We start from the raw sequence: 57671 nt of genomic DNA, 5'->3' as shown, positions 1-57671 counted from the left end.
CACAGCGGCATCTGCGCCACCGGCACGATGTCCTTCACCTCACCGGTCGGCGAGATGTCCACGCAGTGGAACGAGGACTGCGGCGGCACCACCATCATCGACGCGGCCGCACCCGAGGCGTGGAAGCGCTCGATCATGGTGTCCAGCGGTGCGTCGGTGAGGACGTCGGCGTAGTTGGCCAGGAAGTACTCGTCGCCGTCGAGGTGCTCGCGCACGCGGCGCAGTCGCTCCCCGATCGCGGATTCGACGCCGGTGTCGACGAAGGTGATCGACCAGTCGCTGATGTCGCTGCCCAGCAGCTCCACTTCACCGTTGCGGATCACGAAGTCGTTGGACGCCGACTCCTGGTAGGTGAGGAAGAAGTTCTTGATGTGCTCGGCGCCGTAGCCGAGACACAGCACGAATTCCTTGTGGCCGTAGTGCGCGTAATAGCGCATCACGTGCCACAGCAGGGGGCGCGGACCGACCAGCTGCATCGGCTTGGGGACGACGTCGTCGGATCCGCCGCGCATGCGCATGCCGTATCCGCCGCAGAACAGTACGACCTTCATCGGTTCGTTCACCTTCATTCGGAGAGTGCGCCGGCCGCGACCGGTTCGCCTGCTGTGGCGGCGCGATGCAGCACCGGCAGCGGGTAGATCAGCTCGCCGCCCCACTCGCCGACGTGGCCGAGTTGGGCGGTGATCTCGGTTTCGAGATTCCACGGCAGGACCAGCACCACATCGGGCTTGTCCGCGTCGATGCGTTCGGTCGGATGGATCGGAATCCGGGTGCCGGGGGTGTAGCGGCCGTGCTTGTAGGGGTTGCGGTCCACGGTGTATTCGAGCAGGTCGGGCCGGATGCCGCAGTAGTTGAGCAGCGTATTGCCCTTGCCCGGCGCGCCGTAACCGACCACCCGCTTGCCCGCCGCGCGGCAGTCGAGCAGAAAACGCAGCAGCTCCTGGCGGACCGATTCGGCACGGGCGCCGAGCGCGGCGTAGCCGGCGGGCTCGTGCAGGCCCGCCGCACGCTCGAGGTCGAGGACCTCGGCGACACGGGCGGTGGGTTCGGCGACGGCGTCGGGGCGTGCCCACAGCCGGATCGAGCCACCGTGGGTGTCCAGCAGTTCCACATCGACGACGGTCAGGTCGGCGATCGCCAGCGCGCGCTGCGCCGAATGGACGGTGTAGTACTGGAAGTGCTCGTGATAGATGGTGTCGAACTGGCCGAGCTGGACCAGGTTCAGCGCGTGGTGCACTTCGATGCTGCACCAGCCGTCGTCGCTGAGCAGGGTGCGCAGTGCGTGGGTGAACCCGCGCAGGTCGGGCACGTGGGCGTAGACGTTGTTGGCGACCACCAGGTCGGCCGGTCCGTGCTCGGCGCGGATCCGTGCGGCCGAATCCTGTTCCAGGAACGCCGTTTCCGTCGGCACGCCGACCTCGCGTGCCGCGAGCCCGACGTTGACCGAGGGCTCGATGCCGAGACAGCGGATGCCACGCGCGACCGCGTGCCGCAGCAGGTAGCCGTCGTTGCTCGCCACCTCGACGACGAACGAATCGCCGCCGAGGCCGAGTCGTTCGGCGGTGGTGGCGACGAACTGCTCGGCGTGGCGGACCCAGCTGTCGGAGAACGAGGAGAAGTACGCGTACTCGGTGAAGGTGTCCTCGGGGGTGATCAGCGCCGGGATCTGCAGCAGCAGGCAGTCCTCGCACAACCGCAGGTGCAGCGGGTACGTCGATTCGGGCAGGTCGAGTTCGGCGGCGGACAGGAAGCTCTCGCACGGTGGGGTGGCGCCCAGGTCGAGCACGCTCGTGAGCCGTTCGGAGTCACAGAGTCGACATTGCACGTGGAGCCCCCACCTTCATACCTGTTCACCCGAGCTGTCGCGGCTCATGCCGGTCATGCCGGAAGTCGGACCAGTGGGCACAGACGTTACAGCGGCGGCGGGCAGAAGGGGTGCCCCGAAACGTTCGGGCAGAAACAGATTCATGGTAATTTTCCGAGTTATACCAGGTCGATCCGGCACCGGCTAACTGTCGGCGAGGGCGACCATTCCTCCTCTGTATGTGATGGCAATCACTTGCGAAATCGATTGTCCTGCATTCATATCGAAAGGCAATAGCGGCTCGGTGATAGCTGTCCGATTGCGCTGTGAAGTGGCTAACTACTGGAATCCCTTGTGGCGGTGAGTCTTCGGAAAGAACCCCTGCTGGCGGTCTGTAACAATCAGCAGGCGGGTATCGAATCGACGGGAAGTAGGACGGCCGCAACGGCCGCATTCCGATCGACGGGGATCGGGAAACGATTCGTCGCCCGAAGGGGAGGTGTGGGTTCATGAGCTACGAGCTCACCGGTAGTGGCGACGTCGACGTTGTCAACGGGGTCCAGATGTTGCGCCGTACGCAGCGCGAGAGTTGGCAGACCGCGTTTGTCCAACGCTTGGCGGTGACCGATGTGATCGCGGTGTTCGGGGCGGTCGCGGCGGCGCAGGTCATCCGGTTCGGCGGGCCCGCCGCGCCGCCACTGGCCTGGCCGCTGCCCTACGAGGTCGGTTACTCGGTGGTGTCGCTGGCCTTGGCCGCCGGATGGCTGGCGCTGCTGCACGGCTACGGCAGCCGCACCCCACAGGTGGTCGGCACCGGGACCGAGGAGTTCCGCAGGCTGGTGTCGGCGACCTTGCGGCTGTTCGGTGTGCTCGCGATCCTCGCGCTGCTTTTCCGGGTGGAGGTCGCGCGGGGCTATCTCGCCATCGCCTTGCCCGCAGGGCTGTTCGCGCTGGTCGCCGGGCGGTTGGCGTGGCGGTGGCGGTTGCGGCGGTGGCGCGCGCAGGGGCGGTGCCATATCGCGGTGCTGGTCGTGGGTTCGCCGGAGGCCGCGCACGCGATGGCGGCCGCCTTCACCGGCGATCCCGGCTCCGGCTATCGCGTGGTCGGTGTCTGCGTGCCTGCGGGATCGGTGGGCGCACAGTTCGATACCTCCGACGGGCCGTCGGTGCTCGGCGACGATCGCTCGGTGCTGGAGGCGGTGCGCCGCAGTGGCGCCGATTCGGTGGCAGTGGCCGCGACCGATCATCTCGGACCCGCCGAGTTGCGGCGAATGGCATGGGCATTGGATCCCCTCGGCGTCGATCTGATCGTCGCGCCCGGCGTCGCCGATATCGCAGGGGCGCGGCTGACCAACCGCCTCGTCGCGGGGATGCCGATGCTGCACATCGACCCGCCGCGCTACGGACGAGCGAAGTCGAGCCGTAAAGCGCTGTTCGATGCGTGTTTCGCCGCGACCGTGCTGGTGCTCATCGCGCCGATGCTGGCCGCCATCGCGATCGCGGTGAAGATGACGAGTGCGGGGCCGGTGTTCTACCTGTCGGAGCGGATCGGGCGCGACGGTATTCCGTTCCGGATGATCAAGTTCCGCAGCATGCTCGTCGACGCCGACAACGCGGTGGAGGCGCTCATCGAGCGCCACGGTGGAAATCCGTTGTTCTTCAAGGTCAAAGACGATCCGCGGGTGACCGCGGTCGGCCGGTTCCTGCGCAAGTACAGCCTCGACGAGCTGCCCCAGTTCTTCAACGTGCTGCGCGGCGACATGAGTGTCGTCGGGCCACGGCCGCAGGTGCAACGCGAGGTCGACAGCTACGACGGGGAGATGCGACGGCGGCTGCTGGTGAAGCCGGGCGTCACCGGGTTGTGGCAGGTCAGCGGACGGTCGGATCTGTCGCCGGAGGATTCGGTGCGCCTTGACCTGTCCTATGTCGAGAACTGGTCGATGGTGCTGGATCTGGCGTTGATCGCGCGCACCATCGGGGCGGTCACCCGCGGTGACGGCGCGTACTGAAACCGGGGTGGCGAGTCGACTCACCACCCCGGCTCGGCTACGCGGAGCGCGCGCTCCCGGTCAGCGCAGGTCGCGCCGGCGGAAGGCGATGAGCCCCACCAGGATTCCCGCCGCCGCGAGGGCGACCAGGTAGGCGATCGGCACGATGTCGAACGCCGCACCCGGCAGCTTCGGCGGGTGGACGAAGGGAACCAGATCGAGGATCCACTGCGGGAAGCTACCCAGCGAGCCCAGCAGGAAGATCACGATCATCGCGCTCAGCACGCCCCAGGCGAGTGCCGCGTACTTGGGCAGTGCGCCGAACAACAGCACCGCGATGGCGGTGATCACCCAGACCGCGGGCAGTTGCACCGTGACCGCGCCCAAGGATTCGCCGACCTTGCCGGGGAGATCGCCGTCCGTGGCACCCCACACGATGCCGATCGCCAGGCCCGCGGTCAGCAGTGCCACGGCGGGACCGCCGATCGCGAACAGCAGGTGGCTCGACGCATACCGCATCCGGCCCACCGCGGCGGCCAGGACCGTCTCCGTGCGCCCCGAGTTCTCCTCCTCGTGCAACCGCAGCACAGCCGACACGGAGTAGGCGGCGGCCGCGGCGGCCAACATGGTGACGGCGTAGGCGATGAACGACTTTTCCAGATCGGCCGACCCGCCCATCGAGGTGACCACGTCCTGCAGGGTGCCGCTGTCGTCGAGCATGCCGCCGATGCTGTTCACCGCACCGCCGATGAGGAGCCCGTACAGGGCGAAACCGGTCGTCCAGGCGAGCAGCGAACCTCGCTGCAGTCGCCAGGCCAGACCCACCGGACCCGACAGCGCGGTGCCCGCGACGGCCGGTCCGGGGCGCTCGGCCAGGAGGCCTGCGCCGATATCGCGGGTCCGCAGCAACCGATAGGCGAGCAGGGTCGCGCCGGTGGCCAGGGCGGCCAGCGGCACGAGCACCCACCAGCGTTCGTCGGCGAACGGGCGGATCTGCAGGCACCACCCCAGCGGCGAAAACCAGGACAGCACACCGTTTCCCGCGTCGCCGACCGCACGCACCGCGAACGCCGCGCCCAACGTGCCCAACGCGATGCCACGGGCCAGCCGCGCGCCGGTGCTGACCTGCGCGGCGACCGCGGCCACCGCACCCCAGACGACACCGGACGCGGCGAGCGCGGCGCCGAAGGCGACCGACCCTGCGACAGGCAGATCAGTGGCCATCAGTGAAGCGGCACAGGCGATTCCGGCGACCACCGAAGCGCCGTAGGTGAGCAGCAGCGCTCCGGTGAGGCCGGCGAAGCGGCCGATGCTGGTGGCGCCGACCAGTTCCGCGCGCCCGGTCTCCTCCTCGACCCTGGTGTGGCGGATGACCGTGAGCACCGCGGCGATCGCGATCATCGCGTACATCGCCCCGGCCTTCCAGGTGCCGATGGAGCCGAGTGCCGAGCTGAAAACCGGTCCGTACATGGCGATCAGCGCGGGGCTGGCCGCCGTGGTCGCCGCGAAGTGGTCGAGTTGTTCTCCGGTGGTGTAGATGTCCTTGATCGACACGATCTGCAGCGCGGGCATCAGCCCGATCAGCAGCGACCACAGCGGCGCGACCACCCGGTCGCGGCGTAGGTACAGGCGCAGCATCTGACCGGTGCCGGCGAATTCGCCTGCGGTGCGGGCAGTTCCGGCGAAACGAGGGAGAGCGGCTGTCGCAGTCATGCCCGCACCTTCTCCGCGGTCTCGGCGTCCTCGACGTGGTAGTGGCGAAGGAACAGATCCTCGAGTGTGGGTGGCGCGCTGGTCAGGCTGCGGACCCCCGCGTCGCCGAGTACCCGGATCAGGGCGCCGAGGTGGTCGGCGTCGACCTGGCAGCGCAGGGTCGAACCGTCTCGTTCGACGTCGCCGACACCGGGCATCGTGCTCAGATCGCCGGGATCGCCGATCAGGTCGGCGGTGATGGCGGTGCGGCTCAGATGGCGCAGGTCGTTGAGTGATCCGGATTCGACGGTGTGGCCGGCACGGATGATGGTGACCCGGTCGCACAGGTGCTCGACCTCGGACAGGATGTGGCTCGACAGCAGCACCGTGGCTCCGCGGGCGGCGGCATCGCGCACGCAGTCCTGGAAGACCTGCTCCATCAGCGGGTCGAGGCCCGAGGTCGGTTCGTCGAGGATCAGCAGGTCGGCGTTCGCCGAAAAGGCCGACACCAGCGCGACTTTCTGCCGGTTGCCCTTGGAATAGGTGCGCGCCTTCTTGGTGGGGTCGAGTTCGAAGCGGTCGATCAGCTCGCCGCGTCGTGACTCGTCCAACCCGCCGCGCATCCGGGCGAGCAGGTCGATCGTCTCGCCGCCCGACAGCGACGGCCACAGCGTGACATCGCCGGGGACATAGGCGATCCGGCGATGCAGTGCGACCGCGTCGGTCCACGGGTCTCGGCTGAAGACCGTGGCTCGGCCACCGCTCGCGCGCAGAACGCCGAGCAGGATGCGGATGGTGGTGGATTTGCCTGCGCCGTTGGGACCGAGGAAACCGTGGATTTCGCCGGTACTCACCTGCAGATCAAGGCCGTCGAGCGCGGTGAAGCGGCCGAACGACTTTCGCAGGTCCGCGACATCGATGACCCGGTCGGTGGTGGGGGAGGGCATCGTCTACTCCTCGAAAAGGGTGTCGAGCATGGTGGAATCGGTGAGTAATCCTTGGGTGTAGAGCTCGAGCGCCGGGAAGGTGATCTCGTCGGACAGCTCACGAATCGCCTTGCGGTAATCGAGTTTTCCTTCGCGCTGTAGGCGCATCTGGAGGTAGAGGTTCATCGCGCCGACATGGCAGAGCACGATGTAGCGAGCGCGGGCCGCGTGGTCGCGACTCGGCTTGGCCTTGCCCTCGTCGACGGCGGTCTGCATGTACTGCTCCGCGTCGGTGATCATGTGCTCGAGCAATGACTCCGACAGCGGGCCGCCTGCCTGGAAGCTGCGCAGTATGTAGGCCACCAGGGGTGCGTACATCTCGATCTCGGCCATCGCGTCCAAGATCCCCGCGGGGCCGGGCGCGTGGATCGCGCGCAGCTTCTCGTCGCGGATGATCTCGAGCACACGATCGTCGCAGACCGCGCGCAGTCCGTCCTTGGACCCGAAGTGATGGTTCACCAGCCCGGGCGAGACCCCGGCTGCGGCGGCGATGGCCCGGACGCCGACGCCGAATCCCTGCTCACCGAACAATTCGATCGCGGAATCGCGAATCCTGGCGGCGGTGGTGAGATCGGCTGAACGCATGTTCAATATGTTAAACGCGTGTTCAATCCGTTGGCAAGACTTTCGCCCGATCCGAGTTTCGGGCCTGGGTGACCCATCGTGTGCGGGCTACTGTCGAAGCCATGGCTACCGGCACATCGACGACGGCAGAACATCTGCGCGCAGCGCTGGACGGACCGTGGCGCACGGTCAGGGAGCAGGCGCGCACCCAGCTCGCCGGTGAGGAATTCACCGACGATCCCGAACTCGACATCCACGAGGCGAGAGCGCGCGTGCTCGACCAGATGCGGGTCATCGCGACCATGGGCTACCCCGAGCGCGGTTTCCGGCCCGAGAACGGCGGCACCGGCGATCCCGGCGGCGCGGTCATCGGGTTGGAGATGCTGGCCTACACCGACTTGTCGCTGTGGGTGAAATCCGGCGTGCAGTGGGGACTGTTCGGCGGCGCGGTGGAGAACCTGGGCACCGAACGTCACCGTGACTTCATCAAGCGCCTGATCTCGCTCGATCTGCTCGGCTGTTTCGCGATGACCGAGTCGGGCCACGGCAGCGATGTCGCCGATCTGGAGACCACGGCCACCTATGACCCGGCCACCCAGGAATTCGTCATCAACACCCCGACCCCGTCGGCGCGCAAGGACTACATCGGTGGCGCCGCGATACACGCGCGGATGGCCGCGGTGTTCGCCCAGCTGATCGTCGGCGGCGAGAGCAAAGGGGTGCACTGTCTGCTGGTGCCGATCCGTGACGACCTCGGCGCGGACCTGCCCGGCGTGACCACCTACGACGACGGTCTCAAGGGTGGCCTGCCCGGCGTCGACAACGGCCGGATCGTCTTCGACCAGGTGCGGATCCCCCGCGAGAACCTGCTCAATCGCTACGCCGATGTGTCCCCGGACGGCACCTACAGCTCGGAGATCGAGAACCCGAGCCGCCGCTTCTTCACCACCCTCGGCACGCTGGTGCGTGGCCGGGTCAGCGTCGGCGGCGCGGCCGCCGCGGGCGCGCGGGTGGCACTGAGTATCGCCGTCCGCTACGCGCTGGCGCGCCGCCAGTTCGCCGACCCCGATACCGGTGAAGAGACCCTGTTGATGGACTACCGCAGCCATCAGCGCAGGCTGCTGCCACTGGTCGCGAAGTCGTTCGCGCTGGCCTTCGCCCAGAACGATCTCGTTCGCCGGATGGATGAGATCCAGCGCGGGGAAAACACCGAACCGAGCTCACAGCGGGCGCTGGAGAAGCGTGCCGCCGGTCTGAAGGTGGCCCAGACCCGCCACGCCACGCGGGCGATTCAGGAATGCCGCGAAGCCTGTGGTGGCGCGGGCTACCTCACCGAGAACCGCCTGGTGACGCTGAAGGCCGACACCGATGTGTTCACCACCTTCGAGGGCGACAATGTCGTCTTGACCCAGCTCGTGGCGAAGGAACTGCTCACCGCCTACTCCGACGAGGTCCGCGACCTCGACGCGCTCGGCTGGGTGCGCTTCGCCGCGACCATGGCCGGTGACGTGGTGCGCAAACGCTCGGGGGTGCGGCAGCTGATCCAGACCCTGCGCGACCGCAACGACGAGTCCGTCGACGAAGGCGACCTGTCCAAACGCGACGTCCAGCTACAGCTGTTCGCCGACCGCGAGGACTACCTGCTGCGCACCGCCGCGCACCGGCTGCGCGCCCGTGCCGCCGACACCGGCCCGTTCGAGGCGTTCAACAATGCCCAGGACCACATCCTGGCCGCCGGCGCCGCGCACATCGACCGGCTCGTGCTCGAGGAGTTCGTCGACGGCATCGCCACCATCGAGGACCCGGACGCCAAGGCGCTGGCCGAAACCGTCTGCGACCTCTTCGTTTACGCCTCGCTGGAAGAGAACCTGGCCTGGTACATCATGCACCGGTTCATGTCGGTGGAGCGCGCCAAGGCGGTGCGGCGCGGAGTGAACGAACTCGTCGACCGTTTGCGCCCGGACGCGCTGACCCTGGTGGAGGCGATGGGCGTGCCCGAGACGATGCTGCGCGCTGAAATGCTGCACGACGCCAGCGTTTTCGATCGCCGCTAGGCGCCGCGCCGGGCGCGGAGGGCATCGGAGAGCCAGCACAGGCCGATCGCCATCGATGCTGCCGCCGCCGCCCCACCGAGGATATCGGTGGGGCGGTGGTAGCCCAACTCCGCCATCGCGGGAGTGATCGCGATCAGGGCGAGCACGGTGAGCGTCGCGACCGCGATCCGTGTCCGGCGGTCGGTCACCAGGCACGCGAAAGTTGTCGCGACAGCGACCATGTGGACGGTGTGCCCGCTGGGGTAGGCGAGATGGTCGTCCAGCCGGCGATCCCACAGTGGTTTCAGCAACCAGGTGTTGACCGCCAACGCGACCTCGGGAACCACCAGCATGGTCACGGCCTGCCACCACTGCCGGCGGAGTGCGAAAAAGGCACACGCGGCCAGGAGCAGCGCCACGACCACCGGTGCGTTACTCGGCGCGACGAGTACCTGCGCGAGGCCGGGGGAGACGGTGTTCTCCGACGACACCGAATCGAGCTCGGTCGGGCCGCCGTCCGCGGGGAACGTCAACGGAATCGCGGCGGTCAGCGCGGCACCGGCCCCGATCGCTGTCGCCCGGACAGCGGAGGCGCTAGACACGGTCGATCACGAACGCGACGATAGCCGCCGTCCGGCCCCGCTCAGGCAGGACCGTAGGTGAGTACCGCCGTGACCAGGAACCACAGCACCCACACGATGGCCACGATCATGCCGAGAGCGAGGGTGATCCGCAGGAAAGCCCGGCCGAAATCGAGATCACCGCCGACCCGCGGATACAGCTTCCACGGGCTGTACCACGGCGCGACCATGCCCCGGGACTGCGCCTGGCGTTCGAGCTCTGCCTGTTGCTCGGCATAGGACTCCGCGGCCGCCTGGGTCGGCCCGCCGTGCCACAGCGTCACATCGATCGGGCCGAGGAAACCCTCGTTGAGCAGATCCTGTGGTGCGGGCAGGAACGGCAGGATGCCGAGGCCACGGAACGCGATGGCGACGTCGTTGGCCGTCCAGAGGTTGTGTTCCTTCTCGGCCAGCAACTCGAAGTACATCTCGAGCCGGTGCGGGTCGTCGGTGACGATCACATCGAAGCTCGGGTCGCTCCAGCCCTGGTGCACGTCGATCTGGGCGCCGGGCATCGGCACGATCAGGCCGAGACCGTGCACCGCCCGCTGGCCGAGCCCGCGCGCGGCGAGATAGTCCTGCAGGGCGAAGGTGTGATCACGCGAACGTTCCAGCGGCGTCGACTTCTCCGCGCCCGCGAACTGGGCGAGTTCGCCGGAGACCATCCACGGACCGTTGAGCGGGATCTCCAGCACGCCGTCCTGCGGGGCGGTGAACGTCTCCGCCTCGATGATCACGCAACTGGTCGGGGTCCAGACCACCGCGTCGAACTGATGCAGCCGGTCCTGGTGGAACAGGCTGCAGTTGATGGTGGCGACGCCGTGCGGGCTCGACGGGTCCTTCCATGTGCGCAACCAGTCGATCAGCGCCGCCTCGGCATCGCTGCCTGCCGCATTCTGCACGCGCACGAGCATGGAGACCGCCCTTCGTTGTGCCGAGAACCGTTGGCGTACATCGTAGCTCGATCAATCTTGTTCGGCGGCGATCGTGCCCGCGTCCACGGCCGCGACGAGGTCGGCGTGATCGGCCTCGGTGCGGTCGGCGTAGCGCACCGCGTAGCGCGCCACCGAGTCCTCGAACCGGTCGTCGTCGTCATCGTCGGTTTCCAGATACCCCGCCAGCGCGCGCGGGTCGAGGGAGCGAGCGTGCGCACGGGCCAGCAGCGCGCCCGCGAGCCTGCCGTAGTCGTCGAGATCGTCGGCGGACAGGGCCGCCGGGTCGATACTGCCCTTGAGATTGCGGAACTGACGCACGATGAAGGGCAGCGACTCGTCGAGTTCGATGGTCGTCCAACCGAGCAGGATGTCGGTCTCGGACTGCACGGTCCGCGCGCCGACCACGATCCGTTCACCCTCGTGCCGGGGGTCGGTGGGCGGCAGGAACGGGGCGAGGGCCGACGGGCGCGCCTGCTTGACCTGCAACACCACCGCCTCGCCGTCGTTGCCGTGCAACAGCGCCACATAGCTGTGCAAGCCGACGCTGCCGGTACCGACGATGCGGAACGCGACATCGGAGACCGCGAACCTGGCCAGGAGGTTGCGCCGGGACTCCCGGATGGTGCCCGCGTAGCGTTCCAAGCCGTCGATCACGGCTTCCGACACCGGCGTGTCGACCGCGGTCAGCACGGGCGGATCGCTGACGAAACGGTGCTTGCGGATGTCGGTCTCGTGGTCGTCGAGGTGCTCGGTCCACTTCGCCACCACCTTGGCGCTGGTGTTCTTGCGCGCCTTCTTCGCGGCCTTCTTGAAGTCGTCGAGCAGGTCTTCGGCTTTGGCGCTGGTGAGGATCGACTCGTCGGGCAACGCGGTCCAGGACTGCATGAACGGCATGTCGGCCAATTCGCCGGCGGTGCGGCGGTAGGAGCGGGCGGCATCGTGTGCCGCGCGCAGGCAGTCGTCCTCGTCGACGCCGCTCTCTCGTCCGGCCAGCACGAGGCTGGCCGCCAGACGTTCCAGATCCCACTCCCACGGGCCCATGACCGTCTCGTCGAAATCATTGATATCCATCACGATCTCGCCACGCTGGGTGCCGTAGAGGCCGAAGTTGGCGGCGTGGGCGTCACCACAGATCTGGGCGGCCAGACCACTGTCCGGTCCGGCGGCGAGGTCGGCCGCCATCAGGCCCGCGGCGCCGCGAAAGAAGGTGAACGGCGAGGCGATCATCCGCCCGATCCGCAGCGGGACCAGCCGTTCGATCCGGCCACGGTTGCTGATATCGATGAATTCGCGCACCGTCGGCCGATCGGGGCTCGCCGCGGCGCGGTCACGCTCGGTGACAGGCACCCGCCGCCGGGCAGCCCGGCCACGTTCGCGGGCGTCCTCGGCGGAGACGTAGGAACGCAGATCAATACCACTGTCGGACACGACTGCCGAGGTTAGCCGGTTGCCGCGCGCCGGGCAGCGCGGCGCTCGGGACACAGCGGAGTTGACGGCGTTTCGGCGTGGCCGGATGGCGCCGGACGGGGTCGGTGCGGTAAGCAGGGGCGTGGCAACCGAATCAGGAACGCCGGGCACGCACGACACCGAATCCGGTGGCGTGTTCAGCGACCGCATCCTGACCGTGCCCAACGCGCTGAGCGTGGTGCGGTTGATCGGCATCCCCGTCTTCCTCTGGCTCCTGCTGGTCCGCCACGCCGACGGCTGGGCGTTCGCCTTGCTGATCGCCAGCGGGTTCACCGATTTCCTCGACGGCAAACTCGCCCGATTGCTCGATCAGTCCTCACGTCTGGGAGCGCTGCTCGACCCGCTCGTCGACCGGCTGTACCTGGTGACGACCCTGGTCGCCTTCGTCGTGCGCGGCCTGCTGCCGTGGTGGCTGGCGGTGATCTTGATCGCACGCGATCTGGTGCTCACCGCGACACTTTCGGTGTACAAGCGGCGCGAACTACCCGCTCCGGAAGTGATCTACCTGGGAAAAGCGGCCACCTTCGCGCTGATGTCGGCGCTGCCGTGGATATTGACCGGGGAGATGGACTGGGCAGGGGCGAGTTTCGGGTGGGCCTTCGGCTGGGCACTGCTGATCTGGGGTACGGCGCTCTACGTCTGGACCGGGCTGCTCTACGCGGGGCTCGCGGTCGCGGTCGCGCGATCGATACCGCCTGTGCCGCACCGTGGGAGCTAGTCGATACTGTTGCGTGCAACGTCGACGATGAAAGGACGTCCAGTGACCCGGACCCCTGAGGAACTGCGCTACACCGAAGAGCACGAATGGGTGCGGCGGACCAGCCCCACGGCGGTCCGTGTCGGCATCACCGACTACGCCCAGTCACAGCTGGGTGACGTCGTGTTCGTCCAGCTGCCCGACGTCGACAAAGACGTGACCGTCGGCGACAGCATCGCCGAGGTCGAGTCGACCAAGAGCGTGTCCGACATCTACGCTCCGCTCACCGGCAAAGTCGTTGCGGTGAACGAGGATCTGGTCCAGACGCCGGAGACGCTCAACGAAGATCCCTACAACGAGGGATGGCTGTTCGAGCTCGCGTTCGACGACGAGGCAACCCTCGATTCCGCCCTCGGTGAACTGCTGGATGCAGCGGGTTACCAAGGAGTTATCGGGGGCTGACTCAGCCTTCACAGTTCTCCCTGCACGGGCACGCCCCGGCAGGGTACGGTCAAAGCCAAGCGGATACGTCGGGGAATCGACGCCGGGATCTTTTCCTGGCGATGTGATCGCGCCGGTCGTGTCGCCGAATACAGCACCTGCTTGCATGGATAATCAGGTTCGAGGAGGAGAGAAACGGTGAGCGAGAACAGGGACCCGGGTTACGGGGAAACCGCGGCCGAGACGACGTCGGTCTTCCGCGCGGACTTCCTCAACGAGGTCGACGCGTCGCGCTCCGCAGAGCCGACCGGCGAACAGCCGGTTCAGGGCGTCGAGGGCCTGCCGGCCGGTGCGGCCCTCCTGGTGGTCAAGCGTGGCCCGAACGCGGGCTCGCGTTTCCTGCTGGATCAGCCGACCACTTCGGCCGGCCGCCATCCCGACAGTGACATTTTTCTGGATGACGTCACCGTCAGCCGTCGGCATGCCGAGTTCCGTCAGGACGACGACTCGTTCCAGGTCGTCGATGTGGGCAGCCTCAACGGCACCTACGTCAACCGGGAGCCGGTGGACTCCTCGGAGCTGCAGAACGGCGACGAGGTCCAGATCGGCAAGTTCCGGCTGGTCTTCCTGACCGGCCCGCGCACGCAGGCGAACGAGTCGGCGTCGGGCGCGGGGTCGCGATGACCCCAACGGTACTGGTGCCCGCGACGGGCACAGTGCTGTGACAGGGGCGGCGCAGTGGGCGCGCGGAGGGATGTCGATCGGCTCCGTACTCGACCTGCTGCGACCAGATTTTCCTGATATCACCATCTCCAAGATCCGGTTCCTCGAATCCGAGGGCCTGATCCGGCCGGAACGGACACCGTCGGGATACCGGCGGTTCTCGGTGGCCGACTACGAACGGCTGCGTTTTGTACTGACCGCGCAACGCGATCAGTACCTGCCGTTGAAGGTGATCAAGGAGCAGTTGGAAGCGATCGACAGTGGTGCGGCGACGTTGGGCGTGCGTGAAGCGCGCGCCCGCGCGCACTCCCACCACGGCTCCGCGGAGGCCGGGCACGGTGTGTCCGGCTCCGCGGATGCCGACGCGACGAGCCCGGCCGTGCCGCGCCGCCTCGGCATCGTGACGGGCGCGATCACGCCCGAGGAATTGCGTGTCGACGTCGGCGTGCGGCTCACCAGGTCCGACCTGCTCGCCAAGGCCGACATCGACGACCGTTTCCTCGACGATCTGCTGCGCGCGGGACTCATCGTCCCCGGTGCGGGCGGATTCTTCGAGTCCGATGCGGTCACGCTCGCGCACGCGGCGAAGGCGATGGCCGAATTCGGCCTGGAGGCACGTCATCTGCGCGCCTTCAAACTCGCCGCCGATCGCGAGGCCGCGCTGATCGCGCAGATCGCCGCGCCCATCGCGAAGAGTCGCGATGCCGATGCGCGCGCTCGCGCCGAGGAGACCGTCCGCGAACTCGCGGCGCTGTCGCTGAACCTGCACGCGGCATTGGTCAAAGCCGCGGTGCGCACAGCCCTCGGCGGCTGACACACCCGGCCTGGTGATCAGGTATCGCCCCGGCTACACACCGATTTCGGCGCGAACGTCTTTCTTGCACGCCCCAGAATTCGCCTAGACTCGTTGATACGGCGAGCTGTGCAGCTGTCGTGCCGGCCGGCGGCCGAGTATGGGAGGCAGGACTTACTCATGAGCGAGATGCGTGTCATCGGCATCCGTGTCGAGCAGCCACAGAACCAGCCCGTGCTGCTGCTGCGGGAGGCTTCGGGGGAGCGGTATCTGCCGATCTGGATCGGGCAGGCCGAGGCCACCGCGATCGTGCTCGAGCAGGAGGGGGTCACACCGATCCGTCCGCTCACTCACGATCTGATCAAGATTCTGATCACCGAGCTGGGACACACACTCAAGGAAGTGCGGATCGTGGATCTGCAGGAAGGCACCTTCTACGCCGATCTGGTCTTCGACGGCGACCTGCGGGTCTCGGCGCGACCGTCGGACTCGGTGGCGATCGCCTTGCGCGTCGGGTGCCCGATCTACGCCGAAGAACCGGTGCTCGCCGAGGCGGGCTTGGTGATGCCCGACGAACGCGAGGACGAGGTGGAGAAGTTCAAGGAGTTCCTGGAGTCGGTCTCGCCCGACGACTTCAAGGCGACCGACAGCTGATCACGATCTTCTAAACCTGAAGTAGAGGTCCAGGGAATCGCGGCGTTTGGTGCTTGGTGTGACAACACCGCAGGTCCGACAATGACAGGAGTAACCTCGAAAGTCGGGCAACATCCGTCGTGACTCCGACCCGAGAACGTCGGCAGAAGGAGCGATCAGTGGAAGAACAAACGCAGGATGTCGTACAGCCTGGCTTGTTCCCGGACGACTCGGTTCCGGATGATCTGGTCGGCTACCGGGTGCCGAGCGCGTGTCAGGTCGCCGGTATCACCTACCGTCAGCTCGACTACTGGGCCCGGACCGGGCTGGTCGTGCCGTCGATCCGTGGCGCGGCGGGGTCGGGCAGCCAGCGGCTGTACTCGTTCAAGGACATCCTTGTCCTCAAGATCGTGAAGCGGCTGCTGGACGCGGGCATCTCTTTACAGAACATCCGGATCGCCGTCGATCACCTGCGTAGTCGTGGCGTGGGCGATCTGGCCGGGATCACCCTGTTCTCCGACGGAACCTCGGTGTACGAGTGCACCTCGCCCGAGGAAGTCGTCGATTTACTGCAGGGCGGCCAGGGCGTCTTCGGCATCGCAGTCGGTGGCGCGATGCGTGAGCTGACCGGTGCGATCGCGGATTTCCCCGCCGAGCGGGCCACCGCGATCACCGACCGTCCCGAAGACGAGCTCTCCTTCCGCCGCAAGGTCAGAGAGAACCGAAAGACCGGTTAGTGATGAGCACTACACCCCCGGCGTGCCCCTGGTGGCGCGACCGGGGGTTTGCTGCATCTAGAATCGGTGGTGCGTCGCCGCCGTGCGGGAGAGTCCTCGGTTCGTGAGAATCGGGGCGCCGAAGGAGCAGCACCTCCCCGTCAATCTCTCAGGCAACAGGGACCGCACGGTGATTCGACGCCTCTGGAAAGCGGTGGCATCCGGCTGCCCGCCCACGGGGAAAGGGGCACGGTTTTCCCGTTTCGGGAGCCGGGTTTCCGAATCTCTCAGGCGCACAGACAGAGGGGGAGGGCTGGTACCCGTCGACCATGAGGTCGACCCGCCCGACCTGGAGCTGCCGTGACCCGTTCGTTCGCCGACCGCCACATCGGACCCGATTCCGACGAACTCGCCCGGATCCTCGCGACCATCGGCGTCGAGTCCATCGACGCACTCGCGACCACGGCGTTGCCCGCCACGATCCTCGACGAATCCGGCCTCGGCGCGCTGCCCGCGCCCGCCTCCGAGCACGAGGTGCTCGAGGAACTGGCCGCGCTGGCGCAGGCGAACACCGTCGCCACCTCGATGATCGGCCTCGGCTACTACGACACCCTCACCCCGCCGGTGCTGGTGCGCAACCTGCTCGAGAACCCCGCCTGGTACACCGCCTACACCCCGTACCAGCCCGAGATCAGCCAGGGCAGGCTCGAGGCGCTGCTGAACTTCCAGACGATGGTGTCGGATCTGACCGGTATGGACGTCGCCAACGCCTCCATGCTCGACGAGGCCACCGCCGCGGCCGAGGCGATGACGCTGCTGCGCCGCGCGGGTAAGTCCAAGTCGAACCGGCTGCTGATCGACACCGATCTGTTCCCGCAGACCAAGACCATCATCGGCACCAGGGCCGAGCCGCTCGGCATCGAGATCATCGAGGCCGACCTGTCGACCGGTGGGCTGCCCGAGGGCGAGTTCTTCGGCGTGATCGTGCAGACCCCGGGCGCCTCGGGCCACATCGTCGACTGGACCTCACTGTTCGCCGCCGCCCACGAGCGTGGCGCACTCGTCGCCGCCGGCGCTGATCTGCTCGCGATGACGCTGAGCACCCCGCCCGGTGAGCAGGGCGCTGATGTCTGCTTCGGTACCACCCAGCGCTTCGGCGTGCCGATGGGCTTCGGTGGCCCGCACGCCGGTTACCTGGCTGTGCGCACCGCCTTCGCCCGCCAGCTGCCCGGTCGCCTGGTCGGCGTGTCCGTCGACGCCGACGGCGCGCCCGCGTACCGCCTGGCGCTGCAGACCCGTGAGCAGCACATCCGTCGCGAGAAGGCCACCTCGAACATCTGTACCGCCCAGGTGCTGCTGGCCATCGTCGCCGCGATGTACGCGAGCTACCACGGTGCCAACGGCCTGCGCGCCATCGCGCGCCGGGTGCACGAGCACGCCGCCGCCGTCGCGACCGGCCTCGGCGGAGCCGTTGTGCACAGTGCCTTCTTCGACACCGTGCTCGCCCACGTGCCCGGCGGCGCGGAAGCCGTTGTCGCCAAGGCGAAGTCGAAGGGCATCAATCTGCGCCTGGTCGACGCCGACCACGTCGCCATCGCCTGCGACGAGGCCACCACCGACGCGCATGTCGCCGCCGTCGTCGAATCCTTCGGCACCGCACTGACTCCCGATGCGGGCGCGGGCTCCGAGCCCGCCGCGATCGAGACGCGCACCTCGGACTACCTGACCCACCCGGCGTTCACCCGCCACCACACCGAGACCGCCATGCTGCGTTACCTGCGCGCGCTCTCGGACAAGGACATCGCGCTGGACCGCAGCATGATTCCGCTCGGTTCGTGCACGATGAAGCTCAACGCGACCGCGGAGATGGAGCCCATCACCTGGCCCGGCTTCGCCCGCCTGCACCCCTTCGCGCCCACCGAGGACACCCCGGGCATCCGCAAGCTGATCGCCGACCTCGAGCAGTGGCTGGCCGAGATCACCGGCTATGACGCGGTGAGCCTGCAGCCCAACGCCGGTAGCCAGGGCGAGTACGCGGGCCTGCTCGCGATCCGCCGCTACCACCTCGATCGCGGCGACGACCACCGCGACACCTGCCTCATCCCGTCCAGTGCGCACGGCACCAACGCCGCCTCCGCGGCCATGGTCGGCATGCGCGTCGAGGTTGTGAAGTGCCGCGCGAACGGTGACGTCGACCTCGACGACCTGCGCGCCAAGATCGCCGACCACGCCGACCGGCTGGCCTGCATCATGATCACCTACCCGTCCACCCACGGCGTCTACGAGCACGAGGTCGCCGAGTTGTGCGCGCTCGTGCACGATGCGGGCGGCCAGGTGTACGTCGACGGCGCGAACCTCAATGCCCTTGTCGGCCTTGCCCGTCCCGGCCGGTTCGGCGGCGATGTGAGCCACCTGAACCTGCACAAGACCTTCTGCATCCCGCACGGTGGCGGCGGTCCCGGCGTCGGCCCGGTCGCGGTGGGCGCGCACCTGGCGCAGTACCTGCCCGGTGACCCGCTCGAAGCCGGTTCGCACGCGGTGTCGGCGGCGAACTACGGCTCCGCCTCGATCCTGCCGATCACCTGGGCCTACATCCGGATGATGGGCGCCGAGGGCCTGCGCGCGGCGACGCTGACCGCGATCGCGTCGGCCAACTACATCGCCCGACGCCTCGACGCCTTCTTCCCGGTGCTCTACACCGGCGAGAACGGCATGGTCGCCCATGAGTGCATCCTGGATCTGCGCGAGATCACCAAGCAGACCGGCGTCACCGTCGACGATGTGGCCAAGCGACTTGCCGACTACGGTTTCCACGCGCCGACCATGAGCTTCCCGGTCGCGGGCACCCTGATGGTGGAACCCACCGAGAGCGAGAACCTCGAGGAGATCGACGAGTTCATCGCCGCCATGATCGCCATCCGTGGCGAGATCGACCAGGTCGCGGCCGGTGTGTGGCCGGTGACCGACAACCCGCTGCGCGGTGCGCCGCACACCGCGGCCAGCTTGGTGGCCGAGTGGGACCATCCCTACAGCCGGGAGACCGCGGTGTACCCGCGCGGTATCGGCCATGCTCGCCCGAAGGTCTGGCCGTCCGTGCGGCGCATCGACGGTGCGTTCGGTGACCGCAATCTGGTGTGCTCGTGCCCGCCGCTGGATGCCTACGAAGACTGAGCAGTAGTCCTGACAACGGGCCCCGCCGATTTTGTCGGCGGGGCCCGTTTTGTTGTCGGTGCGGCCAGGTGACGTTGCAGTCGCGGCATGGTTGCCGAAAGTGAATTCTCATCGGCCGTAATAGCGGCGCGTCACATACCAAATGCCTTGTTTCCAGCTATTCAGGGAATGTCCAGTATGTCTCGCGGCGTCAAATAGTCTCACTATTTGGTCAAGCCCCAAAAATTGGTGGCAAACGAATTGGTATATCCGCCGCTCGACACGCGTGGCATCGGGATGTCCACCATCGAACCCGGGGCGCTGGTTGGCTCTCGGAATTCCGGATGAGTGTCGAATGTCGACGTGACCGCAATCGGCAGATTCGGTCAATCGATCAGTTCGACTGAATTGTTTGCAGAATTTGCCTATCACGCTGGGGATGTGCAGTATCGAGGCCGGAGATCGCACTGGTGGCGACCAGTCCGCATCGCGAGCGGCAGTGCTCCGTCTGCGATGCCACCGCTTCGACCTGCAGTGCTATCGGAATACTAGTTTCGCCTGGAATGTCCGGATTGGCGATTGATCTGAATTGAATTGTTACTATGGTGTTCCCTGTAAATCGTATGCCGGTTGTTTGCTGTCAGGCTAGTGTCGGGGAGATGTTTCGGGTAGCAACCGGCTGGGTACCGCACCTCGCGGGACGTCGGATCGGTGTCTGCCGGATCCGTATCGTTCCTGGAAACAGCAAGGGGAATATGGATGGCTGCTCGGCAGTAAATGGACCCGCATTCGGCGGTTGTAGTACACGTTATTACGTGGGGTAGGAAAGCGCGCGGATCTCTGTACTCGGAGTCCGTGCTAGGTCGATAGCCATGCGAGGGGTCGGGTAATCATGGAGTCTGTCGAGAGCTGTGCCGGTAATCAGGATCTTATTCCGCTTTCCTCCGCGCAATATGGCATGTGGTTCGCGGACAGCGCGCATAGTGGACCGGCGACCAATATCGCGCAGTACGTCGAGATCGAGGGGCGGATCGACGTCGCCCTGTTCAACAAGGCGGTGCACGAAGCGGCTGAAGAGACCGAATCGCTCATGGTGCGGGTGGTCGAGGTGGAAGGGCGTCCCTACCAGGTCGTCGACCGCGGCATCACGTTCAACGAACTCGTGCTCGACTTCGGCACGCACAGCGATCCGATGGGTGCGGCGCTGGATTGGATGCGCCACGACTACACCAGGCCGGTCGACATCACGCGAGATCAACTCGCCGTCACGCGGCTGATCAGAATCGGCGACGACCTGCACCTGTGGTATGCGCGCGCCCACCATCTCGTGATCGACGGCTATGGCGCGTTCAGCGTGTTGTGCCGGGTCGCCGAGCACTACAACGCGCTGTCGGAAGGCAGGCCGCCCGCTCGACTGGTGGCCGCTCACCTGCGCGAAATCGCTGCGGGGGAACAGGCCTATCGGGAGGGCTCGAGGTTCGAGGCCGATCGACAGTACTGGCTGGACAAGGTCGCCGATCTGCCCGCGCCCGCCGGTCTGTCCGGTCGGTCGGCACGCGCGGGAACCGTGGACGAGGTTGCGGCGCGAGAACTTCCGGCGCAGCTGTGTGCACTGCTCGATCGTCGTTCGGCCGAGCTCGACGCGTCGGCCGCGCAGGTCGTCGTCGCGGCGTTCGCGGCCTTCTTCACGCGGATGACCGGTGCCGACGAGGTGGTGCTCTCGGTCCCGATGAGCGCCAGGGTCACCGTGAAGCTGCGCAACGCCGCGGCGATGCTGGCCAATATGGTGCCGATCCGCTTCGCGATCGATGACGCGACCACCGTGGAGCAACTGGTCAAGGCATCGATCAGCGAGCTGGTCTCCGCGCTGCGTCATCAGCGCTACCGCTTCGAGGATCTGCGTCGCGAATCCGACTCGATCGACAACTCCGCCAACACTTTCGGACCCGTCGTCAATATCTTGTTCTTCGACTCCGAGATCCGTCTCGGCGACGCCGTCGGGCGCTACCACGCGCTCACCTCGGGCGCACTCGAGGATCTGCAGATCAACCTCTATCGGACCGGCCCCGAGGCGCCGCTGCTGATCGAGCTGCACGGCAACGACAACCTCTACAGTCAGCGCGATATCGACGCGCACGCCGACCGATTCATCGATTTCCTGCACCGATTCATCGAGGCCGACGCCGGCGAGCGGGTGGTGGAACTGCCGCTGGTGTCCGCCGCGCAGGAGCTCTCGATCATCGGCGAGTCGGCCGGTGCCGAGGGTATCGCCCCGGGCGAGACGCTGGTGGATTCGCTGTCGCGACAGGCTCATTCGACCCCGCTCGCGGAAGCGGTCACTGCCGGGGACAAGACGATCACGTATCGGGACCTCGATGAGCGTTCCACCCGGCTCGCCCGGCGTTTGATCGCCCGTGGTGCGGGTCCGGGCACGCTGGTCGCCATCGCGCTGCCGCGTGGCACCCAGCTGATCGTCGCGATGCTCGCCGTCCTGAAATCCGGTGCCGCGTATCTTCCGCTGGATATCACCCATCCGCAGGAGCGGCTGGAATACGTGGTCGGCCAAGCGGATCCGGCAGTCGTCATCGTCGAAGAGACCGGACTGTCGGAAGGTCGCGGCCAGACTCTGGTGCTCGGGCAGGACGACGACCTCGACGGTGCCGCGGACCCGATCAGCGATGACGAGCGCACCGCGCCACTGCGACCTGACGACGCCGCCTACGTCATCTTCACCTCCGGTTCCACGGGGCGGCCGAAGGGCGTGGTGATCAGCCACCGCTCGGTCGTCACCTACTTGGCGAATGCGTGTGCCGCCCTGGATATTCGGGCCGACGATGTGTGGACATGGCTGCACTCGGTGGCCTTCGACTACTCGATCTGGGAAGTTTTCGGGCCGCTGGTCACCGGCGGCCGCGTCGTGGTCGCCGATGCGACGACCACGCGCGCGCCCGATGAGCTGGTTCGCCTGACCGCCCGTGAACACGTCACCGTGTTCAGTCGGACTCCGTCGGCGTTCTATCAATTCGCCGCAGCTCAGCGGCGCTACCTCGCGGCGGGTGCGCCCGACGGTGCGCTGGGGTTGCGGCTGGTCGTGCTGTCGGGCGAAGGTCTGGATCCGGCGGCGTTGGCGCCCTGGTACGTGGACAACCCGGACGGGCCGGTGGTCGTCAACAGCTACGGCATCACCGAGACCACCGTCTTCGTCACCCACACCGACATGAGCGCCGAACTGGCGGTACCCGGCGCGCCCAGTGTGATCGGCGCGGCGCTCCCCGGCCTTCGCGCCTATGTGCTGGATCGGCGCCTGCGACCGGCGCCGGCGGGCGCGTGGGGGGAAATCTATGTAGCGGGAACACAATTGGCTCGCGGCTATCTCGGGCAGGCGGCATTGAGTTCGGGTCGATTCGTCGCCGACCCATGGGGTGCGCCAGGGGAGCGGATGTACCGCAGCGGGGACGTGGCCCGCCGCGATCACCACGGCGCTCTCGAATACCGCGGGCGTGCGGATCAGCAGGTACAGCTGCGCGGGTTCCGTATCGAGCTCGACGAGGTCCGTGCCGCGCTGCTGGCCCATCCGGCGGTGGCCGCGGCCGCGGTGGTGGTGCATCGAGCAGGCACCGACACGGCGCGTCTGGTGGGGTACGTCGTACCGGCAGGCGCCGACTGCGATGTCGACGCCGTTGTCGCGCAGGCGAGTTCGTCGCTGCCGGACTACATGATCCCCAACGTCGTGCTGGTCGTCGACGAACTGCCGCTGACGGTCAACGGCAAGCTCGATCTGCGTGCATTGCCCGAACCGGCCGCCGGGAGCACCGCGAGCCATGTCGCGCCGCGCTCCGATGCCGAACAAGTCGTCGCGCACGTCTTCGCTGAGGTGCTCGGGGTGGACCGGGTCGGCGCGTTCGACAATTTCTTCGACGTGGGCGGCAACTCGCTCACCGCGGCGGGAGCAGTCGCGCGGGTCGCCGATGCCACCGAATGCGCACTGTCGGTGCGTGATCTGTTCGGCAATCCGACGGTGGCAGGCTTCGCCGCGTGCGTGGGCCGGGCACGGCGCCGGGTGCGGCCCACGCTGACACCGATCGCGCGCGACGGCCTGTTGCCGCTGGCTCCCGCGCAACATCGGATGTGGTTGATCAACCGCGTCGACCCGGAGTCCGCCGCCTACAACATTCCGCTGGTCCTGCGGCTGACCGGGCGACTCGACCCCGCCGCACTGCGCATGGCGCTGGGCGACGTCCTCGATCGCCATGAGGCGCTGCGAACGCGCTACCCCGCCCGTGACGGCCACGGTATGCAGGAGGTTCTGTCGGCCGAGGCGGCTCTGGCCGACTTCGACTGCGTCCCGGAACGACTCGGGCAAGACCGGCTTGCCGGCCGGATTCGCGAGCTGACGGCCGATGGCTTCGATGTCTGCGCCCGCCCGCCGTTGCGCGCGGACTTGCTCACGATCGGCCCCGATACGCATGTGCTGGTGCTCGTCCTGCACCACATCTGCTGTGACGGTACCTCGTTGGCGCCGCTCGCAGCCGACTTCGCCGCCGCGTACGCGGCCCGGTCGCAGGCGACAGCGCCTGATCAGGTCCCACCTCGGGTGCAGTACGCCGACTACGCCGACTGGCACCGTCGCCTGCTCGGCGACGAATCGGATCCGGACTCGCTCGCCGCTGACCAGCTGCGTTACTGGACAACCCAATTGGCCGATGCGCCCGTAGTGCTCGAGCTGCCGGCCGACCGACCGCGGCCTGCTCGCCGTTCGATGCGCGGCGAGGCCGTCACCACGCAGCTCCCCGCCCGGACCTACGCCGAGATCGAGCGACTGGCCCGCGCCGCGGACGTCACCCCGTTCATGGTGGTCCACGCCGCACTCGCGGTTCTGCTGGCCCGGCTGTCGGGAACCGGCGACATCGTGATCGGCGCCCCGCTGGCCGGACGCGGCGAGCCGGATCTTGCTCCGCTGGTGGGAATGTTCGTCAACACCGTGGCGCTGCGTACGCCGATTCGCGGCGAGGAGTCGTTCACCGCCCTGCTCGAACGCGTGAAGGACGTCGACATCGATGCCTTCGCGCACGGCGAGCTGCCCTTTGACCGGGTCGTGGAAGAGCTCGATCCGCGGCGCTCGGCGGCCTACGCGCCCGTATGCCAGGTGTATCTGGCCTTCGACAACACCGAACTGCCCCGCCTGGCCCTGCCCGACCTCACGGTGGACGTTGTCGATCCCGGCTCCGAACCCGCGAAGGTAGACCTCGTTGTCACCGTGGGTGCGAACGCCGCGGGAACCGGCGACGTCGCGGTGCGGATGAACTACGCGAGCGACCTGTTCGACCCCGCCACCGTCGAGCAGATGGCCGCACGGCTGGGCCGAATCCTGGACGCGGTGGTGGCGAACCCCTCTGTGCCGGTAGGCGATGTGGAACTGCTGTCCGCCACCGAACGCGCCGTGCTGTATCCGGTTCGGGGCGCCGACGCGGTACCCGGCGTGGCGCTGTCGGATCTGCTGGCCCGAGGTGTCGCGATCTCGCCGGAGGGTCCGGCTGTCGTGTCCGGGGCACAGTGCCTGGACTTCGCGGAGCTGGACGTGTTGTCGAACCGGTTCGCCCGACGCCTGCTCGACGAAGGAGCCCGACCCGGTGCGGTGGTGGCGATGGTCCTGCCGCGCTCGGTCGATTTCGTGGTCGCGGTATGGGCCGTCGCCAAAACCGGTGCCGCCCTGGTGCTGATCGACCCGCGCAACCCGCGGGATCGGGTCGCCTCGATGCTCGCCGACAGCGCGCCCCGGGTGGTCTTGACCAGCGCCGAAGTCGAGGGCGCTGCGCCCGATGGGCCGTGGACATTGCTGGTGGTCGCGGACCCGGTCTCGCGCAGCATCACCGCCGGGTACCCGTCCGCGCCGGTGACCGACGCCGACCGTGGCAGGCCCGTGTACGCCGGCGACGTGGCGTATGTGATCTATACCTCCGGAACGACAGGCGTTCCGAAGGGTGTCGAGGTCACCAACCAGGGGCTGGCGAACTTCGCCGCCGAACAACAGGACCGCTACGGCGTCGAGCCCACCGTGCGGGTCCTGCAGGCCGCCGGTCCGGGATTCGACGCGGTGATGCTGGAGGTCCTGCTCGCCCACCCCGGTGGCGCGGCGCTGATCGTGTCCCCGCCCGATGTCTACGCGGGCACGGAACTGGCGGAACTCATTCGGGCACAAGGGGTTACCCATGCCTTCCTGACGCCGACCGTCCTCGCCTCGATGTCGCCGGAGAACCTCGAGTGCCTGCGAGTGCTGGTCTCCGGTGGCGAAGCCCTCACGGCCGAGCTCGGCGCCGCCTGGGCGCCGGGGCGTCGGCTGTTCAACGGCTACGGACCCACCGAGACCACGATCATGGTCGCGATCAGCGACCCGATCCCCGCGCACGGCCCGATCACCATCGGCGGGCCGATTCGCGGGATCTGCGCGCAGGTCCTCGACTCCCGGCTGCGGCCGGTGCCGGTCGGTACGGCGGGCGAACTCTACATCGGCGGTGTGCAATTGGCGCGCGGCTACCTCGGCCGACCCACGGTGACCGCGGCCAGTTTCGTCGCCGATCCCGGTGGTGCGGGCACCCGGATGTACCGCACGGGCGACCTCGTCCGGTGGACCTCGGAGCAGACCATCGAATACCTGGGCCGCGCCGATCACCAGGTGAAGATCCGCGGGCAGCGCACCGAACTGGGGGAGATCGAGGCCGTACTCGCCCAGGATCCCGCGGTGACCCACGCCGTCGTCGTGATCGACGGCAGCACGGGAGCCGACCGGCTCGTCGGCTACCTGGTCGGCGCGGACGTGGACGCGGAGCGGGTGCGCGCCGCCGCGCGCGACCGGCTTCCGGCGCACATGGTGCCCGATGTGTGCATGGTGCTCGACCGATTCCCGCTGACCGCCAGCGGCAAACTCGATCGCGCCGTGCTGCCCGAGCCGGTGTTCGCGCAGACCGCCCAGAACATCGCACCGCGCACGCCCACCGAACAACTCGTCGCCGGTGTCTACCGCGATGTGCTCGGTGCAGCGCAGGTGAGCGCGCTCGACAATTTCTTCGATCTGGGCGGCAACTCACTCACCGCGACCAAGGTCGCGGCGCGCCTGTCCGATGTGTTCGGCACCGACATCGCGGTGCGGGCCCTGTTCGAGACTCCGACCGTCGACGCGCTCGCCCGCGAGCTGGACTCGGCCGGTGGACAGGCTGATCGGGGATCAGTCCATCGTCGGCTGGTGCCACAGCAGCGTCCGGATCGGATTCCGCTCTCGCCCGCGCAGACCAGGATGTGGTTCCTGAACCAGTTCGATACCTCGGCGGCGGTCTACAACGTGCCTGTCGTCGTGCGGATCTCCGGCCCGCTCGACGTCGACACTCTTCGGTCGGCACTGGCCGACGTTATCACCAGGCACGAGACGCTGCGCACCCGCTACCCGGACAGTGACAGCGGACCGTGGCAGCAGATCCTGCCCCTGGAATCGGCACCGCAGCTTCAGTGCCGCGAGGTCACCGAGGCCGAGCTCGCCGAACAGATCGCGCGTGAAACCGCCCTCGGCTTCGATGTGAGCACCGAGGTCCCGTTCCGGATCACGTTGCTGCGCACCACCACCGTGGAATGGACTGTGGTGCTCACCGTGCACCACATCGCCATCGACGGATCCTCGCTCGCGCCGCTGGCCACCGACCTGGCCGTGGCCTACCGGGCGCGAATGGCGGGCGAAGCGCCTGCCTTTGCGCCCCTGCCGGTCCAGTACGCCGACTACACGCTGTGGCAGCGGCGAAGCCTCGGCATGCAGGAAGACCCGACCAGTGTGACCGCGGGCCAGATCCGGTACTGGATCGCGGCGCTGGCCGACCTGCCGCAGATGCTGGACCTGCCGACCGACCGACCGCGTCCCGCGCGGCAGTCCTACCGCGGGGCGACCATGTCGGCCACGATTCCCGCCGACCTGCACGCCGACATCATCGCCCTCGCACGGCGCCACGACTCGACGCTGTTCATGGTGACCCATGCGGCGTTCGCGGTCTTGCTGGCAAGGCTGTCGGGCACCGGCGACATCGCAGTCGGCACCCCGGTCGCCGGGCGCGGCGAGCCCGCCCTCGACCCGCTGATCGGCATGTTCGTCAACACGCTGGTATTGCGCGTCCAGGTCGATCCCGCGGCCCCCTTCACGGAGATACTCGAGCGCGCCCGCGAATGCGATCTCGGTGCGTTCGACAATGCCGCGATCCCGTTCGAACAGCTGGTGGAGGTCCTCAATCCGCCGCGCAGCACCGCGCACGAGCCATTGACCCAGGTCGGTTTCTCGTTCCAGAACATCGATATCCCGACCCTGCGCCTGGGCGGGCTCACGGTGTCGGCCGACCTCGTCGAACCGGGTGTCGCCAAGTACGACCTGCATCTCACCCTGGTCGACACGGTCGATGCGCACGGTGCTCCCGGCGACATGCAGGTCGAATTCGGGTATGCGACCGACCTTTTCGATGAAGCCACGATCGCGCCGATCTTCGAGCGGTTCGTCGCCATCCTGCGCGGTGTCGTCGCCGATCCCGGTGTGCCCGTGGGCGATCTGCCGCTGCTCAGCCCGCGTGAACTCGACGAACTGGCGCTGCGCGAGTCCGGCCCCGACGCCCCCTTCGGCGGCGCGACGATCGCGGATCTGTTCGCGAAGCAGGTCGCGGCGACATCGGAACACCCTGCGGTGATCGATGGCGAGAGCGGGGACGTGCTCACCTACGCTGCGTTCGGCGCCGAGGTGAACGCGCTGGCACGAGGGCTGATCGGCCGCGGTATCGGCCCGGGATGCGTGGTGGCCGTGGCCGTGCACCGCTCGGTCGAGCTGCTCACCACGCTCTACGCCATCCACGCGGCAGGCGCCGCCTACCTCCCGCTGGATCCCGACCACCCCGTCGACCGGCTGCGCACGGTCCTCGCTACCGCGCGACCCGACGGGGTGCTGATCGGCGACGACATCGACCTGCCGACCCAGGCGCCGATCTGGCGTCTGTCGGATCTCACCTCGCCCGCGACCGGCACCGCGCCGGTCACCGATGCCGATCGGATCAGGCCGCTGCGCCCGGAGGATCTGGCGTACGTAATCTTCACCTCCGGGTCGACCGGCGTCCCCAAGGGCGTCGCACTCACCCACGAGGCAATCGTCAACCAACTCCGTTGGCTCACCGAGCATTACGGGATCGGCACCGGCGACGTGCTGCTCCTGCGCACGCCCGCGACCTTCGACCTGTCGGTGTGGGAATTGTTCACCGCACCCACCGCCGGTGCCGCGCTGGTCGTGGCCGGGCGCGACGATCACACCGACCCCACCGCCGTCGCACGGCTGATCGCTTGTCATGGCGTGACCGTGGTCGATTTCGTTCCCTCGCTCCTGTCTGCGTTGCTCGACATCGCCACCCCGGACGATCTCGCCGCCGTCCGCCAGGTGCTGTGCATCGGTGAGGCGTTGGACTCCGCGACCGTTCGCCGGTTCCGCGAGGTCAGTGAAGCACGCATCGACAACCTGTACGGCCCGACGGAAGCGGCCGTCAGCGTCACCGCCTACGAGATCGGCGAGCTCGACGGACCCGTCGTCTCGATCGGCACGCCCGAGGCGAATGTCGTCACACATGTGCTCGACGCACGGTTGCGGCCCGTCCCCGACGGCGTTACGGGCGAGTTGTATCTCGGCGGAATCCAGCTCGCGCGTGGCTACCATGCTCGCGGGGACCTGACGTCGACCGCGTTCGTGGCCGATCCGTTCGGCTCGACGCCGGGGGCACGGCTCTACCGCACCGGCGACCTGGTCCGCTGGGACACGGCAGGCCGACTGCGGTACGTCGGCCGCCGTGATTCCCAGGTGAAGATTCGCGGCCTGCGCGTCGAACTCGGTGACATCGAAGCCGCGCTCCTCGCCCACGATCGCATCGATGCCGCGGTCGTACGGGTCCATACGGTCGCCGAAGGTCAGATCCTGGTGGCTTACGCCGTGAGCGACGAGACGATCGACCCCGACTCGCTGCGGACGTACCTGCTGGAGCGCCTGCCCGCGTACATGGTGCCCGTCCAGGTGATTCGGATCGATACGATCCCGCTCACGCCCAACGGCAAGATCGACTACCGCGCCCTCCCGGCCCCCGACACCCGCGCCACCACGACCCGATACCGCGCTCCCAGCGGGATCGCCGAGGAAACCATCGCCGGCGTGATCGGTGAACTGGTGCAGACCCCCTGGGTCGGCGCCGACGAGAACTTCTTCACTCTCGGTGGCAATTCGCTGCTGGCGACCCGCGTGCTCAGCCGCGTCGGCGAAGTCCTCGGCGTGACGATTCCCGTGCGCGCCATCTTCGAAGCGCCGACCGTGGCGGAACTGGCGCGGTGGGTCGAACTTCAGCGCGCCGACGGCGATGTCGCGGGACCGGTGGCGAAGCCGCGGCCAGAGCGCATCCCGCTCTCGCCCGCCCAGAGCCGGATGTGGCTGCTCAACCAGCTGGACCCCGAGTCGGCGAGTTACGTGGTGCCACTGTCGATCCGCCTCGACGGTGAACTCGATATCGACGCCATGACGGCCGCGCTGCGCGATGTCATCGAACGGCACGAGATCTTGCGCACCACCTATCCGGCCCACGACGGCACCCCCGCGCAGGTCGTCCTGACCGCCGATGACGTCGTCGCGTCCTGCGATCTCGCGGTGCACCCGGTCTCCGCCGATGAACTGCTCCCACGGCTGGCCGAGTTCTTCGGCACCGGCTTCGATGTTTCGGCGGGTGCCCCGCTGCGAGTGGCGTTGTTCCGGCTCACCGAAACCGCACACGCACTTGCCCTGTCGGTGCATCACATCAATTGCGACGGCTACTCGGTGGCGCCGCTGGCCGCCGACATCATCGAGGCCTACAGGGCACGCCGGGTCGGTGCCGCACCCGAATGGGCGCCGCTACCAGTGCAATTCGCTGATTACGCCCTGTGGCAGCGCGAGCTGCTCGCCGCACCGGACTCCGCGCCGGGCCGCGACCTGCTGTACTGGCGTACGCAACTCGCGGGGATCCCGGATGTGCTCGCGCTGCCCACCGACCGCCCGCGCCCGCTCGAGCAGTCCCACCGCGGCGCGACCGTCCACACCGCGGTGCCGTCCCGGGTGGCCGAAGCCGTGGCGTCCTTGGCGCGACGCAGCGGCGTGACCCCGTTCATGGTGGCGCACACCGCCCTTGCCGTTCTGCTCGCGCAGTTGTCGAGCAGCGACGACATCGCCATCGGCATCCCGTACGCGGGTCGCGGCGACCGAGCCCTCGATCGCCTCGTCGGCATGTTCGTCAACACGCTGGTCCTGCGCACCCGTGTCCGCCCAGACCAGCGGTTCGCCGACCTGATCGAATCGACCAGGCGCACCGACATCGAAGCGTTCGATCATGCCGCCGTCCCGTTCGAACAGCTGGTGGAAGTGCTGAATCCGGCGCGCTCGACGGCACATTCGCCGCTGTTCCAGGTGATGCTCGCCTACCAGAACATGGCGCCCGCCCAGCTGGAGGTACCGGGGCTCGAGGTCGGCGGCATCGATGTCGGCGCCGACGCGGCGATCTGCGATCTGCTGCTCATGATCACCGAGGACCGGGGGCCGCACAACGAGATCGCGGGCATGAATCTGCGCCTGACCTACGCCACCGACCTGTTCGACGACGCCACCGCGCGCCGGTTCACCGAACAGTTCGTGCGCGTCCTGGACGCGGTCACCACCGACGAGCGGGTCATCGCCGGGGAGATCGACCTCGCCGACGAAACGACCCGCGATCGGCTGCTGCGCCCGCACGACGCACCACTGGTGAGCGCGAGCCGCACGCTGGCCGATGCCTTCGACGAGCAGGTAGCACGCACCCCGGGCGCTGTCGCTGTCCGAGTCCCCGGCGGCCGTGCCCTCACCTACCGCGAGTTCGACGACACCGTGAACCGCCTCGCCCGCCACCTCATCGATCTCGGCGCGGGCCCTGAAACGACCGTGGCCGTGGCGATTCACCGCTCGATCGACCTGATCACCGCCGTCTACGCCGTCGTGAAGTCCGGTGCCGCCTTCGTTCCGCTCGACCCGGACCGCTCCACCGCCCGGCTGGCAGACGTCCTGTCGGTCGCCCGGCCACTGCTGCTCGTCACAACGTCCGGTGACGAGAGCTCCCTGCCCGACGGCATCGAGCGTGTGCGCCTCGACGAGCTGGACCTGAGCGCGCACCCCGGCGGCCCGGTCGGCGACGACGAACGTCGCGCACCGCTGCGCGCCGACAACACCGCGTACGTGCTGTTCACCTCCGGCGCGACCGGCGCACCGAAGGGCGTCGCGCTGACCCATGCCGCCACCGCTCACCAGTTGGCGTGGGCGCAACGCGAATTCCCGCACGACGCGTCGGATGTGGTGCTGCACAAGACCCCGATCACCTTCGACATCGCGGTGTGGGAGTTGTTCTGGCCGTTGCAGACCGGCGCGCAGATCGTCGTCGCCGAACCCGGCCGCCACCGCGATCCCGCCTACCTGGTCGAGATCATCGCAGATGAGCAGGTCAGCACCGTGCACTTCGTCCCGTCGATGCTCGAGGTATTGCTCGAGCACACCGGCACGACGCTGCTGCCGTCGGTCCGCTGTGTGTTCGCGGCAGGTGAGACGCTGGCCCAGCGCACCGCCGTACGTGCCAGGCAGACCTTCGACCGGGCCGAGGTCGTCAACTGGTACGGCCCCGCCGAGGCAGAGGTCGTGACGGCATACCGCTGCACGACGGGTTCGCTGGCACGGCACGCGGTCCCGATCGGTTACCCGGTCACCGGAATGTCTGCGTACGTGCTGAACGCCAGGCTCCGGCCCGTACCAGTCGGCGTTGTGGGCGACCTGTACGTCTCGGGCGTCCAGCTCGCTCGCGGCTACCACCGCAGGCCGGACCTCACCTGCGGTCGGTTCGTCGGCCATCCGTTCGGCGGGCCCGGGGACCGCCTCTACCGCACCGGCGATCTCGTTCGCTGGTCATGGTCCGGTGATCTGGAGTATGTGGGCCGCAGTGACTTCCAGGTGAAATTTCACGGCCAACGGGTCGAGCCCGCGGATATCGAGGCCGCGCTGCGCTCGATCGAGGAGATCTCCGGAGCAGTCGCGATTGTTTCCGCTGACCGGATCACGGCGTATGTGTCGCCGATACCGGGTGCGACCCTCATCGAGTCGAAGGTCCGCAAACATCTCACCCGACTGCTTCCGTCCTACCTTGTGCCGACAAGAATTCAGGTGCTCGACACCATGCCGCTCAGCTCCAACGGCAAGGTGGACAGGTCGGCCCTGTCGCACGTGACCTTCGACGATGCGGACGGGTTCATCGCCTCCGACGCGGACAACGCCGCGACGCGGGCGAAGATGCTGGCCGAGTTCGTCGCCCGCACAGACCGTGAGGCGGTGCTGGCGAAGATCGTCGCCGAGATCGTCGGTGCCGATCAGGTCAGTGTCGGTGCCGACCTCTTCGAGCTCGGGGTGAACTCGCTGTCGGCAGCTCAGGTAGCGGCCCGAGCTGAGGCCGCGCTGCACGTGCGCGTCGGTGTCCGCGATGTCTTCGAAGCGCCAACCGTTGCTGAGCTGGCCGAACGAATCGCGATGCGCGACGAACACGCATCGGTGCCGCTGGTCCGTCGCCGACAGCGGTCCGAAATCCCCTTGGCGGCCGCCCAGCGGCGTATCTGGATCCTCAATCAGCTCCACCCCGAGTCCGGCGCGTACAACATCGGTTTCGCGGCCAGGCTGAGCGGACCGCTCGATGTGGCGGCGCTGCGCGCCGCGATGGTGGATGTGGTCACCCGGCACGAGACCCTTCGCACGACCTATCCCGCAGTGGGCGGACAACCGCATCAGCTCGTCCACGACAGCACGGTCGGCGCCGTCGACCTCGAGCTGGCCGATGTCGACGATTCGACGGCGCTGACAGACCGGCTGCGCGATGCGGTCGAGTCGGGCTTCGACGTTGCCACGAACACGCCGGTCCGCGTTCGTCTGTACCGCACGGGCGCCGACGACCACGTATTGGTCCTGGTGGTGCACCACATCGCCGCTGACGGCGCGTCGATGGCGCCGCTTGCCCGAGATGTGTTCGCCGCCTACCGGTCTCGCCGCACCGGCTCGGCGCCGCTGTGGCCGCCGTTGCCTGTCGACTACGCCGACTACGCGGTCTGGCAGCGCGAGCTGCTCGGTGCCGAGGACGACCCCACTTCGCTGGCAGGGCGTCAGATCGCCTACTGGCAGCGGATTCTCGCCGACGCACCTGAACTGCTGGCCCTGCCGACCGACAGCCCACGGCCCGCGGTGCTGTCGATGGATGGTGGCAGCGTCGCCTTCACGATCGAGCCGGGTCTTCACGATGCCGTCGTCGCACTCGCGCACGGCGAAGGTGCCACGGTGTTCATGGTTCTGCACGCCGCCCTGGCGATTCTGCTCTCGCGCACCGCGCACAGCGACGACATCTCGATCGGCACCCCCGTCAGCGGTCGTGGCCGCCCCGAACTCGACGATCTGGTCGGCATGTTCGTCAACACGGTGGTCCTGCGCACCCGTGTCGCCGAGCAACTGTCGTTCCGTGAATTCTTGGCCGACCTGCGTGGCGCGGATCTGGAAGCGCTGGCTCACGCGGACGTACCGTTCGAGCGTCTGGTCGAGATACTGGACCGGGCAGGGTCGACCGCGTATTCACCGCTCTATCAGGTGATGCTGGGCTTCCGAAATGCCGACCCCACTCGGTTCGAACTCGACGATATCGGCATCGAGGTACTCGATCCCGGTGTTGCACAGGCCAAGACCGACCTCATGGTGCTGCTGAACGAACGCGCCGATGGAGCGGGTATCGACGGTGTGATCGTCTACGCCACCGACCTGTTCACCGGGGCCACGGCGGCGCGGTTCGCCGACCGCCTGCTGAGGATTCTCGAAACGATCACCACGCGGCCGGACACCATGGTCGGGGCCATCGACTTGCTGCGCCCCGAGGAGAGCGCACACCTGCTCCCTGCCGGGCGCGAGACCGTCGAGGTGCCGAAAACGCTGCCCGCGCTGCTCGCCGCCGCTGCCGTCGACCCGATGGCGACCGCGCTGATCGGTACCGACGAAACCCTGACCTATGGCCAACTCGACCAGCGATCCGAGCGGCTCGCCGTGCTGCTGGCACGGGCAGGTGCGGCACCGGGAACCTATGTCGCCCTGGCCGTCCCGCGGTCGGTGGCCTACCACGTGGTGCTGTGGGCGATCGCGAAAACCGGCGCCGCGTTCGTGCCGATGGATCTGCGATACCCCGCGGACCGGCTGGCGCACATGGCCCAGGACTCCGGCGTCACGCTCGGCGTGACTCTGGACGCGGCGCGCTCGTCACTGCCGGACACGGTCGACTGGCTGTGCCTCGACGACGACCGAGTGATCGCCGAACTGTCCACCGCACCAACGGATCACACCTTCCAAGCGGCACGCCTCGACGATGTCGCCTACCTGGTGTACACCTCCGGCTCGACGGGCAAGCCGAAGGGCGTGGTCGTCACGCACGCGGGGTTGTCGGCGTTCGCGCGCGAGAAGCACCAGCACTATCAGGTGGATCGAGAATCGCGGGTCCTGCAGGTCGCCGCGCCCGCGTTCGACGCGGTGATGATGGAATCGCTGATGGCCTACGCGGCGGGCGCTGCCCTTGTCGTCTCGCCCGCCGAGGTGTTCGCTGGTGTGGAACTGACCGAACTGATTCGCACGCACCGGGTTTCGCACGCGTTCCTGACACCCAGCGTGCTGGCGACCTTGCGGCCGGAGGGGCTCGATACGCTGCGGATGCTCACCATCGGTGGCGAGGCGCTCTCCGCCGAACTCGTCGCGGCCTGGGCGCCGGGCCGTCGCTTTCACAATGTGTACGGGCCGACCGAGACAACGATCGCGGTGTGCGTCAGCGCCGCATTGCAGCCCGGTGATCCGATCACCATCGGCACCCCGATCCGCGGGGTGTGGGCCGTCGTGCTCGACAGCCGGCTGCGGCCGGTACCGGTCGGTGTCGTCGGAGAGCTGTACTTGGCGGGCAACGCGCTGGCCCGCGGCTACCTGAATCGGCCGGGGGCGAGCGCGGGTGCGTTCGTGGCCGATCCGTTCGGTGCACCGGGCACCCGGATGTACCGCACCGGTGACCTGGTGCGCTGGAGCGCCGAGCACACCATCGAATACGTGGGCCGCGCCGACTTCCAGGTCAAGATCCGTGGTCAGCGGGTGGAACTCGGCGAGATCGACGCGGCACTGGTCGCCTGCCCGAACGTCGCCTCGGCGGTCACGGTGAGCAGGCGTGGCCAGGCCGGGCAACCGACGTTGGTCGGCTACCTGGTGGCCGCCGAGGGGCGAACGATCGACACGGCCGCGATCCGCGACCAGATCTCGGGCGCACTGCCCGACCACATGGTGCCCGCTGTGCTCATGGTGCTCGACGAGATGCCGGTCTCGTCGACGGGCAAGGTGAATCGGCGCGCACTGCCCGAACCCGCTGCCGAAGTGCCGGATTCGGCCGTGGCCGCCGCGGCGAGCGAGTTGGAGGCGACCATCGCGGGGATCTTCGCCGAGGTGCTCGGTGTGGCCTCGGTGGGTGCGGACGAGTCGTTCTTCGCGCGCGGCGGTGACTCGATCATGTCGATCCAACTGGCGTCGCGATTGAAGACCGCGGGCGTGGTCGTGACGGCACGGGACATCTTCGAGCACCGGACCGTTCGTGGGCTGGCCGCCGTGGCCGGGGGCGCCGGACGGGTGCGTCTCGAGGAACTGCCCGGCGGTGGCATCGGCGAGGTGACGCGGACGCCGATCGTGTCCTGGTACCTCGACCGTCCCACCGGCGACCGGTTCGCGCAGTCGCTGCTGGTCGAGCTGCCCGGCGACGCGCGCTCGGCCGACGTGATCGCGACGGTCCAAGCGGTGCTGGATCGGCACGACATGCTGCGTGCACGCATGAGTGTCGCGCACCTCGAAGTCTTGGCGCCCGGAGCGATCGACGCCGAGCGGCTGGTGTCGGTGCGTGCGTTCGGTGCCGAGAGTGCCCCTGGCAGTGCGGGTTTCACGTCGTTGGTCGAGGAGGCCCTCGAAGAGGCTTCGGCCGCGCTGAACCCGGTGGATGCCGTCATGATGCAGGTCATCTGCCTGCTGCCCGAGCCCGGCGTGGCGTCGCGGGGGCGCGCGCTGATCGTGATCCACCACCTGGTGGTCGACGGTGTCTCCTGGCGCATCCTGATCCCCGACTTCGTCGCCGCGTGGCAGCAGGTCGGTGCGGGTCGAGCGGTCGAACTGCCCGAGGTCGGTACATCGATGCGCCGGTGGGCCGAGGCCGTGTCCGCTGCCGCCGACAGCCGTGCCGACGAGCTGGCGCTGTGGCAACGGATGGGGTCACGACCTGAACCGCTGCTCGGGCGCGCACCCCTCGACCCGGCGGTCGACGTGCACGCCACGGTCGAGCGGCTGACGCTGACGCTGCCTGTCGAGCTGACCACCGCCCTGATGGGTGCGGTGCCCCGCGCCGCGCATGCCACCACCGACGATGCCCTGCTCGCGGGTCTCGTTCTCGCACTGGGGCGTTGGCACGCACAGCGCGGTGTCGACCACTCCGGTGCGCGCATCCTGCTCGAGAGCCATGGGCGCGAAGAGCAACTCGCCCCCGGCGCCGACCTGTCCCGTACCGTCGGCTGGTTCACCAGCGCCTACCCGGTGGACCTCGACATCGACGGCACCGATCCACGTGCCGCGGTGAAGGCGGTCAAGGAACAGCTGCGAGCCGTGCCCGACAAGGGCATCGGCTACGGCATGCTGCGATACCTGAACCCGGCGACCGCCGATCGGTTGGCCTCGCTGCCCGCACCACAGATCAGTTTCAACAACCTCGGCCGGGCGGGCGTCGACATCTCGGCCCTGTCCGGGCTCGCCTGGATTCCCGCCGACGAGGAATTCGACCACCAGGGCTCCTTCGATCCGGACATGCCCGCGTCCGCCGCGCTGACCCTCGACATCAGCATCGTCGACACCCCCGACGGGCTGACGCTCGCCGTGCAGATCGGTTATGCCGCACGGCTTCTCGATCGCGATGACGTCGATGAACTCCTCGACGAGTGGACGGCGGCCCTCGGTCAGATCGTGGAAGCGTCGGCACGAGAGGAAGATTGGGGACTGTCCCCGTCCGACACCCCGTTGGTCGCGCTGACCCAACAGGACCTGGACGCCTTCACCGAACGCTACGGACCGATCGAGGCCGTCTGGTCGATGGCGCCGTTGCAGGCAGGGCTGCTGTTCCATGCCGAGCTCGCCGCGGGCGACCTCGACGTGTACACCGCCCAGTCGGCGATGACGCTCACCGGGCCGGTCGACGAGGCCCGGCTGCGGCACGCCGCGGCGGAGCTGCTGCATCGGCATCCGAACCTGCGGGCGGCGTTCACCCGGACGATCGAGGGTGTTGTCGCGCAGGTCGTTCCGGTGGAATCCACCGTGCACTGGCGCCGCATCGAGGCATCCGAGACAGCACTGCCGCAGATCCTGACGGCCGAACGCGAAACGGCTTTCGACCCGGCCGATCCGCCGCTGGTGCGATTCGTCCTCGTCGCCGTCGCACCCACCGAATTCCGGCTGATCCTGACCGCGCACCACCTGCTGCTCGACGGCTGGTCACTACCGTTGCTGCTGCGCGACCTGGTCGGGCTGTACGCGGCAGGCGCGGACGCCGCCCTGCTGCCTCCCGCGCCGTCCTACGGCGACTACCTGGCCTGGCTGGACCGGCGCGACACCACCGCCGGTGTCGAGATCTGGCGCGACACCATGGCGGGCTTCACCGAACCCACCTTGATCGCCGAGACCGTCGGCGAGGCCACCGTCGAGGTGCCGACCGACCTGAACATCGATCTCGACGACGACATCACCACCGCCCTCACCGAACTCGCCCGCACCTCGGGCGCCACGATGTCGACGATCGTGCAATTCGCGTGGGCGACAGTGCTGGCCAACCAGCTGGGCCGCGAGCGGATCGTGTTCGGCGAGACCGTCTCCGGCCGGCCGGCCGAGGTGCCGGACGTCGAGTCGATGATCGGGCTGTTCATCAACACGCTGCCGGTGCCGGTCCTCGTGCGCGGTGACCGGACCATCGTGGCGGCGCTGGAACAGTTGCAGGCGAACAAGACCCGGCTGCTCGACCACCACCACGTCGAACTGTCCGGCATCATGGCCGCGCTCGGCGGCGGACAGCTGTTCGACACCCTGGTGGCATTCGAGTCCTACCCGGTCGACAGCAGCGGACTCGGTGACGCCGATATCGACGGAGTGCGGGTCACGGAGGTGGTCGGCACCGATGCCGCGCACTACCCGATCACCGTGCAGGCCCACCACACCGACACCTTGCACCTCCGCCTTCGGTATCAGGCGGCTCGCGTCGACACCGTGACCGCCGCCGGGCTCGCCGACCGCGTCGAGCGGGTCCTGCGTGCCGTCGCCGCCGACCCGACCGGGCGCGTCGGCGATATCGACCTGCTGTCGGCCGCGGAGCGTGCGGCACTCGTCCCGGCCAGGGGCGCGGAACAGGTGGCCCCCGAACCGTTGACCGACCTGTTGCGCCACGGCGTGGCCCGACACCCCGACGGTGTGGCGGTGCTGTCCGGGACCGAGACGGTGAGCTTCACCGAGCTGGATGCCCGGGCACATCGGCTGGCGCAGTGGCTGGTCGAGCACGGTGTCGACACGGGGGACACCGTCGGGGTGGTCATGCCGCGGTCGATCCCGTTGATCACCACGATCTGGGCGCTCGCCGAGATCGGTGCCGCGTGTGCGCTACTCGACCCACGCAACCCGCGAGAGCGGCTCGCGGTCATGCTGTCCGACTGTGCCGCCCGCGTCGTGCTGACCGTCGTGCAGGTGAGTGATGGAGTGCCGGAAGGGGAGTGGGCACGCCTGGTCGTCGACGATCCGGCGGCCGAGCGCGAGATCGCGAGCCGACCCTCGCGCGCGGTGCAACGGACCGTCCGCGACACCGACCTGGCCTATGTCATCTACACCTCCGGAACCACCGGCACCCCCAAGGGCGTCGCGGTGACCCAGGCGGGAATGGCGAACTTCGCCGCCGAGCAACGGGATCGGTACCAGGTCAGCCCGGATTCCCGGGTGCTGCAGTGTGCCGCACCCGGATTCGACGCCGTCATGCTCGAAGTCCTGATGGCGCATCCACACGGTGCGACGCTGGTCATCGCGCCGCCCGACACCTACGCGGGCACGGAGCTGGCCGGGCTCATCCGCGACAACGCGGTCACCCACGCCTTCCTCACCCCGACCGTGCTGGCGACCATGTCACCCGACGGGCTGGACTGCCTCAGGGTTCTGGTCGCCGGCGGCGAGGCCGTGCCCGCCGAACTCGCCGCGCTCTGGGCGCCCCGACGTCGCTTGTTCAACGGCTACGGACCCACCGAGACGACGATCATGGTCGCCATCAGCGATCCCCTCGCACCGCCCGAACCGATTACCCTGGGTGGTCCGATTCGCGGAACATCCGCGGTGGTGCTGGACTCGCACCTGCGGCCCGTGCCGATCGGGGTGACCGGCGAACTGTATGTCAGCGGCATCCAGCTCGCCCGCGGATACCTCGGCCGTCCTGGCGCCACCGCCGCCACCTTCCTCGCCAACCCCTACGATCCGGGCACCCGGATGTACCGCACCGGCGACCGAGTCCGCTGGACCGCCGACCACACCCTCGACTACGTCGGCCGTACCGACCATCAGGTCAAGATCCGTGGCCAGCGGATCGAACTCGGCGAGATCGAGGCCGTTCTCGCCGAACATCGATCGGTCACCCATGCGGTAGCGGTTCTGCGCACCGACGACAACGGCACGGACCGGCTCGTGGGCTACCTCATCGGCGACACGATCGACCCCGAGCACGTGCGGGCATCGGCACGCCGCCGGCTACCGGCCCACATGGTTCCCGACATCTGCGTTGTGCTGGAACAGCTTCCGCTGACCACCACCGGAAAACTCGACCGCGGCGCACTGCCGCTGCCGAGTTTCGCCGCTGCCGGATATCTGGCGCCGAGCGACCCGACCGAGCGCCTCGTCGCCGACATCTGCGCCGAAGTGCTGGACCTGCCCCGAGTCGGCATGCGCGACAACTTCTTCGACCTCGGCGGCAATTCGCTGACCGCGACGAGGCTGACCGCTCGCCTGAGCTCCGCGCTGGGCATCCGGGTGGCGGTGCGCGACCTGTTCGAGTACCCGCGGATGGCCGACCTCGCCGCTCGGCTCACCGGCCGCGACCGGGTTGAACGCCCGGCACTGACCCGGCGACCCGACACCGGCCCGATCCCGCTCTCGCCGGCCCAGCAACGGATGTGGTTCCTCAACCAACTCGACGCCTCGGTCGGCGCCTATAACGTGCCGCTGGTGATCCGGCTGACCGGCGAGTTGGAAATCCCCGCGTTGCGGACAGCCTGCGCGATGGTGATCGGTCGCCACGAATCGTTGCGCACGAAATTCCCGGTGATCGACGGTATACCGTGGCAGGTGATCGTCGACGCCGACGAGGTCGTGCCCGACCTGATCCCGATCGCGATCGAGGAATCGGTGCTGCCGAAGGCCGCAGCGGCGGTGCTGTCGAGGAGTTTCCAGTTCTCCGAGGCACCGCCGGTGCGGGCCGAACTGTTCGATCTCGGCCCGGATGATCACGTGCTGGTGATCGCCGTGCACCACATCTGTGCGGACGGGCTCTCGATGATCCCGTTGGCCCGCGACGTCGCGGCCGCCTATCTCGCGGTGATCACCGCGAGCGTGCCCTCGTGGCCGCCGCTCACGGTCCAGTATCCGGATTACGCGCTGTGGCAACACGATCTGCTCGGCGACGAGCACGATCCGGAGTCGCTGCTGTCACGTCAGCTGGACTACTGGCGCGCTACCCTCACCGGGCTGCCCGAACTCCTCGAACTGCCGACCGACATGCCGCGTCCGCCGGTCGCGTCGATGCGCGGCCGGACCATCGACTTCGATATCGAGGCACCGCTGCAGGAGCGGATCGCCGCGGTCGCGCGGGCCGCGGGCGCGACGCCGTTCATGGTGGCTCACGCCGCGCTGGCTGTCCTGCTGGCACGGCTGGCGAACACCCGCGACATCGCGGTCGGTACACCGGTCTCCGGGCGCGGGGAACGTGAACTCGACGACCTGATCGGCATGTTCGTCAACACTGTCGTCCTGCGAACCGAGGTCCCTGCCGATCAGCCGTTCGACGCGCTCCTGGCCGACGTCCGAGCAGCCGACCTGGCGGCCCTCGCACACGCGGAGGTCTCTTTCGAGCAGGTCGTCGAGGCGCTCAATCCGCCGCGTTCGACCGCGCATCTGCCGCTGTACCAGGTGACGATCGACTACCAGAATCTCGATGAGGTGGTGCTCGAACTACCGGGGATCTCGGTGGAGCCGGTCGAGGACTTTGTCGATCAGGCGCAGTCGGATCTCAATGTGAAGCTGGTCGAGCGGTTCGCCGCCGACGGTCACCCGCTGGGTACGCTCGGCCGATTGACCTACGCCACAGATCTTTTCGTCGAAGAGTCGATGGAGCGGTTCGCGCAGTGGTATCTGCGCATCCTGGAGGCGGTGACCGCGGATCCGCGGGCGATCATCGGTGACATCGAGTTCATGCAACCGCGGCAGCGCTACGAGGTTCTCGACGCGGCAGGCGTGGCGGGCGCGCACGTTCCCGAGGAAACGATCGGCGGATTGTTCGCACGGCGCGTGGCCGTGGCCCCGGATTCGGTCGCGGTGACCGATGGGACGACGGTCCTGACCTACGCGGAACTGGATCGGCGCGCGAAGTCTGTTGCCGCCCGACTGATCGCCTCCGGTGCGGGCCCCGAAACACTGGTCGCCGTCGCGTTGCCGCGCTCGGCCGAGTTGGCGGTCGGGCTGCTGGCCGTGGTCATGTCGGGTGCGGGTTATCTGCCCGTGGATGTGGCGTACCCGGCAGAGCGGCTCCGGTTCGTGCTCGACGACGCACGGCCGGTAGCGATGCTGACCACATCGGCGATGGCGTCGCAGACACCCGAATTCGCCGGTCCGACAGTCCTTGTGGATGACGGCAACGTCGTCGACAGTGCGCAGAAACTTGCCGCGCTGCCGGACAACGTCGCCTACATGATCTACACCTCGGGCTCCACGGGTCGGCCGAAGGGTGTCGCGGTCACCCACCGCGATGTGGTCACCCTGCTCACCCACACCGCGGAGAAGTTCGACGTCGGGCCCGACGACGTCTGGACGCTGTTCCATTCCTACGCGTTCGATTTCGCGGTCTGGGAGATGTGGGGCGCCCTGCTCTCGGGCGGTCGCCTGGTGGTCGTCGACTACGACACCACGCGCACGCCCGACGCTTTCGTCGAGCTCGTGGCGCGCGAGCAGGTCACCGTGCTCAGCCAAACGCCGTCGGCGTTCTACGGATTCGTCGACGCGGAGCGCCGCTACCGGGGCGCGGGCGGCGCCGACCTCGCCTTGCGCTACATCGTGTTCGGCGGCGAAGCGCTCGACCCGTCCCGGCTGACCGGCTGGTTCCTCGCCCACCCGGCGGGCACGCCGACACTGGTCAACATGTACGGCATCACCGAGACGACCGTGCATGTCAGCTACGCCGAGGTCGATCAGGCGGGCGGCGGGATCGGGCGCGCCCTGCCCGGCTTGACGGTATACGTGCTCGACGAGCGCTTGCGGCCGGTGCCGGTCGGCGTCACCGGTGACCTCTATGTCGGCGGCGGCCAGCTCTCGCGCGGCTACCACGGGGCGGGCGCGCTCACGTCGGGCCGGTTCGTGGCCGATCCGTTCGGCGCGCCGGGTAGCCGCCTGTACCGGACCGGTGATGTCGGGCGGTGGCGTCGCGGCGGGCACGGACTGGAATTGGACTACCGCGGGCGCGCTGACGCGCAGATCCAATTGCGTGGTTTCCGTATCGAATTGGGTGAGGTGGAAGCGGCGCTGCTCCGTCATCCCGGTGTCGCCCAGGCGGCAGCCGCGGTGCATCGCCACGCCAAGGACGTCGACCAGTTGATCGGCTACGTCGTCCCCGCCGACGGGCACGAACTCGACCCGGCGCGGGTCCGTGACACCGCCGCCGACTTGCTCACCGGTTACATGGTGCCCTCGGCCGTCGTGGTGCTCTCGGCACTGCCGGTGACGGTCAACGGCAAGCTCGACCGAAAAGCCTTGCCCGCACCCGACTTCGACCGCGTCGAGGACGAATACGACGCGCCGCGATCACCGTCCGAGATCGCGATCGCCGAAGTCTTCGCACGCACCCTGAACGTGGCCAGGGTCGGTGCCGGTGCCGGCTTCTTCGATCTGGGCGGCAACTCACTGCTCGCGACCATGGCGGTGGCCGAACTGCAGGGCCGCGGCGTGCACCTCGAACTGCCGTGGATGTTCGACGACGCGACGCCGCGGGCGCTGGCCCGCAGGGTCGACGAAGCCGAGGGCGGTTCGGGTATGCAGGTGCTGCTGCCCTTGCGGCCCGCGGGCGATGCGACCCCGCTGTTCGCGATCCACCCGGCGGGCGGGCTGGCCTGGTTCTACGGCGGACTCGTCGGACATCTGCGCGGCGATCGGCCGGTGTTCGGCCTGCAGGACCCACACGTCGTCGCCGCCGAGCCCCCGGCCACGTCGATCGACGAGCTGGCGCACCGCTACGTCGACGAGATCCGCCGGACCCAGCCGAGCGGTCCGTACCACCTGCTCGGCTGGTCGCTGGGCGGCCAGATCGCCCACGCGGTGGCGACACAGTTGCAGGAGCAGGGCGAACAGGTCGCGCTGCTGGCCATGATGGACAGCGCGGTCGGTGCCCCACCGATCGCTCCCGATACCGAATCCGCGCCCGGGGAGCTGATGGCCGATCTGCTCGGTGGCTGGCGGGAACTGTTCGACCTCGCCGACACCGTCACCGCGAGCACCACCGAGCAGGCGTGGCAGGTGGTCCGCGATCAGATCACCGGCACCGGCCTGTTCAGCGCCGACCATGTCGACCGGGTGATGGAGAGTTTCTCCACCGCGGGCGAACTCGCCGACGACTACCACCCCCGGACCTTCGACGGCGACCTGATCTTCTTCACCGCAGGCAAGGACCGTGACGACACCGAGGCCGTCGCGCAGACATGGCAACCGCACGTCACCGGCCGTATCCACAACACTGTTCTCGACGCTCGCCATCTCGAGCTGACCCACCCGTCCGCGCTGGCCGTGATCGGCCCGATCCTCGAAGGATTCATGAACTGATGACGACACAGCAGCAACTGCGCCTCGACGACGGCCGCACCGTCACCTGCACCAGCCCCGCCGAAGCGCGCATGCTCTGGAACGAGATGATCGCCGACGGGTACTACCGTCAGGCCGCCGCCACCCTGCGGCCCGGTGACCTCGCGGTCGACATCGGCGCCAATATCGGACTGAGCGCGATGATGTTCGCCGAAACGCGCCCCGGAGTCCGCGTGATCGCCGCCGAACCCGCTCCCGCCACCTTCGACTGCCTGCATCGCAATATGGAGGCCCACGTGCCCGGCGGTGTTGCCCTCGAGGTCGCGGTGGGCGCCGCACCCGGTGTGCTGCCGTTCACCTGGTACCCCCGCGCCACAGCGAACTCGAGTCTGTACGCCGATCGTGACGCCGACGACGACGCGACGAAGGCCTTCCTGCGCAACAGCGGCCTGCCCGACGACGCGATCAGCCTCATCACCCGCGGCCTACACGACGGTGAGCAGATCGAAGTCGAGGTCACGACGGTGTCGGCGATCCTTGCGCAGGAGGATCCGGTCGCCGAGATCGGCGTGCTGAAGATCGACGTCGAGCGCGCCGAATTCGATGTCCTGCTCGGCATCACCGACTCCGACTGGTCCCGGATCCGTGCCGTCGTCGCCGAGGTGCACGACCGCGACGGCCGCCTCGCCGAATTCTGCGAGGTCCTCAACCGCCACGGACTCACCCCGCGCACCAGGCAGGACCCGTCGCTGGCAGGCACCGAACTGCACGAGGTGTATGCCGTGCGGACCTGAGCGCACGGGTCGTAGTGCCGCGCGGGCTGATTCAGGTACCGATCGGTGTTCTCGCCAGTGTGGCCGCCACGTCGGCGGCTCGGCGCGCCTGGTCGGCGGTGACCGGCTCGTGGGTGATGAACAGCCGGTGGAACAGCGGTGCGACCGCGAGCCGGATGATCTCGGCGGCGTCGACCTCCGGGTCGACCTCGCCGCGCGCGACCGCCCGCGCCACGATCGCCGCCGCCTCGCCGTGCCTCGCCGCGTAGAAGTCGCGCAGCGCGGCGGCCGCATCGGGGTGCTGCATCCCCGCTGTAATGAAAGCTGTTGCCACCGAACCTGATTCGGGATCGGTGAAGCCCTGTCGGAGCAACTCGGTCAGCGCACGGAGATCGCCGGTGAGGGTGCCCGTATCGGGGATCGGCCATGGCTGTTCCGAGGCGCGCTCGAGCGCGTCCGCGACGAGCCCCTCCGGGCCGCGCCAGCGCCGATAGACGGTGGTCTTGTGTACCCCGGCTCGCTGAGCGACGGCTTCCACGCTCAGGCCCTGGTAGCCCCGCTCGGCGAGTTCGTCCGCCGTCGCGTCGAGAACGGCTTCCCTGACTCGGGCGCTGCGTCCGCCGGGACGTCGTTGCGGTTCCAAAAACAACTCCTGTTGCGTTAGCTGTCGCGGTTTTGTAGTGTTAAAGCTACACGAGTTGCGATTGGAGCACTGTTTGACCACTCAACTGTCCCTGCGCGGAGTATCGAAGTCCTATGCGGACCGGCCCGTGCTCGACACCATCTCGGTCTCGATCCGCCCCGGCGAACGCGTCGGGATCGTCGGCGAGAACGGCGCAGGCAAATCGACCCTCCTCCGCCTGCTCGCCGGGATCGCTCGACCCGACGCGGGCACGATCACCGTCACCGCCGAGGGCGGGATCGGTCACCTCGCGCAGACCCTGCCCGGCGAAACAGTCGGTGCGGCCATCGAACTGGCGCTGGCCGAACTACGCGAACTCGAGGCGGGCATGCAAGCCGCCGCCGAAGCGCAGGACATGGACCGCTTCGGGGCGTTGCTCGCCCGTTTCGAGGCGCGCGACGGTTACGCCGCCGACGCCAGGGTGGACGCGTCGATGCACGGACTCGGAGTGGCGGGTATCGGCCGTGACCGCCCGCTCGACAGCCTGTCCGGCGGCGAGCGTGCCCGGCTCGGGCTGGCCTGCCTGCTCGCCGCCTCGCCGGAAGTGCTCCTGCTCGACGAACCGACCAACCACCTCGACGACGCCGCGCTCACCTGGCTGGAACATCGCCTGCGCACCCATCAGGGGACAGTCGTGCTGGTCTCGCACGACCGGATCTTCCTCGATCGGGTGGCCACCGCGGTGCTCGAAGTCGCCGACGGCGCGTTGACCCGCTTCGGCGGCGGCTACACCGGATTCCTGACGGAGAAGGCGGCCGCGCGCATTCGCTGGGAACAGGCCTATGCGCAGTGGCGCAGCGAGATCGGGCGGCTCGAGGAGTTCGCCACGAGCACTGCCCAGCAGGTCGCGCCGGGTCGCGCGATGACCGACAACAACAAGATGGCCTACGACCGCAACGCCGGGCGGGTGCAGAGCTCGGTCGCCTCGCGGGTGCGCAACACCGCCGAGCGGTTGCGCCGGCTGCGCGAGGATCCGGTGCCGCGACCGCCTGAACCGTTGCGGTTCCGCGGCCGATTCACGGCGGGGACCGGCGTGGAGTTCCACATCGGCGGGCTGACGCTCGGCCCGCGCGAGCGGCTGCTGATCCATGGACCCAACGGCGCGGGGAAGTCGACCCTGCTCGACGCGATCCACGCGACAGCACCGGGACGTATCGGATACCTGCGCCAGGACGAGAGTTTCGATCCGGCCCGAAGTGTCACCGACACTTACGGATTCGGGCGCGAAGCATTGCTCGCGACCGGGCTGTTCGCTCCCGAACTGCTCGATCGCGAGGTCGGTACTCTCTCGGAAGGTCAGCGGCGCAGGCTCGCGCTGGCCCGTGTGCTCGCCGGTGAACACGACCTGCTGCTGTTGGACGAGCCGACCAACCACCTGTCGCTCACCTTGGTCGACGAAGTGGAACGGGCGCTGAGCGAGTATCGGGGCGCGGTGGTCGTGGTGTCGCACGACCGGGCGCTGCGCCGTCGTTTCCGGGGAATACAGAAGGGAATTGAGGACTTTGGCTGAGATCGTGCAAGTGATCGACGTGCCCGGCGCTCCGTACGGGATCACCGTCGGGCCCGATGGGGCGCTGTGGTTCACGCTCGTGACGCAGGGCGTGATCGGACGTCTAGCGGAGGGGCTCGTGCGGTCCTATCCGCTCGCGCAGTCCGACGGACAACCGACGGTGATCGTCGCCGGTTCCGATGATGCCCTGTGGTTCACCGAGTTCCAGGGTGGTCGGCTCGGGCGGATCACCGTCGACGGTGCGGTGACGAGCAGGTCCATGGCAGGTCCCTACGGTGCGTGCGTCGGGCCGGACGGTGCGCTCTGGTTCACCGAATTGCAGGCGGGTCGGGTCGGGCGACTTGCCGCGGACGGCACCCTCACCCGCGTCGAGATCGACGGTATGCCCTCGATGATCACGTCGGGGTCCGATGGGGCGCTGTGGCTGACGGTGAACCAGGGCAACGCGATCGCCCGCGTCGACACCGACCTCGCGCTGCGCGTCTACCCGCTCCCCACGCCTTCGGCCGCGCCGGTCGGCATCACCGCGGGCCCCGACGACGCACTGTGGTTCACCGAAATCGGCGCGGGTGCGATCGGGCGCATCGACCTCGACGGCAACATCGCCGAGTTCGCCCTCCCGGCGACCGACGCTCGCCCGCACGCGATCGTGGCAGGCCTCGACGGTGCGCTGTGGTTCACCGAGTGGGCGAGCTGCCGTCTCGGGCGGATCACCACCGACGGCACGATCACGCACCTCGACCTACCGGGCGCCGAACCGCACGGACTCACCGTCGACGCTGCCGGAGATCTCTGGGTAGCGATGGAATCCGGTGCGCTCGTGCAGGTTTCTCCGTAACGGCGTCCGTGTCGGTGACCTAGGGCGTGGTGAGTGCCTTGACGACCGCGGTACCGAAGCCGAGGTCGTTGCTCGTCGGCATGCGGGTGTAGGTGCCGCCGGTCTGGTCGGCGAGTGTCTGCAGGGTTTGGGTGCCCTGGCCGCCGACCACGACGATGTCGATGCGAATGGGCTTGCCCGACTTGGTCGCCGCGGTGATCTCCTCGACCAGCGCGGTGCCGGTCAGCGTCGAATCGTCGTCGGGACCGTCGGTGATCAGCAGAATCGAATTCGTGCGACCGGGGGAGTAACCGGCCACCGCGGCGCGGTAGGCGGCGAGCAGGCTCGGGTACGCCTGATCCGCGGTGAGCTGGCTCGGTTTCACGGCGGTGACCGCCGAGCCGACCGCGTTGCGCTGGGAGTCGGTGAGCAGCTCGGTGGCCGCCTGCACCTTGTAAGGGGTGGTGCCGTCGAGGTTCTTGCCGAACGTCCACAGGCCGAGCCCGAAGTCGGGCGGCATCACCTGCAGTGTGGAGGCGACGGCGGCAATCGCGTTCGACAGCCGGGTGGTCGAGCCCTCGGCGGTACCCATCGACGACGACACGTCGAGCAGGACAGTCGCGTTCACCCCGAGGACGGGGTTGGCCAGCGTCGACAGCACCTTCTCCAGTGCCGCGCGCGGCGGATTGGCCGGTGCCGAACCGATCGCGGGCCCGAAGCCCTCGGTGGCGAGCGCACCCGCCTGCTCCGGTGCCCGCAGGAAGTCGATGAACCGCGACGCGATCAGATTCTGGGTCTTGTCGACCCACGGCCCCGACAGCAGCGCGGCGGGATAGTCGGCCAGCGGCGCGCTACCGATCGGCCGGAAAGCGGTGAGTCCGCCGGTGCCGAGCTGCTGCTGGGTCGCGGCGACCGCGTGCACGTCGTCATCGGTGGGATTCGCGCTGATCTCCGACATGGCGGTCATCAGGTCGGCCGGTGTCTGCGAGCCCGCGGCGAGCCCGGAGATCGCGGCGACGACCTGCCCCGACTTGGCGGCCTGCTCGGTCAACGGTTCGGTCCCCGAGATCGCGGCGCCGATAGACGCGGCGGCGGCGGTCGTGGCGTCACCGGCGGGCAGTGCCATGTGCAGCCCACCCCAGCCGGACAGGCCGACCTCGTCGAGTGAGCCCTGCTGCAGTCGTGGCAGGTCGGCCCAGGAGATCTGGTGCTGTTCGAGCGCTTGGCGCAGGGCATCGGGCACGGCCAGCACGATCGGGCTGGTGGCGATCGAGGCGGGCGTGCCCTCGATCAGGCCCGGCACCCGAACCAACTCGATCGACCGGCTCGAATCGGCGATCCACAGCCCGGGCTGCGGACCGAGGCCCGGATCCCACTTCGTGGTGTCGGCGAGAGCGGTGACCAGCGCGCTCGACGGGCGTGCCGACACCTTCACCTGCGCGCAGTGGTCACGCACCCGCGGCTTGGTCGCGTTGAACCGGTCGGCCGCGGCGCGCACCGGCCCCGCGATCGCCGGATCGACGGTGACGTCGAGCTGCGCGGCCCCCTCGACGCACTCGGCGGCGGCGGCGACATCGGTGGTCGCGGCACGATCACTGAGCTGGAACCAGGCGAAGACGGCGACGATCACCAGGATGAGTGCCGATACTGCGATAACCGGACCCTTGCTGATACTTCGAGAACTGGTCCCGTTGCGATGCGTACCCACGCGGCAAGTTTAAGGACACCGCGCGCAACCGCAGCACAGCGCATCCCGATGCGCATCGCCGCAGGTCACAGCATGCGGTATGAGGGGTCATCCCCGGTCGAGGCAGTCCGTGCAACTGTGCGGTGCGTGCCGAACGCGCAGAGCCGGGTGCCACCTCGGACACCCGGCTCGGCCGGTCAAGCGCGAATCACGCGGCCGCGATCGTATTCACGACCACCCCACACCCCTGACTGACCCGTCTGCGCCGCGTACTCGGCGCACCCCGCGAGCAACGGGCACCCGGCGCAGATCTTGCGTGCGTAGTCGAAGTCCTGCGACGGGTAGGGGAACCACGCCTCGTGGTTGGGGTCACCACGGCAGGCGGCGCGGTGCCACTGCCCCGAATCGGACAGGGTCAGCAGTTCGGTCAGTGCGAGGTCGGTGGTGGTCACGGCGCGTACTCCTTCCAGATCCGGCGCTGCTTGCGAGCGAGCGGGTCGGGAGCCTTGGGCTCCCACAGCAGCCGCATCCCCGCCTCTTCCGGGGTGCGGTCGGCCTTGCCTGTATTGCACGGTGCGCAACAGGCGACGAGATTGCTCCAGGTGTTCGGTCCGCCTCGGCTGCGCGGGCGGATGTGGTCGACGGTGTGCGCCCAGTCGGCGCAGTAGCCGCACCGGTACTTGTCGCGCCGCAACACCCCGGCCAGCGTGGCGCGGCTGTCGTCACCGATCGGCGCGACGTGCGCCAGGTAGACGTAGCGCACCAGCCGGATCGTCTCCGGCAACGCCATGACCAGATGCTGCGAGCGGATCGGGAACCGCGGTGCCCGCTCGATCACGGTCTCGGCCGCGCCGCTGATCAGCAGTGTCACGGCCCGATCGGCGGTGATCTCGTCGAGGGCCTCGTAGCTGGCATTCAGCACGAGCACCCTCGTGTGTATCCAGGTGTCGGAAGCGGGCGCCGTCGGGTCGACGGCATGACGAATCATCATGGGAATCACCATGTTTCGAGAGAAGTGAACGTCAGGAGCGGAGGTGGGGGCCGGTCAGGCCGCGATCAGGAAACGGCCGGTGCTATCGATATCCAGGCGCATCGCGCGATGGACCGAATTCGCGCGGCGATAGGTCTTGTCCGATTCTCGCTGTGGCGCTTGCTGTTTCACGGCCGTCTCCTCCTCTCGATGCTGCTCGTCGGTTCCTCGCCCGATGCGAATCACCTGCGTGAAATCATGGTGGCATACCGTGTCCGAAATGTCGGCTGATTTATTTTCGGTCGCCGGTCGCGCACCCACAGCTGGGCCGACCCCCATACAGCGAACCCGGCCAGGGCATACAGGGCGCCGAACAGGCACGAGACCCACCATCCCCACGAGGTGTACGCCCAGGCCGTCGTGACCGCGCCGAGGGCGGAGCCCAGTGAATAGAAAGCCATATAGGCGCCGATGACGCTGCCTGCGCGGCCCGGGTGCGCGGTGGTGAGCAGATGCTGACTGCTCACGTGTACGGCTTGAACGGCGAAGTCGAGCACCACGACACCGGCGACGAGCAGCGCCGGAGTCGACCCGGTCCGTGCGATGAGCAGCCACGACGCGGCGAGCAGTACCAGCGACCACCCGGTGATCCGCTGAGCGTGACCGGCATCGGCCCACCGGCCCGCCCGGCCCGCGCCGAGGGCTCCCGCGAGCCCCACCAGCCCGAACAGTCCGATCTCGGTGGTACCGAAGTTCCAGGGTTGCGCACCGAGTGGGAGCGCGAGGCCGCTCCAGAGCGAGCCGAAGGACGCGAACACGAAGAAGGCGATCAGGCCCCGGCTCAGGAACAGTCGATCCGTGGTGACCAGATGTCCCATCGACCGCAGAATCCGGGTGTATCGATCACCGGAGGTTCTGGTGTCCGGGTCCAGGCCTCCTCGGGTGACGACGGCGAGTCCCGCGCACAGCACGGCCAGCAGGACATAGACCGCGCGCCAGCCGAGCGTGTCGCCCAGTAGTCCCGCGACGACCCGGACGCCGAGGATCCCGATCACGACACCCGAGGTGACCGCACCGATGTTGCGACCGCGTTCGCCGGGCGGGGAGACGGCGGCGACATAGGCGACTGTCACCTGCACGACGACCGCGAACAGCCCGGCGAAGGCGAGTCCGGCCATCGCGACCCCACCGTTGGGTGCCGCGGCCGTGATCGTGGCCCCGACCGAGGTGAGTGCCAGCAGCCCGCCGATGAGCCGACGTCGGTTCAGTAGATCGCCGAGCGGCACCAGCAGGATCAGCCCGGCGAAGTAGCCGATCTGCCCGGCGGCGATCAGCGTGCCCGACGATTCCGGTGACACACCCAACTCGGCGCCGGCGACGGCGAGGACCGGCTGGATCGCGTAGATCGTGGACACTGCCGCGGCGCACACCGTCGCCAGCATCCATCGCTGTGCTCCTGTGACTTCTGTCGCCACTAGACCTCCAAAAGAGTAGCAAAATGAAACCAATTCTCACGGTAGGCAATAATGGTTTCGAATTGCAACCCATCAGGAGGTGGACCATGGCATCAGCGCACGGCTTCGACCGCGAATGGACCGACGCCACCTGCCCGGTCGCCCGCACCGTCGACCTGGTGGGGGACCGGTGGAGCCTGCTCATCGTGCGAGACGCCATGAACGGGCCGGCTTCGTTCACCGAGTTCCGGCAGCGGCTAGGGATCGCGCGCAACATCCTCGCCGACCGTCTGCGCCGACTCGTCGAGGACGGCATCCTCACCACCAGCGCCACCCCGAGCGGCAAACGGCACGTCTACGAGCTGACCGGTGCCGGGCGGGACCTGTTCACCACCATCGTCGCCCTGCGGCAATGGGGCGAAAGGCATGCTTTCGCCGGCGACGAGCCCCGCTCGACTCTCGTGGATCACGACGGCCGACCCCTTGCCGCGCTGCACCCCCGCAGTCAGTCCGGAGCGTTGGTCACTGCCGAGACCACGGACGTGCGACGAGTGGACTGAGGTCTCCGCGCGACGAGTTCCGCCGCGCGGAGTCGGGTCGGTCCTCGGCCGGCCTACGTCCGATCGGCGGCGACGAGTTCGGCGCAGCGTTCGCCGACGAGCATCACCGTGATGTTCGGGTTGACCGTGGTGTGCGCGGGGAACACCGAAGCGTCGGCGACACGCAGGCCCTCGACGCCCTTGACCCGCAACTCGGGGTCGAGAGGACTCATCGGGTCGTCGACCGCACCCATGCGGACCGTACCCACCGGGTGGTAGACCGTGTTGTGGGTCCGGCGGACGTAGTCGGCCAGTTCGGCGTCGGTCTGCGCGTCCGGCCCCGGATACAGCTCGCGCGCCACCCAGTCCGACAGCGGTGCGGTCGCGGCGATCTCGCGCGCCTTGCGCAGACCGGCGATCATCACGCGCATATCGTGACCCTCGGGGTCGGTGAAGTAGCGCGGGTCCACCTTCGGCTTGTCCCGGAAGTCGCGCGAGCGCAATCGGACCGTGCCGCGTGAGCGGGCATGGGTGACGTTCGGTGTCAGACAGAAGGTGTTCTCGGCGGTCGGATACCCCTGCCGCAGTGTGTGCATGTCGAAAGGCACGCTGCCGTAGTGCATCATCAGATCCGGCCGGTCGAGTCCGTCCTCGGTCGGGGTGAAGATGCCCGCTTCCCACCACTGGGTGGAACTGTCCACCATCGGTCGCGTCGTCTCGAAACCGATCACGCCCTCCGGGTGGTCCTGCAGGTTCGCGCCGACGCCGGGCGAGTCGACGAGCACCTCGATGCCGTTCTCGCGCAGGTGAACCGTGGGCCCGATGCCCGAGAGCATGAGCAGCTTCGGCGAGTCGATGGCGCCGGCGGAGACGATCACCTCACGGTTCGCCGTGATCCGGGTGGTGCGGCCGAACGCGTTGTCGGTGATGTCGACCCCGACCGCCCGCCCGTTCTCGATCACGATCTTCTTGGCCCACGCGCCGGTACGTATGGTGAGGTTCGGCCGGTCGAGATGAGGGTGCAGATAGCTGACCGATGACGACGAGCGCATCCCATCGGTTCGCCGGTTGATCTGAAAGAAGTTGGCGCCGTTGACGACTGTGCGCCCCGCGTTGAACTCGGCGCGCGGGATACCGACCGCCTCGCAGGCGTCGAGCAAGGCCACACCGCACGGATCGTTCGGCGGCACCGTCATGATGTGCACCGGGCCGCCGCGGCCGTGGTGCTCGCCGGGGGCGTCGTTGGTCTCGATCCGCGGATACAGCCGATACACCGAGTCCGCACCCCACCCGGTGGCGCCGTGCTCGCGTTCCCAGGAATCCAGGTCCTCGCGCGGAGCCCAGAACGCGATGCAGCTGTTGTGCGAGGAGCAGCCGCCGAGCACCTTGGCGCGGGCGTGGCGCATGAACGAATTGCCGTTCTCCTGCGGCTCGATCGGGTAGTCCCAGTCGTAGCCCGATTCCAGCAGTTCCATCCAGCGGTCGAGTCGCAGGATGGCGGGGTCGTCGACATCGGAGGGTCCTGCCTCGAGCAAGCAGACCGTCACCGACGGGTCCTCCGACAACCGGGCCGCGACGGCCGCTCCCGCGGAACCGCCGCCGACGATCACGTAGTCGTATGTGGTCACCGCTGTTCCTCCCGATCGGCGAACCAGCCGGTGACGCCCGGCCGGAGATTCTCGTACACGTGCTTGGCCTCGCGATACTCGTGCAGTCCGGAGGGGCCGAGCTCGCGCCCGACGCCCGAGCGACCGAAACCACCCCACTCGGCCTGCGGCAGGTACGGCCCGAAGTCGTTGACCCACACCGTGCCGTGCCGGAGCCGGGCGGCGACCCGGCGGGCGCGTGCGGCGTCACCGGACCATACCGCGCCCGCGAGCCCGTATTCGGTGTCGTTGGCGATGGCCACGGCCTCGTCTTCGGTCGAGAAGGTCTCCACGGTCACGGTGGGCCCGAACGCCTCGTCGTGCACGCACGCCATCGCACGGGTGGCGCCGTCGATGACGGTCGGCGGGTAGAACCACCCGTTGTCGAGGTTCCCGGAGCCCTGGTCGCCGGTGGCGAACGCACCACCGGTGCGGATGACGGCGCCCTCGGCGCGGGCCTGCTCGACATAGGCGTTCACCTTGTCGCGGTGGGCGGCCGAGATCAGCGGCCCGGTTTCGGTCCCCTCGGCGAAGGGCAAGCCGAGCCGGATCTGCTCGGCGCGGCGCACCAGCTCATCGACGAAACGATCGTGTGCCGATTCCTCGATGACCAGGCGCGCGCCCGCCGAACACACCTGCCCGGAGTGCAGGAACGCCGCGTTCAGTGCGTTGTCGACGCTCGCGGCCAGCCGCTGCTCGGTGTCGCAGGCGTCGGCGAAGACGACATTCGGGTTCTTGCCGCCCAGCTCGAGCGCCACCTTCTTGACCGTGGCGGCCGCCTCGCGCGCGATGATCTTGCCGGTGGCGAGTCCGCCGGTGAACGAGACCAGGTCGACATCGGGATGTTCGGACAGCGGCGCACCCGCGGTGGCGCCCGCGCCGAGCACGAGATTGGCCACCCCGGCAGGTACGCCGAGATCGTCGAGCGCCGACATCAGCAGAATCGCGGTGTGGGGGGTCAGTTCGGCCGGTTTGAGAACGAACGTATTGCCTGCCGCCAACGCCGGGGCGACCTTCCAGGCCGCCTGCAGCAGCGGGTAGTTCCACGGCGTGATCAACCCGCAGACCCCGACCGGTTCATAGACGATGCGGGAGTCGATGTCGGGGGAGCCCGCGTCGACGACCCGGCCCGCGTCCTCGGCGGCGAGTTTGCCGAAATACCGGAAGCAGTTCGCGATGTCGGACATGTCGATGTCGGACTCGTAGGGGCGCTTGCCGGTGTCGAGGGTTTCGGCGCGCGCGAACTCGTCTCGCCGCGCGTCGATCGCGTCGGCGACGCGCAGCAGCAGGTCGCCCCGTTCGGTGGCGCCGGTGCGGCGCCACGGGCCTTCGTCGAAGGCCCGGCGGGCCGCGGTGATCGCGGCGACCGTGTCGTCGCGCCCGGCCTCGGCGACGACGCCGACGAGGGAATCGTCTGCTGGGCAACGGATTTCGCGTGTCTGCCCGGACGCTGACGGTCGCCAGGAACCGTCGATATAGAGAGTGTCGCTCATGCTGGATCCCTTCACAGTTCGCGGTCGGTGCTGTCGACGTCGCTGGATTCGGGCTCGTGGTGATCGCTCGCCGCGCGGCGCAGATGCAGGTAGCCGAGGTGGCGTTCGTACTGGTCGAGAATGTCACCGATGATCTGCTCGCGGCTGTAGCCGTTGAGCGAGTAGCCCTGCGATCCCTCGGCCAGGTAGACCTCGCAGCGGAAGTAGCGATCCCCGGACCGCTGCGCGAGCACGGCATAGGTCGGGGCCGGCGCCGAGACCGGCCAGATGCCGTACTCGAACCGGGGCTCACTGGCCTGATCGACCAGCAGACGCGGCGACGGCAGACCCTCGTTGGACTGGGAATCGTCGATGGTCGCCGTCATGCCCATGTGCTCGAACTCCGCGGCGACATCGTGCATCGCCGGGTCGACGGTGCCGGTGATGAATTTGCGGGTGGCCGCGGCCCCCGGGTAATTGATGGTCGAGAGCAACCGGCGACGCCAACTACTGAGTTCGGCCGGGCCACGCCCCGCGGCGAAAGCTTTGGGCAGCGAGGTGCGGTAGCTGTCGAGCTTGAACGACTCGCTGTGCACGGCGCGCAGCATCGCGATGCCGATCAGCGCCAACACGAACGAGAACGGCAACCCCATGATGATGGTGGCGTTCTGCAGGGTCGTGATGGACCCGCCCGCACCGGCGAACAACATCGACAGGGTGAGCACGCCGATCGCGGCCGACCAGAAGATGCGGGTGCCGGTGGCGCAGTCGGCCATCGGATCGGGCAGTTTCGAGGTGAAATTGCCCATGACCAGCGACCCCGAATCGGCGGTGGTCACATAGAAGAGCAGCCCGGTGATGGTCGCGACGCCGAGCAACAGTGTCGCGCCGGGATATTTCTCGAGCAGCGAGTAGAAGCCGAGTTCGGCTTGGGCCGCGGTCTTCTCGGCGAAGGCTCGGTCGTCCCTGGCGACCTCGAGCGCGCTGTTGCCGAAGATCGAGATCCACATCAGGGTGAAGCTGAACGGTACGACCAGCACGCCGAAGATGAACTGGCGCAGCGTGCGTCCGCGCGAGATGCGCGCGAGGAACAGGCCGACGAACGGCGCCCAGGCCACCCACCACGCCCAGAAGAACAGTGTCCAGCTGTCCAGCCAGGTCGAGGGCGCGTTCGCCGTCTCGGGATTGCGCTCCCAGGCGAAGGTGTCGAGGGTCCGGTCGGGGAAGGTCGAGAGGTAGTCGCCCGCGTTCTGAGCCAGGCCGTTGAGCAGGAAGTCGGTGTGACCGGTGACCAGGATGTAGACCAGCAACGCGATCGCCATGATGACATTGAGTTCGGACAATCGCCGGATGCCCTTGTCGACACCGGTGGTCGCCGAGATCGTGGTGATGGCGACCGACAGCGCGATCAGCCCGATCTGGGCTGCCTTGCCCTGCGGGATCCCGAACAGCTGGTGCAGGCCGTAGTTGAGCTGGACGATGCCGATGCCGAGCGAGGTGGCGATGCCGAAGATGGTGCCCAGCACCGCGGCCACGTCGATCGCGTCGCCCCACCGGCCGTGCACGCGCTTGCCGAAGATCGGATAGAGCGCGGCTCGGATCGTCAGCGGCAGGTTGTGCCGGAACGCGAAATAGG

The 57671-nt window shown here is 68.2% G+C and carries 30 protein-coding genes and 1 riboswitch (2 of these 31 cut by a window edge); of the genes, 14 read left to right on the top strand and 16 right to left on the bottom strand.

What is annotated here, in order from left to right; genetic code table 11:
• Both ACFVJ5_RS09350 and ACFVJ5_RS09345 read right to left on the bottom strand, forming a co-directional pair.
• Positions 1–551 carry the 5' portion of a hypothetical protein gene (locus ACFVJ5_RS09350; RefSeq protein ID WP_056817729.1) on the bottom strand. 226 nt of this gene lie to the left of the window's left edge, so only the first 551 of its 777 coding nucleotides appear in the window; the start codon lies at positions 549–551; the stop codon falls past the left edge of the window.
• A 14-nt stretch (positions 552–565) separates the two neighbouring features.
• Positions 566–1825, bottom strand: a complete 1260-nt coding sequence (locus ACFVJ5_RS09345; RefSeq protein ID WP_379219379.1) for a methyltransferase domain-containing protein — start codon at positions 1823–1825, stop codon at positions 566–568.
• A gap of 488 nt (positions 1826–2313) precedes the next feature.
• On the opposite strand from ACFVJ5_RS09345, the gene ACFVJ5_RS09340 reads away from it, so the two are divergent.
• The gene (locus tag ACFVJ5_RS09340; RefSeq protein WP_379219377.1) at positions 2314–3813 is read left to right on the top strand and encodes a sugar transferase; all 1500 of its coding nucleotides are present in this window, start codon (positions 2314–2316) and stop codon (positions 3811–3813) included.
• 60 nt (positions 3814–3873) lie between these two features.
• On the opposite strand, the gene ACFVJ5_RS09335 is transcribed toward ACFVJ5_RS09340, so the two are convergent.
• From ACFVJ5_RS09335 to ACFVJ5_RS09325, 3 genes are read right to left on the bottom strand one after another with little or no spacing between them, the layout of a single operon-like run.
• Positions 3874–5505, bottom strand: coding sequence for an ABC transporter permease (locus ACFVJ5_RS09335; RefSeq protein ID WP_379219375.1), 1632 nt, complete (start codon positions 5503–5505; stop codon positions 3874–3876).
• A complete protein-coding gene (locus ACFVJ5_RS09330; protein ID WP_379219373.1) occupies positions 5502–6431 on the bottom strand; it encodes an ATP-binding cassette domain-containing protein in 930 nt (309 codons plus the stop codon). The genes ACFVJ5_RS09335 and ACFVJ5_RS09330 overlap by 4 nt, the downstream gene beginning before the upstream one ends.
• A 3-nt stretch (positions 6432–6434) precedes the next feature.
• A complete protein-coding gene (locus ACFVJ5_RS09325) occupies positions 6435–7055 on the bottom strand; it encodes a TetR family transcriptional regulator (RefSeq protein WP_379219372.1) in 621 nt (206 codons plus the stop codon).
• 101 nt (positions 7056–7156) lie between these two features.
• On the opposite strand from ACFVJ5_RS09325, the gene ACFVJ5_RS09320 reads away from it, so the two are divergent.
• Positions 7157–9088, top strand: a complete 1932-nt coding sequence (locus ACFVJ5_RS09320; RefSeq protein ID WP_379219370.1) for an acyl-CoA dehydrogenase — start codon at positions 7157–7159, stop codon at positions 9086–9088.
• On the opposite strand, the gene ACFVJ5_RS09315 is transcribed toward ACFVJ5_RS09320, so the two are convergent.
• The 3 genes from ACFVJ5_RS09315 to ACFVJ5_RS09305 all read right to left on the bottom strand — a co-directional run bounded on the left by ACFVJ5_RS09315 (position 9085) and on the right by ACFVJ5_RS09305 (position 12050).
• Positions 9085–9669: a phosphatase PAP2 family protein gene (locus ACFVJ5_RS09315; RefSeq protein ID WP_379219369.1), complete on the bottom strand. Its 585-nt coding sequence runs from the start codon at positions 9667–9669 to the stop codon at positions 9085–9087. The two genes, ACFVJ5_RS09320 and ACFVJ5_RS09315, sit on opposite strands and share 4 nt — an antisense overlap.
• Before the next feature lie 41 nt (positions 9670–9710).
• The gene (locus ACFVJ5_RS09310; RefSeq protein ID WP_379219368.1) at positions 9711–10589 is read right to left on the bottom strand and encodes a nuclease-related domain-containing protein; all 879 of its coding nucleotides are present in this window, start codon (positions 10587–10589) and stop codon (positions 9711–9713) included.
• A gap of 63 nt (positions 10590–10652) precedes the next feature.
• Positions 10653–12050 (bottom strand): DUF2252 domain-containing protein, encoded by a 1398-nt coding sequence (locus tag ACFVJ5_RS09305; RefSeq protein ID WP_379219367.1) that lies wholly within the window; start codon positions 12048–12050, stop codon positions 10653–10655.
• Positions 12051–12171: 121 nt separating this feature from the next.
• Here ACFVJ5_RS09305 and ACFVJ5_RS09300 point away from each other — a divergent pair, with 121 nt between their 5' ends.
• The 9 genes from ACFVJ5_RS09300 to ACFVJ5_RS09260 all read left to right on the top strand — a co-directional run bounded on the left by ACFVJ5_RS09300 (position 12172) and on the right by ACFVJ5_RS09260 (position 45279).
• Positions 12172–12807 (top strand): CDP-alcohol phosphatidyltransferase family protein, encoded by a 636-nt coding sequence (locus ACFVJ5_RS09300; RefSeq protein ID WP_101462721.1) that lies wholly within the window; start codon positions 12172–12174, stop codon positions 12805–12807.
• A 42-nt stretch (positions 12808–12849) separates the two neighbouring features.
• Positions 12850–13248, top strand: a complete 399-nt coding sequence (gene gcvH / locus ACFVJ5_RS09295) for a glycine cleavage system protein GcvH (protein ID WP_379219366.1) — start codon at positions 12850–12852, stop codon at positions 13246–13248.
• A 177-nt stretch (positions 13249–13425) separates the two neighbouring features.
• A complete protein-coding gene (locus ACFVJ5_RS09290) occupies positions 13426–13911 on the top strand; it encodes an FHA domain-containing protein (RefSeq protein ID WP_101462719.1) in 486 nt (161 codons plus the stop codon).
• 70 nt (positions 13912–13981) lie between these two features.
• Positions 13982–14764, top strand: a complete 783-nt coding sequence (locus tag ACFVJ5_RS09285) for a MerR family transcriptional regulator (RefSeq protein WP_379219365.1) — start codon at positions 13982–13984, stop codon at positions 14762–14764.
• Between the two features lie 159 nt (positions 14765–14923).
• Complete coding sequence (locus ACFVJ5_RS09280) at positions 14924–15397, top strand: bifunctional nuclease family protein (protein WP_067446263.1); 474 nt, start codon at positions 14924–14926, stop codon at positions 15395–15397.
• 158 nt (positions 15398–15555) lie between these two features.
• Positions 15556–16113 carry a MerR family transcriptional regulator gene (locus ACFVJ5_RS09275; protein ID WP_131816826.1) on the top strand — a complete coding sequence of 186 codons (558 nt, stop codon included), beginning with the start codon at positions 15556–15558 and terminating at the stop codon, positions 16111–16113.
• A gap of 75 nt (positions 16114–16188) precedes the next feature.
• Positions 16189–16288, top strand: a riboswitch (glycine riboswitch).
• A gap of 164 nt (positions 16289–16452) precedes the next feature.
• Positions 16453–19263 (top strand): aminomethyl-transferring glycine dehydrogenase, encoded by a 2811-nt coding sequence (gene gcvP / locus ACFVJ5_RS09270; RefSeq protein ID WP_379219364.1) that lies wholly within the window; start codon positions 16453–16455, stop codon positions 19261–19263.
• A gap of 871 nt (positions 19264–20134) precedes the next feature.
• Entirely contained in the window at positions 20135–44506 is a 24372-nt protein-coding gene (locus tag ACFVJ5_RS09265) for a non-ribosomal peptide synthase/polyketide synthase (protein ID WP_379219363.1), read from the top strand.
• Positions 44506–45279, top strand: a complete 774-nt coding sequence (locus tag ACFVJ5_RS09260; protein ID WP_379219362.1) for an FkbM family methyltransferase — start codon at positions 44506–44508, stop codon at positions 45277–45279. Before ACFVJ5_RS09265 ends, ACFVJ5_RS09260 begins: the two co-directional genes overlap by 1 nt.
• 31 nt (positions 45280–45310) lie before the next feature.
• Here ACFVJ5_RS09260 and ACFVJ5_RS09255 read toward each other — a convergent pair whose 3' ends face one another.
• Complete coding sequence (locus ACFVJ5_RS09255; RefSeq protein WP_379219361.1) at positions 45311–45901, bottom strand: TetR/AcrR family transcriptional regulator; 591 nt, start codon at positions 45899–45901, stop codon at positions 45311–45313.
• Between the two features lie 73 nt (positions 45902–45974).
• Between ACFVJ5_RS09255 and ACFVJ5_RS09250 the strand changes: the two genes are divergently transcribed.
• Together ACFVJ5_RS09250 and ACFVJ5_RS09245 are read left to right on the top strand one after the other, a co-directional pair.
• Positions 45975–47450, top strand: a complete 1476-nt coding sequence (locus ACFVJ5_RS09250; protein WP_379219360.1) for an ABC-F family ATP-binding cassette domain-containing protein — start codon at positions 45975–45977, stop codon at positions 47448–47450.
• A complete protein-coding gene (locus ACFVJ5_RS09245; RefSeq protein ID WP_379219359.1) occupies positions 47434–48288 on the top strand; it encodes a virginiamycin B lyase in 855 nt (284 codons plus the stop codon). The genes ACFVJ5_RS09250 and ACFVJ5_RS09245 overlap by 17 nt, the downstream gene beginning before the upstream one ends.
• 19 nt (positions 48289–48307) lie before the next feature.
• On the opposite strand, the gene ACFVJ5_RS09240 is transcribed toward ACFVJ5_RS09245, so the two are convergent.
• The 4 genes from ACFVJ5_RS09240 to ACFVJ5_RS09225 all read right to left on the bottom strand — a co-directional run bounded on the left by ACFVJ5_RS09240 (position 48308) and on the right by ACFVJ5_RS09225 (position 52366).
• The gene (locus tag ACFVJ5_RS09240; protein WP_379219358.1) at positions 48308–49975 is read right to left on the bottom strand and encodes a VWA domain-containing protein; all 1668 of its coding nucleotides are present in this window, start codon (positions 49973–49975) and stop codon (positions 48308–48310) included.
• Positions 49976–50151: 176 nt separating this feature from the next.
• Positions 50152–50406, bottom strand: coding sequence for a WhiB family transcriptional regulator (locus ACFVJ5_RS09235; RefSeq protein ID WP_378991918.1), 255 nt, complete (start codon positions 50404–50406; stop codon positions 50152–50154).
• On the bottom strand, positions 50403–50945 hold the full coding sequence (locus ACFVJ5_RS09230; protein ID WP_379219357.1) for an HNH endonuclease: 543 nt from the start codon (positions 50943–50945) through the stop codon (positions 50403–50405). Before ACFVJ5_RS09230 ends, ACFVJ5_RS09235 begins: the two co-directional genes overlap by 4 nt.
• A gap of 221 nt (positions 50946–51166) precedes the next feature.
• On the bottom strand, positions 51167–52366 hold the full coding sequence (locus ACFVJ5_RS09225) for an MFS transporter (protein ID WP_379219356.1): 1200 nt from the start codon (positions 52364–52366) through the stop codon (positions 51167–51169).
• Positions 52367–52485: 119 nt separating this feature from the next.
• Here ACFVJ5_RS09225 and ACFVJ5_RS09220 point away from each other — a divergent pair, with 119 nt between their 5' ends.
• Positions 52486–52938: a winged helix-turn-helix transcriptional regulator gene (locus tag ACFVJ5_RS09220; RefSeq protein ID WP_379219355.1), complete on the top strand. Its 453-nt coding sequence runs from the start codon at positions 52486–52488 to the stop codon at positions 52936–52938.
• A 53-nt stretch (positions 52939–52991) separates the two neighbouring features.
• Here the strand turns inward: ACFVJ5_RS09220 and ACFVJ5_RS09215 are convergent, their stop codons facing one another.
• The 3 genes in view from ACFVJ5_RS09215 to betT are tightly spaced (at most 11 nt apart) and all read right to left on the bottom strand, a layout consistent with a single transcriptional unit that may run on beyond the window.
• Positions 52992–54545: a GMC family oxidoreductase gene (locus ACFVJ5_RS09215; protein WP_379219354.1), complete on the bottom strand. Its 1554-nt coding sequence runs from the start codon at positions 54543–54545 to the stop codon at positions 52992–52994.
• Entirely contained in the window at positions 54542–56056 is a 1515-nt protein-coding gene (locus ACFVJ5_RS09210; protein WP_379219353.1) for an aldehyde dehydrogenase family protein, read from the bottom strand. Before ACFVJ5_RS09210 ends, ACFVJ5_RS09215 begins: the two co-directional genes overlap by 4 nt.
• A gap of 11 nt (positions 56057–56067) precedes the next feature.
• A protein-coding gene (gene betT, locus ACFVJ5_RS09205) for a choline BCCT transporter BetT (protein WP_379219352.1) crosses the window boundary here: on the bottom strand, positions 56068–57671 show its 3' portion. 550 nt of this gene lie beyond the right edge of the window; 1604 of the gene's 2154 nt are visible here — the last part of the coding sequence; its start codon lies off the right edge, out of view; its stop codon occupies positions 56068–56070.

The organism is Nocardia sp. NPDC127606, from assembly GCF_042671725.1.
Classification (GTDB): Bacteria; Actinomycetota; Actinomycetes; order Mycobacteriales; family Mycobacteriaceae; genus Nocardia.
This window is presented reverse-complemented; position numbering and strand designations above follow the sequence as displayed.

Excerpts from the sequence above, each read along its gene's own strand:
- ACFVJ5_RS09210 (WP_379219353.1), bottom strand. The coding sequence starts at position 56,056 with ATGAGCGACACTCTCTATATCGACGGTTCCTGGCGACCGTCAGCGTCC.
- ACFVJ5_RS09280 (WP_067446263.1), top strand. The coding sequence starts at position 14,924 with ATGAGCGAGATGCGTGTCATCGGCATCCGTGTCGAGCAGCCACAGAAC.
- ACFVJ5_RS09340 (WP_379219377.1), top strand. The coding sequence starts at position 2,314 with ATGAGCTACGAGCTCACCGGTAGTGGCGACGTCGACGTTGTCAACGGG.
- ACFVJ5_RS09320 (WP_379219370.1), top strand. The coding sequence starts at position 7,157 with ATGGCTACCGGCACATCGACGACGGCAGAACATCTGCGCGCAGCGCTG.
- ACFVJ5_RS09265 (WP_379219363.1), top strand. The coding sequence starts at position 20,135 with ATGGAGTCTGTCGAGAGCTGTGCCGGTAATCAGGATCTTATTCCGCTT.
- ACFVJ5_RS09225 (WP_379219356.1), bottom strand. The coding sequence starts at position 52,366 with ATGCTGGCGACGGTGTGCGCCGCGGCAGTGTCCACGATCTACGCGATC.
- ACFVJ5_RS09335 (WP_379219375.1), bottom strand. The coding sequence starts at position 5,505 with ATGACTGCGACAGCCGCTCTCCCTCGTTTCGCCGGAACTGCCCGCACC.
- ACFVJ5_RS09285 (WP_379219365.1), top strand. The coding sequence starts at position 13,982 with ATGTCGATCGGCTCCGTACTCGACCTGCTGCGACCAGATTTTCCTGAT.
- ACFVJ5_RS09220 (WP_379219355.1), top strand. The coding sequence starts at position 52,486 with ATGGCATCAGCGCACGGCTTCGACCGCGAATGGACCGACGCCACCTGC.
- ACFVJ5_RS09325 (WP_379219372.1), bottom strand. The coding sequence starts at position 7,055 with ATGCGTTCAGCCGATCTCACCACCGCCGCCAGGATTCGCGATTCCGCG.
- ACFVJ5_RS09260 (WP_379219362.1), top strand. The coding sequence starts at position 44,506 with ATGACGACACAGCAGCAACTGCGCCTCGACGACGGCCGCACCGTCACC.
- ACFVJ5_RS09230 (WP_379219357.1), bottom strand. The coding sequence starts at position 50,945 with ATGATGATTCGTCATGCCGTCGACCCGACGGCGCCCGCTTCCGACACC.
- ACFVJ5_RS09330 (WP_379219373.1), bottom strand. The coding sequence starts at position 6,431 with ATGCCCTCCCCCACCACCGACCGGGTCATCGATGTCGCGGACCTGCGA.